A 57,671-nucleotide genomic window follows, 5' to 3' on the forward strand; every position below is an offset into this window, starting at 1 on the left:
AACTCACCGCACTGACAAAAAAAGGCATTGGCTTCCCCGATCATCCAAACCTGAAAACCGCGCTTGGAATCGCCACCCCGAACTTGGTGCATCGCTGGAGAAAGGCCGGTGCGGCGGGCCAGATTCCCGGCTATGCCACCCACATTGAAGGCGTCACAAAAGCTGCACAGTACGTCAAATACGGTGGCTGGATCGGCACGGCCGTCGGTGGCGGAGCTTCAGCTCTTAAGGTTCAAGGCGTTTGCGCAGAAGGTAATGCAGAAACCTGTGAAAAGGTGAAATTCACCGAAGCCGGGAGCTTTGTTGGTGGAATCGCTGGTGGTGCTACAGCTGGTTTGATTTTAAGTGGCTCTACTGCTGGCACTATATGCGTCGCTTTAGGAGCGCCAACTGCCGGATTAGGTGCACTTGCATGTGGCCTCGTGGTCGTCGGATTAGGTTCTTATGCAGCAGGAGATGGTGGTGGAGAACTGGGCAAGGCGATAGGTGAAAGGATTTACGAGGTTGCCAAGTGAGTCTCGCCACCTCTGACAAAATATTCCTTTGTATCGGCTTAATCGATCTTGGTGGGCTGTTTATTGTACTTGGCGTCGCACTACATCTTGCCTACACCAAGATGGACTTAATGTTGAGTCACTTAAAAAACTGTCCTGCGGTGATGATTCGAGCTCCTTTTAAAAACGGAGGCCCTTGGGGAAGATTGTTTTTACTGGGCGGAATAATGGGTGTGGTAACTACGCCTCGCATCTACCTCCGCGATGGGGGTGCTAGTGCGGAAGATCTGAAGAGTTTTCCTGCTCACTTAAAACGCAAACTCACAATTTTGCAGCGAGCCACTTGGGGATTCCTATTCGTAATGTTTGGGTTGGCAGCAGTAACCAAGCTAGGCCTTATCTAAACAAAAACTAGATCTCGTATAGCGATCAGGCACGACTGACAAGTCGTCGCGAAGGAAATGGTTAAATGACGAAGTCACAAACAAAAATATGTAATAGCTGCCACACACCCAACAATACTAAAACATCCAACCTCAAATATGGAAACTGCCTTTCGTGTCGGCAAAAATCTCACCAACGCGCCACTCGAGATACATTACCACTCAAGCCACAAACAATATTAGTTCTAATATTCAGCACTGCAGCCTTGGCCCTCATCGCGATATCCGCCCGCTCAGTTTATCGCCAACATATCGTATTCCCCTACCCCCAGCGCGGCCGAGCTCTCTGGTACGAGTTCACTAAGCTGGAAGTAGCAATCCCCGTAATGGTCCTGCTTCTGCTCGCAACAGGATTATTTGCAACAGCTATAGTTACCGCCAATTACAACAAGCGCTTCAACTCAAAACCGTACAAAAAAACAATAATATACAGCTTCTGCATAGGCTGGCTTTTACATTGGTTCTCTATCTTTTTCGGCCACAAAATTACCTGAATATTGAGCCATGCTTATAGAGGTCGTTCTTTAAATTTCTAAGAACGACCTCATTACCTATGCGTTAATGCGGCTCATCAAAACTCAATCCGCACATCACCCTTCGGCACGCTGCAGCACGAGAGGATGTATCCCTCGGCCTCGTCTTCTTCGGTAATCCCGCCGTTGTGCTCCATGTCGACTTCCCCGCCCAGCTTCATCACTTTGCAGGTGCCGCAAATACCCATGCCGCAGGCTTTCGGGATCAGCAGGCCAAGCTTGGCGGCGGCGGCGTGGACGGTTTCGCCCGGTGCGACGCGAATGCTTTTGCCGGAGGCGGTGAATTCCACCTGGTGCAGGTCGGCGACGTCGATTTGCGGGGCGTCGGCCGCTTGTTCGGCGTGTTCCACGGCGTCGGCGCGCGCTTCCGGTGGGGTCGCGCCGAAGGATTCTTCGTGGTAACGCGACATGTCGAAGCCGCTGGCTTCCAGCAGGCGCTTGACCGCGTTCATGTACGGCGTCGGGCCGCAGCAGAAGACTTCGCGCTCCATGAAGTCCGGCGCCATCAACTCAAGCATTTTGTGGTTCAGGTAACCGCGATAACCGGCCCAGGGCTCACCCATCCCATGTTTCTCGCAGATCAGGTGCAGGCTGAAGTTTTCGATCCGCGATGCCATGTGTTCCAGCTCGCGGTGATAAATGATGTCTTTGGGCGAGCGGGCGCTGTGGATAAACACCATGTCGACATTGCCGTTGGTGTCGTAGAACCAGCGGGCCATGGACATCACCGGGGTGATCCCGACGCCGCCGCTGAGGTAGAGCACTTTCGGCGCGGTGAAGTCCATGGCGTTGAACAGCCCGACCGGGCCGTGTACCGCCAGTTCCTGGCCTTCATGCAAGGTGTCGTGCAGCCAGTTGGACACCTTGCCACCCGGCACGCGTTTAATGGTGACCGAAAAGCTGTACGGCACCGAAGGCGAGCTGGAAATGGTATAGGAGCGCATGATCGGCACGCCGTCGATTTCCAGCTCCAGGGTGACGAACTGCCCAGGCTTGAAAAAGAACAGAATGGGCTGATCGGCCATAAAACAGAAGGTGCGCACATCCCAGGTTTCCTGGATGACTTTGACGCAACGGACGATGTGCCGACCATTGGCCCAGGTCTGGGTTGTTACCGGGTTCAGGAAGCTGTTGGACATGCGAGTCTCCACGGCCGACTGTCGGCCTCATGTTGTCAATTCTGCGTAAGGTGCAGTGCGACCACTTACCTATCTACGACATTCACATACTTATCGCGACCAGCCCCCAACCACCGGGGGTTGCGCGTCGGGAACAGATTGGGCCATGTCGCCCATAGATAAGGTTCCGGATGCGCACGACCGCACACTCGCTTCAACAGATAACAGCTATTTTATTAGCCTTGCGTAGCACCCGACCTGATTAGCCACTTTCGCCGGCCACACAGAATGGCCATGAGGACTTAAACGATGGACGTCACCGCAACCCTGAGCTTGGGCGATCCGCTGGAACCCGCTCGCAAGGCCACCGCAGAGATGCTGCAAACCCGCGAGCGGACTTTTTCTTTGCCGCAGCCGTTTTACTCTGATGAGCGACTGTTCGATATCGATATGCAGGAGATCTTCCAGAAAGAGTGGTTGATCGCCGGCATGACCTGCGAAATCCCGGCCAAGGGCAACTTCCTGACCCTGCAGATCGGCAAGAACCCGATCATCGTCATTCGTGGCGCTGAAGGTCAGGTCCATGCGTTCCACAACGTTTGCCGCCACCGCGGTTCGCGGCTGTGCACCAGCGAGAAAGGCAAGGTCGCCAAGCTGGTTTGCCACTATCACCAGTGGACTTACGAGCTGGATGGTCGCCTGCTGTTCGCCGGTACCGAAATGGGTGCTGATTTCGACATGAAGCAGTACGGCCTCAAACCGGTGAATGTGAAGACTGCCGGCGGTTACATCTTTATCAGCCTGGCGGAGAATCCACCGGCCATTGATGATTTCCTGTCGACGCTGAACCATTACATGGAACCGTACGACATGGAAAACACCAAGGTGGCGATTCAGACCACCTTGTTCGAAAAAGCCAACTGGAAGCTGGTGCTGGAAAACAACCGCGAGTGCTATCACTGCAACGCCTCGCACCCGGAACTGCTGAAAACCTTGCTTGAATGGGACGACGTCACCGACCCACGCGCCGATCAGGCGTTCAAGGACCACGTGGCCTCCTCCGCCGCCGCCTGGGAAGCCGAGAAGATTCCTTACGCTCACGCCAGCTTCGGCCTGCGTAACCGCATCGTGCGCATGCCGCTGCTCAAAGGCGCCGTGTCGATGACTATCGATGGCAAGCAAGGCTGCAAAAAACTCATGGGCCGGATCCAGAACCCGGACCTGGGCTCGATGCGCATCCTGCACCTGCCGCACTCGTGGAACCACTGCATGGGCGATCACATCATCGTCTTTACCGTGTGGCCGATCAGTGCCCAGGAAACCATGGTCACCACCAAATGGATCGTGCACAAGGACGCGGTCGAAGGCGTGGATTACGACGTCGAGCGCATGCGTCAGGTCTGGGATGCAACCAACGACCAGGACCGCCGTCTGGCAGAAGAGAACCAGCGCGGGATCAACTCCACCGCCTATCAGCCAGGTCCGTACTCGAAGACCTATGAGTTTGGCGTGGTCAACTTCGTGGACTGGTACAGCGAACGTCTGCTGAACAACCTTGGGGCCGAACCTGCGGCCTACCTCAAGGGCGTTCCAGCACATAGCTAACGTCGCGATGATCGTTCCCACGCTCCCGCGTGGGAATGCCTCACTGGACGCTCTGCGTCCGCTCCAGATTGTGACGCGGAGCGTCACGGGCTGCATTCCCACGCAGAGCGTGGGAACGATCAATCAACGATCAACGCCCACCTCACCACCTCATCCCCCCCAACAACCGCACCCTCAAATATCCGCTCAACCACCCGCTCAGGTTATTCACACCCCCTGCTCGCACCTATGGGCCTTAGAACTGTACGAAATATGATCTATAGCCACAGAGCCTATGCGCAGCAAGGGTCCTGGCGCTTCTCCAACAAGTTATCCACATAGCCACCCACAGTTAATGTGGGCAAGTCGGGATTCACCCACTATTTTCTTCGCACAAACTCAAGAAAAACCGTGACTTATCCAGAAGCAGGGTTTTATGCAGGCGCTGGTTGTTTTTTGATCAGAACCCTACAGAGCACGTTTTATATGGCGTGTAGCGGAAGGCAAACACCTTATCCACAGAAGCGCCAACAGACTTTGGGGGCAACTTGGGATAAACCGCTCTTGCTTGTGGAAAACCGCTAAAAGCCTCGAAATAGTGGGGTTTCAGTGGTGTTTAGCCTGCAAAAAAGGGCAATTGATCGTTTTATGATCAAATCTCTGAAAGCAGCGTTTTACATGGCCTACAGCGGATAGCAAACATCTTATCCACAGAACCGCCAACAGACTTTGGGGGCAAGTATTCACCGGGAGAGGGTTTGCGGATTTCCTTATCCACAGAAAAAAGCGTTGAAAAACGAGGAGTTAGGCTGGGTGTTTTTTGTACAGATGGCTGTAAGCGTTGATTTGTATGGCGTGCAGCGAGGCGCAAACATCTTATCCACAGAAGCGTTAACAGGGATTGTGGGTAAATTCACAAAGCCCTGTCCTTGGGATTTACGTTGGGCTCATGCCTTACGGCCGATACATCAAATAGGCCTCACCCGTGACCCGAATCATCGGATGCGGCGTGATTTGGCAGGTATCGACAATACGAAAGCCATGCCGCTCATAAAACCGACGGGCACCGACGTTCGCAGCATAGTCGATCAAGCTCAAGCCATTGAGCCCCAGCTGGTTGGCGCGATCGTAAGCGTAGGCAAGAAATTGTTGGCCCAAGCCCTGATTGCGCCAGCCTTCATGCAGCGCCAGGCTCGAAATATAGAGGGTGTCGGGGATTTCCATCGTGGCATACGGCGCCAGGACCGGATCGGTGACGGGTGCAGCCTGTGGATCGTGGCGCATCACGTAGCAGTGCAGCATGCCGATGACGCGTCCCTGCGCCTGCGCGATCACACAGTTTTGATAGGAGAAATCGACGTCTTCACGTGCGTAGCGACTGGCACCGACGTCCAGCAAGTCTTGGCCGGGTTGCGCCAGTTGGCTCCAGATGTAATCCGCGGCACCTTCTGATGAAATCTGAAACAAGCGAGCAATCTCCCGCGCATCCGTGCGCAGGGCCGAACGAAATTCAACGGTCATTATTTTCTCCGACGGGATGATAGCGAGCGTGCTTTACGCTCTGCGTTTCAGACAGGCAAAGAGGGACGCGAAGCGTCCCAGGCGGCATTCCCACGCTGAGCGTGGGAACGATCACGGTGTGAAGATCAGCGAACCACACCTTCTTCGATCAGCAACTTGAGAATCGCCTCGGCGCCCTCTTGGGCACTCACGCCCTTGAGCACCTGCCCACCGCCGCCGCTGGCCTTGGCGGTCGCGGCTTTCATGCGATCAGCGCCGCTCTTGGCCTTGATCACCTTCAAGCGTTTTGGACGCGGCTTGGCCGGTTGCAGCGTGGCAACTGCAAGCAGTTCATCGTCGACGACTTCAACTTCATCGGCCTGCAACACCCCACGCCGAGCCGGGCCAAAAGCGCTTTGCCGAGGTTTCGGTGCGGCGTTATCCACAGTCGCAAGAAACGGCAGCTTCACTTTCAGACGCCGACGTTGACCACGAGGCAAGGCTTGCAGCACCAACGCCACCCCGCCTGTGATGGACTCAACCTGAGCCAGGCCCACCACCAGCGGCCAACCCAGACTCTCGGCCAGCAGGAACGGCAGCATGCCCGAGCCCTCGCCGGTTTCCGCCTGGCTGCCGGTCAGGACGACTTGGGCGCCGGCATCACGCAGGTAGTCGGTCAGTGCCGGCAGCGCATCGGCGCCGAGCGGTTGCTCCAGCACATGCAATTGCTCCAGCCCCATGCCCAGATACGCCCGCAAGGCAGGTTCGGCGACGTCACCGGCATGCAGTACTTGCAGGTTATCCCCAGCCAGTTGCAAGCCCATTTCGACCGCCCGAGCGTCCTGTTCAGCACGCCGAGGGCGCCCTGAAGTCGGGTGGGCACCGATGGACACCAGGCTGATCACATTCGTACTCATAACCCTATCCTTCCCTTAAGCCGCATCGCGCTTGGCTTCGTTGCGGTAAGCCTCTACCGCCGCGATCAAGGCTTGAAGAATCGCCGCGCTTTCGCCGATCACCGACAGGTCGGCGCGTTTGATCATGTCGCAACCCGGATCGAGGTTGATCGCCACCACCTTGTCGCAGGCACCAATGCCTTGCAGGTGCTGGATCGCCCCGGAAATCCCCACCGCCACATAGACCCGCGCCGTGACCCAGGTACCACTGGCACCGACCTGACGGTCGCGGGCCATGAAGCCATCGTCCACCGCCACCCGTGAAGCACCTTCGGTAGCCCCGAGCGCTGCAGCCGTCTTGTGGAACAGCGGCCAGTCCTTGACCCCGTTGCCGCCGGAGAAAATGAATTCGGCTTCGGCCATGGGAATGGCCGCCGGATCGACCGCCACCGCACCGAGGTCTTCGATGCGCGACAAACTGCGAACAACCGCTGTGGATAACTCCACCGGCAAGGCTTCGTGACGGGTTTCGCTGACCGGTTCAGCGCATTCGGCAGCCGCCAGAATCAAGCGCGCTACTGGCCGTGCAAGGTCCTGCAGACCCGCACCGGCGCGGCCGATGCACTCCTCGCCCTTGACCTGCCAAACCCGCGTAGCCGGGCGTTCGCCCAGAGCCGCAGCGAAGCGTCGACCCAGCTCGCCACCACCGCTGCGGCTGTCTGGCAACAGCCAGTGCCGTGGGTTGAACTGGTTATCCACAGCCCGCAGGCCCTGGACCCGTTGTTCCGGTGCATAACCGCTGAACTCACTGCCCTCGAGCACCAGCAAGCGGTCGACGCCAGCCGTGGCGAAAGCATTTTCTTTGTGTTCGCCGAAGACCACGGCCAGCACCGCACCGTCGTTGCCGGCCAGCTGATGGGCCAGACCCAGCAGATCGCGGTCGTGGCTGCTCAAACGGCCGCCGACCATGTCCGGTACGACGCTGATGTAGAACGCCGGTTGCGCTACGTGATGCAGCGGCAATTGCACTTCCACCGCAGCCGAACGCTTGGCCGCGCCACCCTGTTGGGCGCCGCTGCGGTCGATACGTTTGATCCCGTTAGGACCGATGAAACCCATGCCGTGAGGATTCTTGCGAATGATGCCGTTAGGCCCCATCCAGCTGTGTTGCACCGGCTGCATGGCCGCGTGCAACGGGTGCAGACGGTTGCGGGCGATCCATTCAGCGCGAGGGTCGCGGCGGATAATGTCGCTCATCAGTGGGCCTCCGCAGGTTCACGTTTCGCCGGCTTTGACGGCTTGCCTGGCGCCGCGTCTTCGAGCAGCGCATCAGCCACCAGTTCGGCAATGTCCTTGATCAGCGGCCGTGGCTCAACCACGCCCTCAAGCATCGCGGTGCACTGTGGACAACCCACGGCCACCAGCTCGGCGCCGGTTTCGCGGATGTCTTCCATGCGCATGTCAGGGATCCGTTGCTTGCCAGGAATGTCGGTGATCGGCGCACCGCCGCCACCGCCACAGCAGCGTGAGCGGAAACCGGAGCGTTGCATTTCCTTGATCTCGATCCCCAACGCCCGCAGCACTTCGCGCGGCGCCTCGTACTCGCCGTTATAGCGGCCGAGGTAGCAAGGATCGTGATAGGTCACGCTGGTGCCTTTGTGCTGGCCGAGGTTGAGCGCGCCAGCATCAATGATTTCTGCCATGTAGGTGCTGTGGTGCTGCACCACGTAGTTGCCGTCAAAGGCGCCGTATTCGTTTTTCAGTACATGGAAACTGTGGGGGTCGCAGGTGACGATGCGGTTGAAGCTGTATTTGGCCAGGGTCTGGATATTGCGTTTGGCCAACAGCTGGAAGGTTGCTTCATCGCCCAGACGGCGGGCCACGTCGCCGCTGTCGCGCTCTTCAAGACCCAGCACTGCGAAGTCGACCTTGGCCGCTTTCAGCACTTTGACGAAGGCGCGCAAGGTGCGCTGGTTGCGCATATCGAACGCGCCGTCGCCGACCCAGAACAGCACGTCGGTGGTTTTCTTGTCGCTGAGCAGATTGAGGTTCAGGTCCGCCGCCCAGTTCATCCGGCCGCCCGGGGCGAAACCGCCAGGGTTGTCGGTGGCGATCAGGTTTTCCAGGACTTCAGCGCCCTTGTTCGGGGTGGCGCCTTTTTCCAGGGTCAGGTGACGACGCATGTCGACGATGGCGTCGACGTGCTCGATCATCATCGGGCACTCCTCGACGCAAGCGCGGCACGTGGTGCAGGACCACAAAGTTTCAGCGTCCACCAGACCGTTGACGATCGGCTGATGCGGATTGCCGCCGTGTTCGCCGATCGGTTTTCCACTGCCGTCAAGGGATGGATAGGGGCTGCCGGCGAATTTGGCGTCGGTGCCACCAGCCAGGCCGACCACCATGTCCTGAATCAGTTTTTTCGGGTTCAACGGCTGGCCGGCGGCAAAGGCCGGGCACGCGGCTTCGCATTTACCGCACTGCACGCAGGCGTCGAAGCCAAGCAGTTGGTTCCAGGTGAAATCCTTGGGTTTTTCCACACCGAGCGGCGCGTTCGGATCGTTGAGATCCAGCGGCTTCAAACCGGTGGAGCGACCGCCACCGAAACGCTCGGCACGGCGGTGCCAGGCCAAGTGCAGCGCACCGGCGAAGGCGTGCTTCATCGGCCCGCCCCAGGTCATGCCCAGGAACATTTCCGACACGCCCCACAGCACGCCCAGACCGAGCACGGCGGCCAGCAGCCAGCCACCGAAGTCCGCAGGGAGAATGCCGGCCACTGGCAACGTCGCCAGGAAGAAGCTGATGGAAAACGCCATCAGGCTTTTTGGCAGGCGCATCCACGGGCCTTTCGACAGCCGTGCCGGCGGGTTGCGCCGACGCAGGGCAACGAAGATCGCGCCGACGAACATCAGTACCGAGGCGAACAGCAAGGCGTAACCGAGGATACGGTTATGCAGGCCAAAACCGTGGACCAGAATCGCCAGCACGGCAGCCAGCACAAAGCCGCCAGCCGTGGCGACGTGGGTGTTGGCAATGTATTTGTCCCGCGCCACGACATGGTGCAGATCGACCATGTAGCGCTTGGGCATGGCAAACAGGCCGCCGATCAGGTCGACCTTGGAAGCTCGGCCCTGGCGCCACATAGCCACCCGCCGCAACGCGCCCAGGACAGCCAGGCCCAGGGCAGCGAACAACAGGATGGGAAGAAGGGTGTTTAACATGTGGAGCTCCCAAAGACCTCGGGGTCTTGCAGGCCTAACTACCTGGATGCCTTGCTCGATTCCTGTGGGAGCGGGCTTGCCCGCGAAGCTTTTAGCGGCTTCGATGGCCTCTTCGCGGGCAAGCCCGCTCCCACAGGGTTATCCACAAGCTCTTAGAAATCCTTGCACAACCGCAGCGCGTCATAGATAGCAGCGTGCGTATTGCGCTGGGCCACGCAGTCGCCGATGCGGAACAGCAAGTAGCCGTCACCCGCCTGGCTCAACGAAGGCTGGGGCTTGATCGCGAACAGGGCGTCGATGTCCATCTGGCCCTTGTTGCGCGAACCTTCCTTCAGCGCGTAGTAGATTTCTTCGTCAGGACGCACGCCGTTTTCCACCACCACCTGGTCGACCACCCGCTCCTCTTTGGCGCCGGTGTACTCGTTTTCCAGCACTGCGATCAGCTTGTCGCCCTCGCGGTAGACCTTCTCGAGCATCATGTCGCCGGTCATGATCACTTCTTTGGGGTACATGCTGCGGTAGTAAGTCGGGAACGACGTACCGCCGATGGCCACGCCCGGTTTGATGTCGTCGGTGACGATCTCGACCTGGCTGCCTTTGTCGGCAAGGAAGTCGGCAACCGACATCCCGGTGAACTCACAAATGGTGTCGTAGACCAGCACGTTCTTGCCCGGCGCAACTTTGCCGTCCAACACGTCCCAGCTGCTGACTACCAGGCCTTCGGCCGCGCCCCAATGCTCGTTCTGCTCCAGGAACGGATGGCCGCCAACGGCGAGCACCACCACATCCGGACGCAGGTCGAGAATGGTCGCCGCATCTGCTGCCACGCCCAAGCGCAGGTCGACTTTCAGCCTCGCTAGCTCAAGCTGGAACCAGCGGGTGATGCCGGCAATCTGGTCCCGCTGCGGGGCTTTCGACGCGGTGGTGATTTGCCCACCGATGAATTCTTTCTTTTCGAACAGGGTCACGTCGTGGCCACGTTCGGCCGAGACGCGAGCGGCTTCCATCCCGGCAGGACCGGCACCGACCACCACCACCTTGCGTTTCACACCGGTCGATTTCTCGATGATGTGCGGCACACCCATGTATTCACGGGAGGTCGCGGCGTTCTGGATGCACAGCACATCCAGGCCCTGGTACTGACGGTCGATGCAATAGTTGGCACCGACACATTGTCTGATCTGGTCGACCTGACCCATCTTGATCTTGGCGATAAAGTGCGGGTCCGCAATGTGGGCACGGGTCATGCCGACCATGTCGACGTAGCCGCCTTCCAGAATCCGCGTGGCCTGGTTCGGGTCCTTGATGTTCTGCGCGTGCAGCACCGGGGCCTTGACCACTTCTTTGATACCGGCCGCCAAGTGCAGGAACGGCTCCGGTGGATAACTCATGTTGGGGATAACGTTGGCCAGGGTGTTGTGAGTGTCACACCCCGAACCGACCACACCGATAAAGTCGAGCATGCCGGTGTCGTCGTAGTACTTGGCGATCTGCTTCATGTCCTCATGGCTCAGGCCATCAGGATGGAACTCGTCGCCGCACAGACGGATGCCGACGCAGAAGTCCGGACCGACTTCCTTGCGCACAGCCTTGAGCACTTCCAGACCGAAACGCATGCGGTTCTCGAAGCTACCGCCCCATTCGTCGGTACGTTTGTTGACTCGCGGGCTCCAGAACTGGTCGATCATGTGCTGGTGCACAGCGGACAACTCAATGCCGTCCAGACCGCCGGCCTTGGCCCGCCCGGCAGCGGTGGCGTAGTTGCCAATCACCCGCCAGATTTCTTCCGGCTCAATGGTTTTGCAGGTCGCGCGGTGCACCGGTTCACGGATACCCGACGGCGACAGCAGGGTCGGCCAATGCTCGCCATCCCAGCGCGAACGACGGCCCATGTGGGTAATCTGAATCATGATCTTGGCGCCATGCTTGTGCATGGCGTCGGCCAGATTCTGGAAGTGCGGAATGATCCGGTCGTCGGCCAGGTTGACCGATTTCCACCAGCCTTGCGGGCTGTCGATGGCCACGCTGGAAGAACCGCCGCAAATCGCCAGGCCGATCCCGCCCTTGGCTTTCTCTTCGTAATACTTGATGTACCGATCAGTGGTCATGCCGCCGTCGGTGGCGTAGACCTCGGCATGCGCAGTGCTGAGCACGCGGTTGCGGATAGTCAGTTTGCCGATTTGAATCGGTTGAAACATTGCTTCGAAAGCCATGGCGGGTTCCTCGACTTACAACGGCTTGACGGTGAACAAGCCGTCGTCGTGGCCTTCTTCGGAGCCACCGTAAACCTGTTCTGCAACGGTACGGATCGAGCTGCCACGGGCCTGAAGAATCTGGTCCATGGCGCCGGCGAACCAGCCTGTGAACATGTAGTCGACCTTGCGGCCAACCTTGCCGTACACGTAGACAAATGCCGAGTGCTCGAGCTTGACGCTGGCGGTGCCTTTTTCCAGGTCGATGTCCTGGATCTTGAACAGACCCCAGCCGCGTTGCGACAGGCGCTTCATGTAGTGCTCGAACACCGCGACGCCTTCCAGGCCGTGGCATTCCGCTTCTTTCTCGCACCAGTGCCAGGCAGATTTGTAGCCGGCCTTGTAGAGAATTTCGGCGTAAGCGTCGGCGCCCAGCACTTCTTCGATGCCCATGTGGTTATTTACGAAGAAATGACGCGGCACGTACAGCATCGGCAGGGCGTCTGAGGTCCAGACACCGGTTTCGCTGTCGACTTCGATAGGCAATTGCGGGGCGATCTTAGCCATGGAAACTTAACTCCAGAAAATTCGTTTTGTTGCCCTCTGCACAGACGGCAGAGGGAAATGGATTTGGTGTGGAGGGCTTATTCGCCCCAGACATCCTTGAGGACGTTGACCCAGTTTTCGCCCATGATCTTGCGCACCACATGCTCAGGGTGACCGCGCTTGAGCAGGGTCTCGGTGAGGTTCGGGAACTCGCCCACGGTGCGGATGCCCAGCGGGTTGATGATCTTGCCGAAACTGGTCAGACGACGGGCGTAGCCCTTGTCGTGGGTCAGCATTTCAAAGAAATCCTGACCATGGCCCTGGGTGAAGTCGGTACCGATACCGATCGCGTCTTCACCGACGATGTTCATGGTGTATTCGATGGCTTCGGCGTAGTCGTCGATGGTCGAATCGATGCCCTTGGCCAGGAACGGTGCGAACATGGTCACACCGACGAAACCGCCGTGGTCGGCAATGAACTTCAGCTCTGCGTCAGACTTGTTGCGCGGGTGCTCTTTGAGACCCGACGGCAGGCAGTGGGAATAGCAGACTGGCTTCTTGGATTCGAGAATCACTTCTTCGGAGGTTTTCGAACCCACGTGGGACAGGTCGCACATGATGCCGACACGGTTCATCTCGGCGACAATTTCACGGCCGAAGCCCGACAAGCCGCCATCACGCTCGTAGCAACCGGTGCCAACGAGGTTCTGGGTGTTGTAGCACATCTGTACCACACCAACCCCGAGCTGCTTGAAGATCTCGACGTAGCCGAGCTGGTCTTCAAACGCATGGGCGTTCTGGAAGCCGAAGATGATCCCGGTCTTGCCCTGTTCCTTGGCGCGACGGATGTCGGCGGTGGTTTTCACCGGGATCACCAGGTCGCTGTTCTCGCGAATCAGTTTCTGACTGGCGGCAATGTTATTAATGGTGGCCTGGAAGCCCTCCCACACCGACACGGTGCAGTTGGCCGCGGTCAGACCGCCCTTGCGCATGTCTTCAAACAGCTCACGGTTCCACTTGGCAATGATCAGCCCGTCGATAACGATGCTGTCGGCGTGCAATTCGGCTGGGCTCATCAGGCTGTCCCCTATTAGCGATTCATGCGCCGAATCGTCTGCCGGCGCTTTGGGGTCAGCATATGCCTGAGGGCTGGGGCAGCCGGGTGCAAAAACGACAGGGGAATTGCCGAAAGCGTCAATCCGCGACAAAGGGTCTCACCAAGGGCCATTTGCCCGTCTGTTCTTTAGTCGGCGCTTGGGCCAGAATTCGCCACATCACTGAATTGTAGGGCGACTTAATGAAATCGATCTTCCTGGCTTTGGCACTGATAGCGACCGGCGTACAGGCGGCGGAAGAAACCGAGAGCACGCCGTGCGATGCGGTGGAAAACGACCAACAGACGGTGGAATGCTCGGCCTACAGCAAAACCACCGCCGAACAGTTGCTCAACGACAACTACAAAAGCCTGGTCGAGCGCATGCAGGCGCTCTACGCCAACAACAAAACCCAGCTCAACGACATCACCACCAAACTCAAAACCGCCCAGCAACAGTGGCTGAAACTGCGCGATGCCGATTGCGCGGTCGAGGCCTTCCCTGCCACGGTGGGTAGCAAGGCTTACACCATTGCGCAAAACGACTGTGTGGCGCGGATGAGCGACGAACGGTCGGAGTTTTTGGAGACGGTTGGGCAGGAGTGAGGTTTGGCTTGACCGAGAATCTTCGACAGCCTGGCAATTGTCTTCGCAATAGAGCGAACAACGCACAATCGAACGAAACTCAAAGGATTCAAATGAAAATCTGCGGCATCGAAATCAAAGGCAGCGAAGCGATCATTGCCGTTGCCTCCCTCGACAATCAGGTGCTGAGCCACCTTGCCATCGCCACCAAAAAAATCGCCCTCGAAGACGACGATGAAGCCGCCAACGTCAAAGCCTTCGCCACGCAAGTGGCCGCGTTTGTCCGCGACAACGGCATCGAGCGGATTGCCATCAAGAAACGCAGCAAAAAAGGCGAATTCGCCGGCGGCCCGACTACGTTCAAGATCGAAGGTGTATTCCAGCTACTGGAAAACTGCGAAGTGATCCTGCTCTCGCCCCAGACCATCAATGCGCAGAACAAGAAGTTCGACTTTGCACTGCCAGCAACGCTGAACAAATATCAGCATGAGGCGTTCAAGGCTGCGTGCTCGGCGTTGATGAAGAAGTAAACCTAGTTGCCCTTCTGCCCGTGATAGTGCTTGAGCCAATCGGCAAACGATTTGTCCTCAAGCGCATAGGCCCCGCGATTCGACTTCCAGACCAGTTCCTTCTCACGAAGGGCATCAATGCAGGCCTGAATCGTCTGGGTACCAGGTACCACATCACTGCCCATCGCCTCCAGGGTTTTGCCCACCGCCAACACGGTCGCGTCGGTAAAGGGAGCAAAGGGTTCATTGCTCTGCGAGCGATCGACCATGACGTTCAGCACCGCCCGCTGAGGTATGGTCAGGGCGTTCCAGGCGCTTTCGAATTCGGTCCAGACGCCGGCACGCAGCAGTTCAGCGCTATTGCGCAGTAACTCACTCAGATTGCTTGCTTCGCCCAGCTCCAGAGCAACCTCACCGATGATGCTTCGCAGCATTTCCGGCCGACGTCCTACCAATTCAAAGGCTTCATCAATGTCTTCGGCGGCGAACTGGTTGGTCTGCGCCAAGTGAGCATTCAGATGGACGGTATAAGCTTTGGTGAATTCTTTACCCAATAGCGGGAACGGCGTAATGCTCGACCCATAGAACGGCTGGTTTCGACTGAGTACCAGATGGGCGAGTTTGTCGCGATTGGAACCGGTGAATACCAGACGCAGGCCGCTGGAGTCGCCTTCGCGACCCTGATTGAGCTGGTCCCGAGCGGCCTTGAGACCGAACATGGCATTGACCCCTGCTTCGGTTGTCAACGCATGCTGTGCTTCGTCAATGACCAGAACCACCGTCTTGCCGGCCGCGTTATGTAGAAGCTCCAGGGCTTGAGTCAATGTTGCGCCTTCCGGCAACTGAGGTTTGCTGAAGTCCCAAGACAGCGTGCGCAGGAAGCTGAGTTTCTCGATACCCATGGACTTGGCCAGTTTGCGAATGCCTTTCTCGTAGGTCACCAACGCCCCGGCGATGGCCGCAGCGATCAGATCTGCGGGGTCTTTTTCTTTATTGGCCCAGAGGTCGACGTAGACCGCTAGCCAGCCTCGATTTTCGCATTCAGGAATAAAGTCTTCGCGCAGGAAGGTACTTTTACCTGTGCGGCGCGGCGCGGCCAGAAACAGGCCTGAGGTGTAATCCTGAATTCCGGAACCAACCAGCCCATCGGCAATATTGAGAGCCAGGCTTGGGCGACGGAACACAAAACCGGTGCTTTTCGACATGGTTTTATACTCAATTATTGAAAATACTATAATTTATAGTCTCTAGTATAATTGAGTATAAATGACAGTCAAACCACCTCTCGTCCATCCGCCAGTCTGCGCCGATCCTCCCGCGGGCACCGCGCAAACCTTGCCCGATAACTACGGGTGAAATACGACGGCGACTCGAACCCACAAGCAATACTCACTTCCAGCACACTCATGTCAGTCTGGCGCAACAGTTGCCGGGCCTTCTCCAGGCGCAAACCCAGATAGAAGTTGCTCGGGGTGTCGTTGAGGTGCAGGCGGAACAACCGCTCCAGCTGACGACGCGTCACCTTGATCGATTCGGCCAGTTCCAGGGTGCTCAGGGGCGGTTCGCTGTGGTGTTCCATTTCGCCAATCACGTGCACCAGCTTCTTGTTGCTGATGCCGTAGCGGGTGGCGACTTCCATGCGTTGGTGGTCTTTGCGTGGGCGGATGCGGCCGAGTACGAATTGTTCGGACACCTGGATCGCCAGTTCCGGGCCGTGGGCCTGGGCGATGAGGTCGAGCATCATGTCGATGGACGCAGTGCCGCCAGCCGAGGTGATGCGTCGGCGGTCGATTTCGAAGAGCTCCTGGGTGACTTCCAGCTGTGGATAAGACTCCTTGAAGGCATCGATGGCTTCCCAGTGCAGGGTGACCCGATGGCCTTCGAGCAGCCCGGCTTCGGCCAACAGCACACTGCCGGTGTCGATCCCGCCGAGGGTCACGCCTTCGTGATCGAGACGACGCAGCCAATGATCCAGCGCGGGGGTTGCGAATTTCAGCGGTTCGAAACCAGCAACCACCCATAAAGTCGCCCCCTTCTTCAGCGGTTCAAGGGCCGCATCGGCGTTGACCGACATGCCATTGCTCGCCAGCACCGCGCCTCCGTCAGCACTCAGCACATGCCAGCGGTACAGCTCGCCACGGAAGCGGTTGGCCACACGCAACGGCTCGATGGCCGAGATAAAGCCGATGGCCGAGAAACCCGGCATGAGCAAGAAATAAAAATCCTGGGACATGGAGCGCACTCGGAGGACGGGTAGCGTGGGAACCGTGATACGCCAGTTCAAGACGCCATTCAAGAGCACAGGTCGCTGCTGTGCAAGGACTGGTCGCCGCTGTGCGTTTTTGGGGTGTCCGAGGTGCGTAACTTGGCATCACCGGCGCACATAGACACCGGAACCCACAATAACGACCTGCCGAGGAACCCACCATGAAACGACTGATCAGCAGCTGTGTTCTTGCACTCAGCGGTACCGCTTTCTTGAGCTCCGGCGCCATGGCGGCCGACGCCGCCGCGTGCCAGAACGTGCGCATGGGCGTAGTGAACTGGACCGACGTGATCGCCACCAGCGCCATGACTCAAGTCCTGCTCGACGGCCTCGGCTACAAGACCAAACAAACCAGCGCCTCCCAGCAAATCATCTTCGCCGGCATCCGTGACCAGCGCCTGGACATGTTCCTGGGCTACTGGAACCCGCTGATGACCCAGACCATCACCCCATTCGTCGATGGCAATCAAGTCAAAGTCCTGGCCGCGCCAAGCCTGAAAGATGCACGTGCGACCCTGGCGGTACCGACTTACCTTGCCGACAAGGGCCTGAAAACCTTCGCCGACATCGCCAAGTTTGAAAAAGAGCTGGGCGGCAAGATCTACGGCATCGAGCCAGGTTCGGGCGCCAACACCCAAATCAAAGAGATGATCGCCAAGAACCAGTTTGGCCTGGGCAAGTTCCAGCTGGTCGAATCCAGTGAAGCCGGGATGCTTTCGGCGGTAACCCGTGCAGTGAAGCGCAACGAAGCCATCGTGTTCTTCGGCTGGGCGCCACACCCAATGAACGTCAATCAGAAGATGACCTACCTCACCGGCAGCGAAAACGCCCTCGGCCCGGATGAAGGCATGGCCACAGTCTGGACCGTTACCGCGCCGAACTACGCGGACCAATGCCCGAACGTCAGCCGCTTGCTCAGTAACCTGACCTTCACCGCCGCCGACGAGAGCCGGATGATGCAGCCGCTGCTCGATCACAAAGACGCGTTCGAATCAGCCACGCAATGGCTCAAGGATCACCCGCAAGACAAACAACGCTGGCTGGAAGGTGTGACCACCTTCGACGGCAAGCCCGCCGCTGAAAACCTGCAACTGACCAGTAAATAACCCTAACGAAATCAATCTGCGCAGCGCCAAACGGCTGCGCAGTGACCCACAACGCCTGAAGGAAACCGCCTCATGAACCACGACGTCATCATCACCTGCGCACTCACCGGTGCTGGCGACACGACCAGCAGAAGCCCACACGTGCCGGTCACCCCCAAACAAATCGCCGCTGCGGCGGTGGAAGCGGCGAAGGCCGGGGCCACCGTGGTGCACTGCCACGTTCGTGATCCTGAAACCGGCAAGTTCAGCCGCGATGTGGCGCTGTACCGCGAAGTGATGGAGCGCATTCGCGAGGCGGACGTTGACATCATCGTCAACCTCACCGCCGGCATGGGTGGCGACCTGGAAATCGGTGCCGGTGAAAACCCGATGGAGTTCGGCCCGAACACCGATCTGGTCGGCCCGCTGACTCGTCTGGCCCACGTTGAAGAACTGCTGCCGGAAATCTGCACCCTCGATTGCGGCACCCTGAATTTCGGCGACGGCGACACTATTTACGTCTCCACCCCGGCGCAACTGCGCGCTGGCGCCAAACGCATTCAAGAGCTGGGCGTGAAGGCAGAGCTGGAAATTTTCGACACCGGTCACCTGTGGTTCGCCAAACAGATGATCAAGGAAGGTTTGCTGGACGACCCGCTGTTTCAGCTGTGCCTGGGCATCCCATGGGGCGCACCGGCCGACACCACCACCATGAAAGCCATGGTCGACAACCTGCCGGCCAATGCGGTCTGGGCCGGGTTCGGCATCGGTCGCATGCAAATGCCGATGGCTGCTCAAGCGGTATTGCTCGGCGGCAACGTGCGAGTCGGCCTGGAAGACAACCTCTGGCTGGACAAAGGTGTGCTGGCGACTAACGGCCAGCTGGTTGAACGCGCTTCGGAAATCCTCAGCCGCCTCGGCGCCCGTGTTCTGACCCCAGCCGAAGGCCGGGCGAAGATGGGCCTGACCAAGCGCGGTTAACCCGGACTTAAACCTCACCTGTGGGAGCGGGCTTGCTCGCGAAGAGGCCGGTACATCCGCCATATGTTCTGTGACCGGAATACCGCCTTCGCGGGCAAGCCCGCTCCCACACTGGATCACCGAACTCTTTAGGAAGTCACCATGAGCTTTATCAGCGAAATCAAAACCTTCGCCGCGCTGGGCAGCGGTGTCATCGGCAGCGGTTGGGTGTCCCGCGCCCTCGCCCACGGCCTGGACGTAGTGGCCTGGGACCCGGCGCCCGGTGCCGAAGCGGCCCTGCGCAAACGTGTCGCCAACGCCTGGGGCGCACTGGAAAAGCAAGGTTTGGCACCCGGCGCTTCGCAAGATCGCCTGCGCTTTGTCGCGACCATCGAAGAGTGCGTAAAAGACGCCGACTTCATCCAGGAAAGCGCTCCGGAACGCCTGGAACTAAAACTTGAACTGCACAGCAAAATCAGCGCGGCGGCCAAGCCCAATGCACTGATCGGCTCCAGCACTTCAGGTCTGTTGCCGAGCGAGTTCTACGAGGGCTCGACCCACCCGGAACGCTGTGTGGTCGGTCACCCGTTCAACCCGGTTTATCTGCTGCCGTTGGTGGAAGTCGTCGGCGGTAAAAACACCGCGCCTGAAGCCGTACAAGCGGCGATGAAAGTTTACGAATCCCTCGGCATGCGCCCGCTGCATGTGCGCAAGGAAGTCCCAGGATTTATCGCCGACCGTCTGCTTGAAGCGCTGTGGCGTGAGGCGCTGCACCTGGTCAACGATGGCGTGGCAACCACCGGCGAAATCGATGATGCAATTCGTTTTGGCGCCGGTTTGCGCTGGTCGTTCATGGGCACGTTTTTGACCTACACCCTGGCCGGTGGCGACGCCGGTATGCGGCACTTCATGGCCCAGTTCGGCCCTGCATTGCAGCTGCCATGGACTTACCTGCCGGCACCGGAGTTGACCGACAAACTGATCGACGACGTGGTCGACGGCACCAGCGATCAGCTCGGCAAACACAGCATTTCGGCCCTGGAGCGCTATCGTGATGACTGCCTGCTGGCAGTGCTGGAGGCAGTGAAAACCACCAAAGAGAAACATGGGATGACCTTCAGCGAATAACCCCCCAGGCTTATGGGCCAGCAGGTCTGGCCCCATCGTCGGAACGCCGCCCGGAGCAAGCTCGCTCCCACAGTTGATTGTGGTGTGAACACTCTCGATGTCACCCAGCCGCCCCCCTGTGGGAGCGAGCTTGCTCGCGATAGCGTCAGTCCAGTCACCACCAATGTCGGAACCCACACCATGCCAACCCTCACCACCTACACCACCAAAATCATCCCCGACTGGGTCGACTACAACGGCCATCTGCGCGATGCGTTTTATCTATTGATCTTCAGCTACGCTACCGACGCGTTGATGGATCAATTGGGCATGGACAGCAACAACCGCGAAGCCAGCGGCAATTCGCTATTCACCCTCGAACTGCACCTCAATTACCTGCACGAAGTGAAACTCGGTGCCGAGGTTGAGGTACACACCCAGCTCATCGGCCACGACCGCAAACGCCTGCACCTCTATCACAGCCTGCACCTGGTCGGCGGAGAAAAAGAACTGGCGGGCAATGAGCAAATGCTGCTTCACGTCGATCTCGCCGGCCCGCGCTCTGCACCGTTCAGCGAGCCGGTACTGGAAAAACTGCTGGCCATCACTGCCCAGCAAGTCGACTTGCCAAAACCCGTCTACATCGGCCGGGTAATCGGTCTGCCACCGGAAAAATAACCCATAAAAAACAAGGAGCTCGCATGAACACCGCTGCCGCTTTTGCCGACTTCCGCAGCTATCCGCTGATCAGTGCTTTGACCGCCGTGCACGCCTTGGCGGACCGTGTTCAGGTGCAGTGGGCCGATGGCCGACTGAGCCCGTTTCACCATCAATGGTTGCGCGACAACTGCCCGTGCCCGGTCTGCGTCTACAGCGTGACCCGCGAACAGGTGCTGGAAATCGTCGACGTCGCCGAAGATCTCAAACCCTCCTCGTCCCGCATTGATGCCGACGGTTGCCTGTGCATCGATTGGCAGGACGGCCATAGCAGCCGCTTCGATCCCGGCTGGTTGCGGGCCCACGCCTATGACGACGAATCCCGTGCAGAACGTCGCGCCAGCAAGCCAAAAAGCCAGCTGTGGAACAGTGACCTGAAGCTGCCGGTGTTCGAGTATCAGGCCGTGATGGACGATAACAAGGCGCTGCTGCAATGGCTGTTGGCACTGCGTGATATCGGCCTTACCCAAGTGCGCGGCGTGCCCACGGAGCCTGGCTCGCTAACACAGATCGCCAAGCGGATTTCCTTCATCCGCGAGAGCAACTTCGGCGTGCTGTTCAACGTGCAATCCAAGGCTGATGCCGACAGCAACGCCTACACCGCTTTCAACTTGCCACTGCACAGCGACCTGCCGACCCGCGAGCTGCAACCGGGGCTGCAGTTTCTGCATTGTCTGGTCAATGAAGCGGACGGTGGCGAGAGCATTTTTGTCGATGGTTTCGCCATCGCCGAAGCCCTGCGCCAGGAAGATCCAGAAGCCTTTCGCAGCTTGTGCGACATCCCCGTGGAGTTTCGCAACAAGGACCGCCACAGCGATTATCGTTGCCTGGCGCCGATCATCGCTCTGGATGCGCTCGGCCAGGTCACGGAGATCCGCATGGCCAATTTCCTGCGCGGGCCGTTCGATGCGTCAGCGGAGCAGATGCCGAAGCTGTATCACGCTTATCGGCGCTTTATCGCCATGACCCGCGAAGCACGTTTCCGCCTGATGACCCGGCTCAACCCCGGCGAGATGTGGTGCTTCGATAACCGCCGCACCCTCCACGCCCGCAACGCCTTCGACCCCGCCACCGGTGCCCGGCATTTCCAGGGCTGCTACATCGACCGTGATGAATTGTTGTCGCGGATATTGGTGTTGCAGCGCTAGTCAGTTACACCGCATCAATTTCTTCGCGGGCAAGCCCGCTCCCACAGGTTATACACTGTCCTTGTGGGAGCGGGCTTGCTCGCGATTGCGTCCAGCCAGACAACACACATCGACCTGATTCCCACCCAATCCCCAGACAAAAAAAAGCCCCGATCAAGCCGTGACAAGATCGAGGCAGAGGTGTGTTTCTGAGGAGCTTTGCGCGGAGGGTGACCAAACCGTTCGACACGTCAGCTGAGGCTCAGTGTGCCCAGTCATCTGCCCTGCGAGTTAGCCGAAAACGACCTGTTCATAGGTATTGCGGCCATTACGACAAATCGCCCTTGCCGACGCCCCCGAGTGCCTACCAGAATCGAGCCACGACCACGTTCCCTGAATAAGGATAAGCGTCATGATGCACGCAGATTTGATTGACCAGGATGACCTGCTGGGCCAGCTCAAGGCTCTTGGATTTGAAGTCCCGAGTGGCGCCACTGCTGAGCAGGCCTGCGAGTGCGCGGTACGCGGTTTGAACGATGTGCGGGCCTCGACCCTGAGAACCATGGTCAAGCAGATGTACACCAGCAGCGCGACGATTTTGCCCGCCGTGCGTCAGGCGATAGACAAGCAACTGCTGCCGGCATTGGCGCAATACCAGCAAAGCCGTAGCGCCTGATAAATCGCATCGCGAGCAAGTCGAATCGTCGCACCGTCGCACCGTCGCTCCCACATTAGTTCTGCGCTGATCACACCATCGTGGGTTGACGCAGATCAAGTGTGGGAAGGGCCGGGCGACGTTCGCTTGCTCGCGATGAACACGACTCGGTTTAGAGCCTCACACTGGCAAACGTCGACTCATTCCTTGCCTGGCTCAACGCCGACAGCGGTCCAGACAACGGGGCCAGTACCAGCGCCTGCGGAATCGGCATCATCGCCACCTGTTGCGCAGTGTTGGAACCGACGCGCTCATCGCGTGGTGGAATGCCGAAGTATTCGCGGTAGCACTTGGAGAAGTGTGGTGTGGAGACGAAGCCACAGACCGAGGCCACTTCGATGATCGACATCGGCGTTTGCTTGAGCAATTGCCGGGCACGGATCAAGCGCAGTTTCAGGTAGTAGCGCGACGGCGAACAGTGCAGGTATTTCTGGAACAGACGCTCCAGCTGACGCCGCGATACGGTGACGTACACCGCCAGTTCGTCGAGGTCGATCGGCTCTTCCAGGTTGGCTTCCATCAGCGCGACGATTTCCTGCAACTTCGGCTGGTTGGTGCCGAGCATGTGCTTGAGCGGCACGCGCTGGTGATCCTGTTCGTTACGAATACGCTCGTAGACGAACATCTCGGAGATCGCTGCCGACAGCTCACGGCCGTGGTCGCGGCTGATCAGGTGCAGCATCATGTCCAGCGGCGCGGTGCCGCCGGAGCTGGTGAAACGGTTGCGATCGAGGGTGAACAAACGAGTGCTCATGGCGACACGCGGGAAAGCTTCCTGCATCGACGCCAGGCATTCCCAGTGCACGCTGCAATCAAAGCCGTCCAGCAGGCCAGCGCAAGCCAGAGCCCAGCTGCCGGTGCAGACCGCACCGAGGCGACGGGACTGACGCGCCTGGCTTTGCAGCCACGACACGTGTTCACGGGTGACAGTGCGTTGAATGCCAACACCGCCGCAAACGATGACAGTGTCCATCACGGGCGCTTTGTGCATCGAGGCGTCAGGAGTGATCTGCAGACCATCGCTGGCCCAGACCTGGCCGCCGTCGGCGGTGAGGGTCGTCCAGCGATACAGCTCGCGACCGGACAATTGGTTGGCCATGCGCAGGGGTTCTACTGCGGAGGCCAGAGAAATAAGCGTGAAATTGTCCAGCAGCAAAAAGCCGATGGATTGAGGCGCACGGTTCTGGGGTTGAGCTCCAGAGTTGAACGACGTCATCGCGGTATCTCCTCACACAAAGCGGGTGATGGCCTCAGGCGGAGGCTCTTGTTATGGCCATCGTTCTCGTGGGGGAGACGGGCTTTGTTATGACAGAGCAATTGCCATGCCTAAAGTTGAATGCGCATTCAATAACTCCTGAAAACGACGTCGCGATGCGTCTATACAGCCCGCGCGTGGAATGAGGATTAATGGCGAATGAGTGGTGTGCAGGTGCCCTGGCCCGGTGGCTTTGAGCAAATCGGTAGCACTTGTGGGAACAGTGCCGATAAGCGGTAGGAAAGAGTGTCACCGCAAGCACGGGTGACCAACGGTCAGGGCCAAAATCGAGCCCTGACCTGAGGGTGTTTCTCTTATCTGTAAACGACGCGCCAAAAGGTGGCGCTTATTCGAATCAGTGTTCACTTAACGCGCAGTTTTGACTGGCCCGGCCTCTTCGCGAGCAAGCCCGCTCCCACATTAGATTTGCTGTGTGCAAAGAATTTTCGAACAGCCCGATTTAGTGTGGGAGCGGGCTTGCTCGCGATGAGGCCAACTCGGTTCTCAACACTCCACCGCACTAACAGCCAACCCGCCGCGCGACGTCTCTTTATATTTGTCGTGCATGTCGGCGCCGGTATCACGCATGGTGCGGATTACCCGATCCAGCGAGATAAAGTGCTGACCATCCCCACGCAAGGCCATCTGTGCGGCGTTGATGGCTTTCACCGCTGCAATCGCATTGCGCTCGATACACGGCACCTGCACCAGACCGCCGACCGGATCGCAGGTCAGGCCAAGGTTATGTTCCAGACCGATCTCCGCAGCGTTGCACAGTTGCTCCGGTGTCGCGCCGAGAATTTCCGCCAGCCCGGCCGCGGCCATGGCGCACGCCGAACCGACCTCGCCCTGGCAGCCGACTTCGGCACCGGAAATCGAGGCGTTCTTTTTACACAGAATCCCCACCGCCGCCGCACTCATGAAATAGTCGACGACATTGGCATCGGTCACCACTTCGCTGAATTTCATAAAGTAGTGCAGCACCGCCGGGATGATCCCCGCCGCGCCATTGGTCGGTGCCGTCACCATGCGCCCGCCGGCGGCGTTTTCTTCGTTGACCGCCAAGGCGAACAGGTTGACCCACTCCATTGCGCTCAGGGTCGAGCCAATCACGTTGGGCTTGTTCAGTTCCTGCAGACTGCGATGCAGTTTGGCTGCGCGGCGGCGAACGTTTAGACCACCGGGCAGGATGCCTTCGTGCTTGAGGCCTTGCTCGACGCAGTCCTGCATGGCGCGCCAGAGCTTCATCAAACCACTGCGAATTTCTTCTTCGGAGCGCCAGACCTTCTCGTTCGCCATCATCAGTTCAGCAACGCGCAAGTTGTGCTTCTGGCAGAGGCTGAGCAGTTCGACCGCACTGGAGAAGTCGTAAGGCAGCACCGTGCTGTCAAGATCCGCCACACCGCTGCTGGCTTGTGCTTCATCGACGACAAAACCGCCGCCGATTGAATAGTAGGTATCGCGACGCAGCTCGCCGTTTTCGCCTTCGGCCACCAAGGTCATGGCGTTGGGATGGAACGGCAGATTCTCATCGATCAGGCGCATGTCCCGTGCCCAGAAGAACGGGATCGGTAAACGGCTGTCGAGCAGCAAGGTGTTGGTTTCACGCAGGGTTTCGATCCGCACGCCAATCTGCGACGGGTCGATAGCGTCCGGCCATTCGCCCATCAGGCCCATGATCACTGCATTGTCGCTGCCGTGACCGATGCCGGTGGCCGAGAGCGAACCGTAAAGCTGAACTTCGACTCGCCGCACCTGTTCCAGCACACCGTGTTCACGCAAACCCTGAACGAACAGCGCGGCTGCGCGCATCGGTCCGACGGTATGAGAACTCGAAGGCCCGATACCAATCTTGAACAGGTCAAACACACTGATAGCCATTACCGCGAACCTCCTGATAAGCACACTCCAGGCGCCAAAGCGCCCGGTGACGGAGCTGCTACGCTCAAACCGCAATCCGCCGAGACCGCGGCATCATCAGGCTTTTGCGGTCCGGCACGGCGTCTCACACCGACTCACTCATGCCCACCAACGTCGCAACCGACCGACAGCAGGTTTCGGCCGTTTTTTGCGGTGCAGTTGGGCAAAAAGTGCAGTTGCAGGGCTGAAAAAATCTGTAAGCGACGTCACCGACACTGGATGCGACTCCCCCTGTACTGGATACGACGCACCCTGTAGGCGTTTGATTTTTGCTGTTACATGATCAGTCTCGACTCGATTGCAAGGCGCCGTGGTAGAGCTGTTCCCAAAACGCCATCCAACCGCAACACATTAAGCGCGGTCGTCCAGTCGGAACACCGCCAAAAAAAACACCAAGGAGTCCACCCTATGAAAGGTTCCCAGTCGTTGTTGTTGGCCGCCATGCTGAGTCTGCCTGTTCTGGCTCACGCCGCAGAACCGGCTCAATGCAGCACCGTCAACTTCTCCGATGTCGGCTGGACCGACATCACGGTCACCACCGCCACCACCAGCGTCGTCCTTGACGCGTTGGGCTACAAAACCAAGACCACGATGATTTCCGTGCCGGTGACCTACAAGTCGCTGGCCGATGGCAAGAACATGGACGTGTTCCTCGGCAACTGGATGCCGACCATGGAGAACGACATCAAGGCCTACCGCGATGCCGGCACTGTAGACACCGTGCGCACCAACCTCAAAGGCGCCAAGTACACCCTGGCCGTGCCACAAGCGCTTTACGACAAAGGGCTGCATGACTTCGCTGACATTCCCAAGTTCAAGAAAGAACTGGACGGCAAGATCTACGGCATCGAACCGGGTAACGACGGCAACCGCCTGATCCAGAGTATGATCGACAAGAACGCCTTCGGCCTCAAAGACGCAGGCTTCAAAGTGGTCGAGTCCAGCGAAGCCGGCATGCTCTCGCAAGTCGACCGCGCCCAGAAGCGCAATACCGCCGTGGTGTTCCTGGGCTGGGCACCACACCCGATGAACAAGCGCTTCAAGATTGAGTACCTCACCGGTGGCGACGACTATTTCGGCCCGGATTTCGGTGCCGCGACGGTCCTGACCAACACCCGCAAGGGCTACGCCCAGGAATGCAGCAACGTCGGTCAGTTGCTGAAGAATCTGGAGTTCACTGTCGACATGGAAAGCTCACTGATGGGCAACGTCCTGGACGACAAGATGAAGCCTGACGCAGCCGCCAAGGCTTGGCTGAAAAAGAATCCACAGGTGCTCGATACCTGGCTCGCTGGCGTGACCACCATTGACGGTAAACCAGGCCTGGAGGCCGTTAAAGCCAAACTCGCGCAGTAATCGTTGATGCCGGGCGGGCTCGCCCGCCCGGGCTGTTTTTTTCCTTGCATGCGGGACGTTCACTACCATGCTGACTGATCACAAAATCCCCCTAGGCCAGTACATCGCTGCCTTCGTTGAATGGTTGACGCAAAACGGCGCCAGCACTTTCGATGCGATTGCCACGACACTGGAAACGATGATCCACGGCGTGACGTTTGCGCTGACCTGGTTCAATCCGCTGGCATTGATCGGCCTGATCGCGCTGCTGGCTCATTTCATTCAACGCAAATGGGGCCTGACGGCCTTTGTCGTACTGTCCTTCCTGTTGATCCTGAACCTGGGGTATTGGCAGGAAACCATGGAAACCCTGGCTCAGGTGCTGTTCGCCACCCTGGTCTGCGTGGTCATTGGCGTGCCGCTGGGCATCGTCGCTGCGCACAAGCCGATGTTCTATACTTTAATGCGTCCAGTACTCGATCTGATGCAGACCGTACCGACGTTCGTTTACCTCATTCCTACCCTGACCCTGTTCGGGCTGGGTGTGGTCCCTGGCTTGATTTCCACGGTGGTGTTCGCGATTGCCGCGCCCATCCGTCTGACTTACCTGGGTATCCGCGATGTACCGCAAGAGTTGATGGACGCAGGCAAGGCCTTTGGCTGCTCGCGTCGTCAGTTGCTCTCGCGCATTGAACTGCCCCACGCCATGCCGAGCATTGCAGCCGGCATCACCCAGTGCATCATGCTCTCACTGTCGATGGTGGTGATTGCGGCACTGGTAGGTGCTGATGGCTTGGGTAAACCCGTGGTCAACGCACTGAACACTGCCGATATCGCCCTAGGCTTCGAAGCCGGCCTGGCGATCGTATTGCTGGCGATCATGCTCGACCGTATCTGCAAACAACCCGACGCTAAAGTAGGGGGTGACGCATGAGCATAATCCGCTTCGACAAGGTAGATGTTGTCTTCTCCAAAGATCCGCGTGAGGCACTGAGACTTCTGGACCAGGGCCTGACGCGTGACCAGATCCTGAAACAGACCGGGCAAATCGTCGGTGTTGAAAAGGCCAGTCTGGACATCGAAAAAGGCGAAATCTGCGTACTGATGGGCCTCTCCGGCTCCGGCAAATCCAGTCTGTTGCGCTGCATCAACGGCTTGAACACTGTCAGCCGCGGGCAGTTGTTCGTCGAGCATGAAGGCAGGCAAATCGACATCGCCTCCTGCACCCCGGCGGAACTCAAGATGATGCGCACCAAGCGCATCGCCATGGTGTTCCAGAAGTTCGCTCTGATGCCTTGGCTGACCGTTCGCGAGAACATCAGCTTCGGCCTCGAGATGCAGGGTCGTCCGGAAAAGGAACGGAACAAACTGGTCGACGAAAAAATCGAACTGGTGGGCCTGACCCAATGGCGCAACAAGAAGCCCGATGAACTCTCCGGCGGCATGCAACAACGTGTGGGCCTGGCCCGCGCCCTGGCGATGGACGCCGACATTCTGCTGATGGACGAACCCTTCTCGGCTCTCGATCCACTGATCCGCCAAGGCCTGCAAGACGAACTGCTGGAGCTGCAACGCAAGCTGCACAAGACCATCGTGTTCGTGAGCCACGACCTCGATGAAGCCCTGAAGCTGGGCAGCCGTATCGCGATCATGAAAGACGGTCGGATCGTCCAGTACAGCAAGCCAGAGGAAATCGTGCTGAACCCGGCCGATGACTATGTCCGCACGTTCGTTGCCCATACCAACCCACTCAATGTCCTGTGCGGTCGCAGCTTGATGCGCACGCTGGACAACTGCAAACGCATCAACGGTTCGGTATGCCTCGATCCAGGCGGTGACTCCTGGCTCGATCTGGCCGAAGGCAACACCATCAAGGGCGCACGCCAGAACGGCGCCAGCCTTGATCTGCAGAACTGGATGCCTGGCCAGGCGGTGGAAGGACTGGGACGTCGACCAACCCTGGTGGACTTCAACATCGGCATGCGCGATGCGCTGCAGATCCGCTACCAGACCGGTAACAAGCTTGTGCTGCATGACAACCACAAGGTGGTCGGCATACTCGGCGACAGCGAGCTCTACCATGCGCTGTTAGGGAAGAATCTGGGGTAAAGGCAGCAGACACAAAAACGCCGCGAGAGGATCGCGGCGTTTTTGTTTATAGGGATAGCGGGTCAAGCAGCGCTACGGCTTATGCCCCCTTCGCGAGCAAGCCCGCTCCCACAGTGGATTGGTGTTGTGACACAGACTGTGATCACACCACAGATCAAATGTGGGAGCGGGCTTGCTCGCGAAGAAGACTACGCGGTGCTTCAGAATGAAACACCGCACTCACACTTCAAACCTTAGCTATACACCCGGCCCAGGAGCTGCCGATGGCTTTCAAACTGATCGAGCACGTCACGGGTGATCTGCTCTGGCGTGAAGCCCATCAGGTCATAGTCCTGACTGCCGTTGTGCAGATACACCTCGGCGCGGTAGTAACGCTGACGCTCCTCATCGGACTGAGCCGATTCGGTCGGCGTAGCAAGATAACCGTCCAGGCTCACTTCGTAGACAAAAGGGTTGCCCTCTTCCATCTCGAGCCGCACGCCCATGCAACGCTTGGCCTTGCCCAACAACGTTTGCACGTTCAGACCCTGAGCACGCAGTTGAGCAGCGGCATCTTCCAACGCCGGGCTGACTTGCTTGTCCATGAAGCGCTGAACAATCGATTGGCTCGGTTGCAGGTCCAACTGAGTCAAACGCTCGCTGAATCCACGGCGACCACGAGCCGCCAGTTCCGCTTGCTCCTGTTCAATCTGCATGTCCTGGCGCATGGCCTTGTGCAAGCCGAACATGAACAGCACCAGCACCACCGAGAACGGCAGCCCCGCCAGCACCACCATGGTTTGCATGGCTTCGAAGTTACCCGCGAACAACAGACCGATGGTCACCAGCGTAATCACCACCGACCAGAAGATTCGCAGCCAGTGCGGCGCGTCTTCGTCGACATTGCCGCCCTTGCAGGACAGGTTGGCCATCATCACCGCGCCGGAATCCGCCGGGGTCAGGAACAGCACGAAACCGACAAAGATCGACACACCGATCACGATCTTCGACGCAGGGTAATGTTCAAGCAGTTGATAGATCGCCATGGACGGTTGCTCCAGGGCTGTTTTCCCCAGCTCCACCGCGCCATGGTTCATCACCAGGTCCATCGCCGAGTTACCGAAAATCGACAGCCAGGCCAGGGTGAACCCCAGTGGAATCAGCAGCACACCGGCCACCAGCTCACGCACCGTGCGACCACGGGAAATACGCGCGATGAACATGCCTACGAATGGCGCCCAGGAAATCCACCAGGCCCAGTAGAACAGCGTCCACAGGCCCAACCAGCGGTCGGATTTCTCGTTGTCGCCTTCGTACACATAAAGGTCAAAGGTCTTCAGCACCACGCCGTTCAGGTAGTCGCCAATGTTCTGCACGAAGCCGTTGAGCAAGTGCAGAGTCGGGCCGAACAGCAGCACGAAAATCAGCAAACCGCTAAACAGCACGATGTTCAGGTTGGACAGACGACGGATGCCGTTTTCCACACCGGACACTGCAGCGATGGTCGCCACGGTGCTCATCACCAGAATCACGATCAGCAGGTTGGTGTTGCTGTGGGTCATGCCGAACAGGTTTTCCAGCCCGGACGACACTTGCATCGAGCCTATTCCAAGGTTGGTCACCAGACCCAGCAGGGTCACGAACATGCCAAAACCGTCCACCGCATGGCCGGCCGCGCCTTTGACCCAACGCTCACCCACCAGCGGGTACAGCGCCGAACGCAGCGCCAGCGGCTGGTTATGGCGGTAAGCAAAGTACGCCACGGCCAGACCGACCAGTGCGTAGATCGCCCAGCCATGCAGGCCCCAGTGCAGGAACGTCAGCTGCAACGCCTGACGCGCCGCGAGGTTGCTGCCCGGTACGCCTTCCGGCGGGTTGAAGTAATGGTCCAGCGGCTCGGACGCGCCGAAGTACAACAGCGAAATGCCGATACCCGACGAGAACAACATGCCAGCCCAGGCGCCATAGCTGAAGTCCGGGGTATCGTCCTTGCTGCCCAGTTTGAGCTTGCCGTAGGACGAGAACGCCAGGCCCACCACAAACACCAGGTAGGCGGCGATCACCACCATGTAATACCAGCCGAAGCTGCGCGACAACCAGGCCTGGGCAACCCCAAGCATTCTCCCGGCTTCTTGCGGCGCGGCGATGAGAATGACAGTCAGCAGAAGGATCAGCGCGGTAGAGGTGTAGAACACCCAACCGTTGACCGTCACCTTTTCGGGTGGGGTCTTTATAAGAGAGGCAGAACTCATTGCACAGATGCTCCAGGCAGTGCGAGAGAAGGACACAAGGCAGCGCGTTACCCGACCAATCGGTTAGTTGGCAGCCGACCAGCGAGTGATATAAAGACACCCCGAAAAAAGCCCGAAACCACAGGGACTGCGTTGAAAACCAGCGAAGGCCTTGTACGAAAGATTGCTTGGGCATATGGCCTCAAGCGCTCAACACGTCCGTCTTCGCCGATTCCCACCGTGTCCCGCGTGAGTTTCGAGCTTTTTCAGATGTCACTTTTTCGCCATTTACACGTAGGAAAAAGCTGTAAGCAGCGACGAATTGTCGCAGATCTTATTCTTTGTTGATTGAACGTTCAATCAAAACAAAATAGACTGGCCTTCACGCCGGTAGTCGCTTGTCGACGACTGGCAGGCCTAAGGAGATGTGCAAGATGCCCAAGGTCGGTATGCAACCCATCCGCCGCCAGCAGTTGATCGAAGCCACCTTGCTGGCAGTCGATCAGGTCGGAATGGGGGACGCCAGCATTGCGCTGATCGCCCGTTTGGCCGGTGTCTCGAATGGCATCATCAGTCACTACTTTCAGGACAAGAATGGCCTGATCGCCGCCACGATGCGGTACCTGATGAACGTCCTCAGCGAGAACGTCACCGCGCGCCGCCAGGCGCTGGAAGATAACTGCCCACGGGCTCATCTTCAGGTGATTATCGAAGGCAACTTCGACGCCAGCCAAGTCAATGGCCCGGCAATGAAAACCTGGCTGGCCTTCTGGGCCACCAGCATGCATCACCCGTCTTTGCACAGGTTGCAGCGGATCAACGATCACCGTCTGTATTCCAACCTGTGCTGCCAGTTCCGCCGCGTGCTTTCGCTTGATGATGCACGCAGCGCAGCACGCGGCCTGGCAGCCCTGATCGACGGTTTGTGGTTGCGCGGCGCGCTATCGGGAGACGCTTTCGACACCGGGCAGGCGCAACAGATCGCTTACGAATACATGGATTTCCAACTGGCTAAGCAGGAACGCTAGAGCACACAGAACCGCTCGGCCCCTGAACTGCCACTGAACCTGCGCCACCAAGCGTTACGGCACACCCAGTGGTTAACGCCAACCACAATGCACTTGCGAGGACACTATGGCCCGTTTCGAACTGCAAAAGCTCTACATTGACGGCGGCTACTCTGACGCCAGCGGCGACGCAACCTTCGACTCCATCAACCCGGCTACCGGTGAAGTCCTCGCACAAGTGCAACGCGCGACTTTCGATGACGTCGAGCGCGCAGTTGTCGCCGCCGAGAAAGGCCAGAAAGTCTGGGCCGCAATGACTGCCATGGAGCGTTCGCGGATCCTGCGCCGTGCCGTGGACATCCTGCGCGAGCGCAACGATGAACTGGCCTATCTGGAAACCCTGGACACCGGCAAGGCCTACTCCGAAACCCGTTACGTCGACATCGTTACCGGCGCTGATGTGCTGGAGTACTACGCAGGTCTGGTCCCGGCCATCGAAGGCGAACAGATTCCGCTGCGCACCACCTCTTTCGTCTACACCCGTCGCGAGCCTTTGGGCGTTGTGGCCGGTATCGGCGCATGGAACTACCCGATCCAGATCGCGCTATGGAAGTCCGCTCCAGCCCTGGCGGCCGGTAACGCGATGATCTTCAAGCCAAGCGAAGTCACCTCCCTGACCACCCTGAAACTGGCCGAGATCTACACCGAAGCCGGTCTGCCGGATGGCGTGTTCAACGTGCTGACCGGCAGCGGTCGTGAAGTCGGCACCTGGCTGACCGAACACCCACGCATCGAAAAAATCTCCTTCACCGGCGGCACCGACACCGGCAAGAAGGTCATGGCCAGCGCTTCTGGCTCGTCCTTGAAAGACGTGACCATGGAACTGGGCGGCAAATCCCCGCTGATTATTTTCGATGACGCTGACCTGGATCGCGCTGCCGACACCGCGATGATGGCCAACTTCTACAGCTCCGGTCAGGTCTGCACCAACGGCACTCGCGTGTTCGTTCCGAGCCACCTGAAAGCCGCTTTCGAAGCCAAGATTGTTGAACGCGTCGCCCGCATCCGCGTCGGCAATCCGGAAGACGAAAACACCAACTTCGGCCCGCTGGTCAGCTTCGCCCACATGGAAAGCGTGCTCGGCTACATCGCCAAAGGCAAAGCAGAAGGCGCCCGCGTTCTGTGCGGCGGCGAACGTCTGACTGAAGAACGCTTCGCCCAAGGCGCATTCGTGGCACCGACCGTGTTCACTGACTGCACCGACGACATGACCATCGTTCGTGAAGAAATCTTTGGCCCGGTGATGAGCATCCTCACCTACGAAACCGAAGAAGAAGTGATCCGTCGCGCTAACGACACCGAGTTCGGCCTGGCTGCCGGTGTGGTCACTAAGGACCTGAACCGCGCTCACCGCGTGATTCATCAACTGGAAGCCGGTATCTGCTGGATCAACGCCTGGGGCGAGTCCGACGCCAAGATGCCGGTGGGCGGCTACAAGCAGTCGGGCGTGGGCCGCGAAAACGGCATCAGCTCGTTGAACAACTTCACACGCATCAAATCGGTACAGGTCGAACTGGGCGATTACGTCTCGGTGTTCTAAGGCGACATTCGCTTCGCCTGCGAGGCCGCCTTCGCGAGCAGGCTCGCTCCCACATTGGAATGAAGTCTCCTGTGGGAGCGAGCCTGCTCGCGAACGAGTGCGCAGCACTCGCCATGGCCTGATCTGACCAACATCAAAGAGGGTGCATTCAATGTCCCAAGAATTCGACTACATCATCATCGGTGCCGGTTCTGCCGGTAACACCCTGGCGACCCGTCTGACTGAAGACCCGGGCGTCACCGTGCTGCTGCTCGAAGCAGGCGGCCCGGACTACCGCCTGGATTTCCGCACGCAAATGCCAGCCGCTTTGGCATTCCCGCTGCAAGGCCGTCGCTACAACTGGGCTTACGAAACCGATCCAGAGCCACACATGGACGGTCGCCGGATGGAATGCGGTCGCGGCAAAGGCCTCGGCGGTTCCTCACTGATCAACGGCATGTGCTACATCCGCGGCAACGCCATGGACTACGACGGCTGGGCGAAAAACCCGGGGCTCGAAGACTGGACTTACCTGGATTGCCTGCCGTACTTCCGCAAAGCGGAAACCCGTGACATCGGCCCGAACGACTACCACGGTGGCGAAGGCCCGGTCAGCGTGACCACGCCAAAAGCCGGCAACAACCCGCTGTTCCACGCGATGGTTGAAGCAGGCGTGCAGGCCGGTTACCCGCGCACCGAAGACCTGAACGGCTACCAGCAGGAAGGTTTCGGTCCGATGGACCGTACCGTGACGCCTAACGGCCGTCGCGCCAGCACCGCTCGCGGCTACCTGGACACCGCCAAGAAGCGCTCGACCCTGACCATCATCACTCACGCGCTGACCGACAAGATCCTGTTCGAAGGCAAACGTGCGGTCGGTGTACGTTATCTGGTCGGCGCTGCCGAAGAGCGCGTTGAAGTCAAAGCGCGCAAGGAAGTGCTGCTGTGCTCCGGCGCCATTGCTTCGCCGCAGATCCTGCAACGCTCCGGCGTCGGCCCGGCCAAACTGCTGAAGAGCCTGGACATCCCGGTGGTCCACGACCTGCCGGGCGTCGGTGAAAACCTGCAAGACCACCTGGAGCTCTACCTGCAGTACGCGTGCACCCAGCCGGTCTCGCTGTACCCGTCGCTGCTGATGCGCAACCAGCCGGCCATCGGTGCCGAGTGGTTGTTCAATGGCACCGGCATCGGCTCCAGCAACCAATTCGAGGCCGGTGGTTTCATCCGCACCCGTCCGGATTTCGAATGGCCGAACATTCAGTACCACTTCCTGCCGGTCGCGATTAACTACAACGGCAGTAACGGTGTGAAAGAGCACGGTTTCCAGGCACACATGGGTTCCATGCGTTCGCCAAGCCGCGGCCGTATTCAAGTGAAGTCCAAGGACCCGCGCGAATACCCGAGCATCCTCTTCAACTACATGGCCACCGAGCAGGACTGGCAGGAATTCCGTGACGGCATCCGCCTGACCCGTGAAATCATGCAGCAGCCGGCACTGGACGCTTTCCGTGGTCGCGAAATCAGCCCGGGCATCGAAGTACAGACCGACGAGCAACTGGACACATTTATCCGCGAGCACGCCGAAACCGCATTCCACCCGTCCTGCTCGTGCAAGATGGGCACCGACGAAATGGCCGTGGTCGATGGCCAGGGTCGTGTGCATGGTCTGCAGAGTCTGCGTGTGATCGATGCTTCGATCATGCCGCTGATCACCACCGGCAACCTGAACGCGCCGACGATCATGATCGCCGAGAAAATCGCCGACAAGATCCGTGGCCGTAAACCGCTGCCACGCAGCACCGCGGCCTACTACGTCGCTGGCGAAAAACCGGTACGCGGCAAGCCGCTGCGGGACGTGAGCCGGACCGCGCAATAACCGATACACCGCGGCGCCTGCATCGCGAGCAAGTCGGATCGCCGCACCGCCGCTCCCACATTAGATTTGCGTCGGACCACAATGGAGTGGCCAATGCAGATCAAGTGTGGGAGCGGCGGTGCGGCGATCCGACTTGCTCGCGATGGCTTTCTATCAAACACCACATAATGTCCTGCCTCACACTGCGTAAACCTTTCCTACACCGCTCAACGCTTGATCCCACCCCCTGCGCAGGCCTAATCTAATGCCGCGCAAACGTTTCACCCCCGCCCCAATCGACAAGCCGCCACTAGACTGGCCACGAGGCTTTCTCATGTTTGATGTCGTATCTTCGAGCAAATGGCCCACCGGCTACCTGATCAATCCAAACGTTGAACCCCTCGATCCCAAATGGCTGAAGGAATTCAGCAAGATCCCGGCCGCTGCCGTCAGCGACTGCCTGGGTCGCAACGTTGGTGGTCTGGGTCTCAAAGCCTTCCACGGCAACGCCCCGATGCTCGGCAGCGCGCTGACCGTGCGCGTGCGCCCCGGCGACAACCTGATGATTCTCAAAGCCATGCAAATGGCCCGTCCCGGCGACGTGCTGGTGATCGACGGCAGCGCCGACCTGACCCGCGCCGTATTCGGCGGCATCATGCGCGCCATGGCCCTCAAGGCCGGGATCGTCGGCGTGGTGATCAACGGCGCCCTGCGCGACCTCGACGAATGGCAAACCGGTGAACTGCCGGCCTACGCCATCGGCGGCGTGCATCGCGGCCCGAGCACCGACGGTGGCGGCGAAATCAACGTGCCGATTTCCTGCGCCGGGATGCTCGTCGCACCGGGCGACCTGATGATCGGCGACGGTGACGGCGTAGTTGCAGCATCGCGCTCCGAACTGCCGGAACTGCTGATTCGCTGCCACGACCTGCTGGCCCGCGAAAAAGCCACACTTGCTGCTATCGAAGCGGGGACGCTGGACCCGGATCGGTTTGATGCGATTCTGCGGGCCAAGGGTTGCCCGGTCTGATTTGGCAAGGCTCAAAAACCACCCCTCACCCCAACCCTCCCGGAACGCCGGACCGCCCCAGAGGGGAGAGGGTGAAAGGGAGCCGATCTTCATGCCATTCAATCCTGAGTTCGACTCGATAATTCAGGTCGCAGTACACCTGAAAAAACCCTCGGTCAGTCCCCTCTCCCTTCTGGGGAGGGCTAGGGTGAGGGGTGGCTCTGACTGCCAATACTTATTCCAAGGAGGTTCTCCGAATGTTCGATTTCCACCCCCAGCTCAAGCAGCGCTTTGCTGCGTTGCGCACAGGCGCTGAATTCTTTTCGCTGCGCTATGTGCGCGAGTCGGGCCAGTACCTGTCGGTGCGCAAGAACGTCGCAGAGCCTCCCTATCTGGGCCGCGACGAAGGCGCGATGCTGACCGCACGAGTCAATGGCGTCGAAGCCTACGCCGCGACCAACGATCTGTCCCAAACCGGCCTGCAAGCGGCCCTCGAACGGGCCGAGCAGCAGGCCCGATTGATCGCCGCCCACGCCCTGCTCGACCTGCGCCAACAGCCAGTGTCCAGCGAGCGCGCCGATTACTTTTCACCGAATCTGGAACAACCCTTTCCGTCTCTGAGCGACTGCTACCAATTGCTCGGCGATGAATCCGCTGCTGTGCCGAAAGATGAACGGATAGTGAACTGGCAAGTGAGCATCGGCATCACCCATGTCGAGCAGATTTACCTCAACAGCGCCGGTGCCGAACTGCGTCAGGCGCAGCGTTTCGTTTACCCGAGCGTGGACGTCACCGCCTATGACGGCAACGACAGCCAGACCCGCAGCCTGGGCCGCGAGAACTTCGGCCAGCAAGGCGGCGCCGATGTGATCAGCCGCTGCGGGCTAGTAGGTGCCGGCCCCGCAGTGGCCGACCAGGCCCTGCAACTGCTGCTGGCGCCGAACACCCCGCAAGGCCCGCGCGACCTGCTGCTGATGCCCGACCAGATGATGCTGCAGATCCACGAGTCCATCGGCCACCCGCTGGAACTGGACCGGATTCTCGGCGACGAACGCAATTACGCCGGCACCAGCTTCGTCAAAGCCAGCGACTTCGGCAGCCTGCAATACGGCTCCAAACTGCTGAACGTGACCTTCGACCCGGACATCCCCGAACAGCTCGCCAGTTACGGTCATGACGACGACGGCACCGCCGCCAGCAAACAATTCCTGATTCGCGAAGGATTGCTGTTGCGCCCGTTGGGCGGTGCGCTGTCGCAATACCGTTCCGGCCTCGACGGCGTCGCCAACAGCCGCGCCTGCAGCTGGAACCGTCCGCCGATCGACCGCATGGCCAACTTGAACATCGAGCCGGGCGATCAGTCGCTTGAACAATTGATCGGCGGCATCGAGCACGGCGTGCTGATGTCGACCAACCGCTCCTGGTCCATCGACGATGCGCGCAACAAATTCCAGTTCGGCTGCGAATGGGGCCAGTTGATCGAAAACGGCGAACTCAAGGGCGTGGTGAAGAACCCCAACTACCGTGCCATTTCGGCGCAGTTCTGGCGCAACCTCAGCGCCGTCGGTGACGCCAGCACCTTCAAGGTCCTCGGCACGCCGAACTGCGGTAAAGGCGAACCGAATCAGGTGATCAGGGTCGGCCATGCGTCGCCGGCCTGCGTATTCAGCAATGTTGATGTGTTTGGAGGGGATGCCTGATGAGTACTGCCATGAGTCAGGTGCAACAATTCCAGGCACTGGTCGGTTGGCTGCGCAACAACCTGCGTGAGCCGGAACAGTTCACTCTCAGTTACGACGCCGAGTCCTCGGAATTCATTCGTTTCAACCATGCCAAAGTACGTCAGGCCGGGCATGTGCAGCAGGCCAGCCTGAGCTTCAAACTGATCAACGGCGGTCGCCATGCGAACCTCGGCATTACCCTCGCCGGCGATCCCGAAGTCGACCGTCAGCGCTTGGCCGACGGCCTGCAACAACTGCGCGAAACCCTGCCGTTGTTGCCACAGGACCCGTACCTGTTGCTCAACCACAATGGCTGGCAGAGCAAGAGTGTGCAGGATCATCCGCTACCGGACACGGCCCAGGTCGTGGAAGCCATCAGCCGCGCGGCTGAAGGACTCGATCTGGTCGGTTTCTATGCTGCTGGCCCCATCAGCCGTGGCTTCGCCAGTTCTGCTGGAGCGTTTGGCTGGCATCAGGCCAACAGCTTCAACTTTGACTTCAGCCTGTTCCACGCCAACGGCCAGGCAGTGAAAGCCAGCTATGCCGGGCATGACTGGAGCAGCGAGGGTTTTGCCAAGCGCTTCCAGCAGGCTCGCGAGCAGCTTGAGTTTTTGGGCCGACCACTGCGCACTCTGGCGCCGGGACAGTACCGCGCCTATCTCGCCCCGGCCGCCCTTGAAGAAATTATCGGCATGCTCTGCTGGGGCGGTTTTTCGGCCCAGTCGATCGCCAGCAAGAACAGTCCGCTGCAACGGCTGTACGCTGGCGATAGTCATTTCAGCCCACTGCTGTCCCTCGATGAAAAAGTGACGGGCTCGTTGAGCCCGGCGTTTTCTGGCGAGGGTTACCCGCGCAGTGATCTGACCTTGATCAACGCCGGCAAGGCCGATGCGCAACTGGTCAACTCGCGCAGCGCCGCCGAATACGGCCTCACTGCCAATGGCGCCAGTAGCGGTGAATCGCCGAGTGCCTTGAACATGGCAGCGGGTTCGCTGGTGCAAGAAGATATTCTCAAGCAACTGGGAACGGGCCTGTACATCAGCAACCTCTGGTACCTGAACTACTCAGACCTGCCGGCCGCACGCCTCACCGGCATGACCCGCTTCGCCACCTTCTGGGTGGAAAACGGCGAGATCCAGGCACCGGTCAGCACCATGCGTTTCGACGACAGCGTCTACAACCTGCTGGGTTCGCAGCTCGAAGCATTGACCCGCGAGCGGGATCTGATCTTGTCGGCCAGCACCTACAGCCAACGGCAAACCGCCTCGGCGCTGCTGCCGGGAGCGCTGGTCAGCCGACTCACCTTGACCCTGTAAAAGCATTCGCGGGCAAGCCCGCTCCCACAGGAACTGCGCCGCCCTTGTGGGAGCGGGCTTGCCCGCGAAGAAGCCACCTCGGATTACCTGACTCACACCCACAAGAGGTCCCATGCCCAACCGCCCGACTCTTGACGCAACAACTGCCCGCTGGGTGCCCTGGGTGGTGGCCATCGCGTTTTTCATGCAGTCCCTCGACGGGACGATCCTCAACACGGCGTTACCCGCCATGGCTCGGGACTTGGCGGAAGACCCGCTGCGCATGCAAGGCGTGGTCATCGCCTACATGCTCACTGTGGCGTTGCTGATTCCTGCCTCGGGCTGGATCGCCGACCGCTTCGGCACCAAAAAGATTTTCTTCGGGGCGATTTTCCTGTTCAGCGTCGGCTCGCTGCTCTGCGCGCTGTCCCACTCCTTGAGCATGCTGATCGGCGCCCGGGTGGTGCAGGGGCTCGGCGGCGCGCTGATGTTGCCGGTGGGCAGGCTGGTGGTGCTGCGGGCGTACCCGCGCTCGGACCTGGTGCGGATCATGGGCTTCATCACCATTCCCGGCCTGCTCGGCCCGCTGCTGGGCCCGACCATGGGCGGCTGGATGGTTCAGTACCTGACCTGGCACTGGATTTTCCTGATCAACCTGCCGGTCGGCCTGATCGGCTGCTACGCCGTCTGGCGCTTCATCCCCGACCTGCGCGGCAGCGAGCGTACGCGTTTCGACGGCTTCGGTTTTCTGCTGTTCGGCGCGGCGATGGTGCTGATCACCATCGCCATGGAAGGTCTCGGCGAACTGCACCTGCCGCATTTGCGGGTGATGTTGCTGCTGTTCGGCGGCATGGCCTGCCTCGCGGCGTATTGGCTGCGGGCCGGGCATATCGACAATCCATTGTTTGCGCCCTCGCTGTTCAAGACCCGGACCTTTGCGGTGGGCATCCTCGGCAACTTGTTCGCTCGTCTAGGCAGCGGTGCCCTGCCGTTTCTGGTGCCGTTGCTGCTGCAGATCGCCCTGGGTTTCTCGCCGTCCCAGGCCGGGATGAGCATGCTGCCGCTGGCGGCTGCGGCAATGATTGCCAAATCCATCGCCCGACCGCTGATCGAACGTCTGGGCTATCGCATCGTGCTCACCGGCAACACCTTGGCCCTGGGTTTGCTGTTGGCGAGCATGGGGCTGGTCAGCGAACAGACCCCTTACGGGTTGCTGCTGTTTCAACTGGCACTCCTCGGCGCAGTCAACTCGCTGCAGTTCACCGCGATGAACACCGTAACCCTGATCGACCTCGACGACGCCAGCGCCAGCAGCGGCAACAGCCTGCTGTCGGTGGTCGCGCAATTGTCCCTGAGCCTGGGCGTGGCCTGCGCCGGCGCTCTGCTCGGCGGCTTTACGGCAGAGGTGGGCAACGACGGAGTGAACACGGTCTTGGGCGCGTTTCAGCTGACCTTCGTGACCGTCGGTATCATGGCGATGCTCGCTGCGGCGATCTTTTTGCAGCTGTCGCCCAAGGACGGCCGGCGGATTCGTCACCCGCAAGAGCACATTGAGCCCTGATTTCTGACAAAAGGTGCAGCACTTGGCTACTTTTCGTCCAGAACTTGCGGGGTAAATGCTGGGGACTGGTACACTGCGCGACATTTTGTTTTGCAGGCCAGTCCCGTGACCACCATCGCCACCGCTTTTAATACTTTGCCGCTGTCCGCCGCCATGCTGGCTAACCTCGACTCCCTCGGTTATGCCCAGATGACGCCGATCCAGGCGCAAAGCTTGCCGGTGATCCTCAAGGGGATGGACCTGATCGCCCAGGCCAAGACCGGCAGCGGCAAGACCGCGGCCTTCGGTATCGGCCTGCTGAACCCGATCAATCCGCGCTTCTTCGGTTGCCAGGCACTGGTCATTTGCCCGACCCGTGAGCTGGCCGATCAGGTCGCCAAGGAAATCCGTCGCCTGGCCCGCGCCGAAGACAATATCAAGGTGCTGACCCTGTGTGGCGGCGTGTCGTTCGGTCCGCAGATCGGCTCGCTGGAACACGGCGCGCACATCATCGTCGGCACCCCGGGGCGCATCCAGCAGCACCTGCGCAAGGGTTCACTGGTGCTCCACGGCCTGAACACCCTGATCCTCGACGAAGCCGACCGCATGCTCGACATGGGTTTCTATGACTCCATCGAAGAAATCATCGCCCAGTCCCCGGAGCGTCGCCAGACCCTGCTGTTCTCCGCCACCTACCCGGTCGGCATCAAGCAACTGGCATCGAAGTTCATGCGCAACCCGCAGCAAGTGAAGGCCGAGGCGTTCCACGACGACACGCAGATCGAGCAGCGTTTCTACGAAATCTCGCCAGAAGAGCGCATGGACGCGGTGGTCAAAGTCCTCGCGCATTTCCGTCCACAGTCCACTGTAGCGTTCTGCTTCACCAAGCAGCAGGTGCAGGAAACTGTTGATCACCTGACCGCCAAAGGCATTTCCGCCGTCGGCCTGCATGGCGATCTGGAACAGCGTGATCGTGATCAGGTGCTGGCGATGTTCGCCAACCGCAGTACTTCGGTACTGGTCGCCACCGACGTCGCCGCTCGCGGTCTGGACATTGATGCACTGGACATGGTGGTCAACGTCGAACTGGCCCGCGACTCGGAAATTCACATTCACCGCGTCGGCCGTACCGGTCGTGCTGGTGAGAAAGGCATTGCGATCAGTCTGGTCGCGCCGTCCGAAGCCCATCGCGCTCAGGCCATCGAACAGCTGCAGAAATCGCCGCTGAGCTGGGATCAACTGGACAACCTGATCTCCCAGGGCGGCGCCCCGCTGCTGCCGGCCATGAGCACCCTGTGCATCGGTGCTGGCCGCAAAGACAAGGTTCGCCCAGGCGACATCCTCGGCGCGCTGACCGGCGATGCCGGTATTCCGGGTGCCCAGGTCGGCAAAATCGCGATCTTCGACTTCCAGGCCTATGTAGCCGTAGATCGCAGCATCGCCAAGCAGGCTGTGCAGCGTTTGAGCGAAGGCAAAATCAAAGGCCGCTCGTTGCGCGTACGGATTTTGTAAGGATCTTCAATCCAACGAAGATCCAGTGTGGGAGCGGCGGTGCGGCGTTCCGACTTGCTCGCGATAGCGGTCTGGCAGTCAGCATCAATGTTGAATGTTAGTCACTCATCGCGAGCAAGCCCGCTCCCACATTAGATTTGTGGCGGCAACATAGATGGAGTCTGACTGGCTCCGTTAGCAGATCTGAAATTTGTATGAGGACACCGTTTTGCGCTCTACCGAAGTCGTGATCATTGGCGCTGGCGCCGCAGGTTTGATGTGTGCACTGACCGCTGCCGGGCGTGGGCGCAAGGTGATGTTGATCGACCATGCGAACAAGGCTGGCAAGAAAATCCTGATGTCGGGCGGTGGGCGCTGCAATTTCACCAACATGTACACCGAACCGAACAATTTTCTCTCGCAGAACGAGCATTTTTGCAAATCCGCTCTCGCCCGCTACACCCAGTGGGATTTCATCGGGCTGGTGGCCAAGCACGGCGTGCCCTACCACGAGAAAAAACTCGGTCAATTGTTCTGCGATAACAAATCCAGCGACATCCTCAGCATGCTGCTCGAGGAGTGCGAACAGGTCGGCGTCAGCCTGCACCTGGACACCTCGATCCAGCAGATCGAAAAACTTGAAAGCGGCTACCTGCTGGAAACCACCCTGGGGCAGTTGACCTGCGAATCCCTGGTGATCGCCACCGGCGGCCTGTCGATTCCAACACTCGGTGCTACCGGTTTCGGTTATCAGGTGGCCAAACAATTTGGCCATGACCTGCTGCCCACCCGCGCCGGGCTGGTGCCGTTCACCATCACCGATCAGCTCAAAGAGCTGTGCGGCGAGCTGTCCGGCACATCGGTGGATTGCCTGGTGAGCTGCAACGATCAGAGCTTTCGCGAGAACATCCTGTTCACCCACCGCGGCCTCAGTGGCCCGGCCATTTTGCAGATTTCCTCGTATTGGAATTCGGGCGACACCGTGGAAATCAACCTGCTGCCCGATCACGACGTGCCAAGCTGGCTGCAACAGCAACAGGCCGAACGTCCCAACAGCGAACTGAAAACCCTGCTCGGTGAGCTTTTCACCAAGAAGATGGCCAACCTGTTGGCCGAACACTGGTTCGCTTCCAAGCCGATGAAGCAATACACCCACGCTGAATTGGCCGATATCGCCGAAAAACTGGCGAGCTGGAAACTGGTCCCGGCCGGCACCGAAGGCTATCGCACGGCAGAAGTGACCCTGGGTGGCGTCGACACCCGCGAGGTTTCGTCGAAGACCATGGAATCACTGAAAAGCCCGGGCCTGTATTTCATCGGCGAAGTGCTGGACGTCACCGGCCATCTGGGCGGTTTCAACTTCCAATGGGCCTGGGCTTCCGGCTACGCTGCTGCGCAGTACGCCTGACCCTCAGAAGTACACAAATCTAATGTGGGAGCGGGCTTGCTCGCGATGAGGCCATAACATTCAACATTGATGTTGACTGCCAGACTGCTATCGCGAGCAAGCCCGCTCCCACACTGGATCGGTGATGTTTTATGGATTGCATTCCAAATGCCAACCTCACCAAGGACGGAACAGATTTTGCTGTCAGATGTGATCGACGCCATTGCGTCGTCGTCATTACTGGCTCAATTTAGCTGCATTGCCCCGGAAGGCCCTCGCACTTCATGTCATCGACCTCGTTTCGTCAGTCTCTGCGTCGCCTCTGGGCGCTGGATAAATTCAGCTACAGCGTGCGGGTGTTCATCGCCCTGACCGGCAGCATGGCACTGTGTTGGTATCAGGATGAAATGGGGCTGCTGATCCCGTTATTCCTGGGAATTATCGCCAGCGCCCTGGCCGAGACCGACGACAGTTGGCAAGGTCGTCTGAATGCTTTGGCCGTGACTCTGGTCTGCTTCAGCGTCGCAGCACTTTCTGTCGAGCTGTTATTCCCCTACCCCCTAATCTTTGTAGCTGCCCTGGCGCTCGCCAGTTTCGGCCTGACCATGCTCGGTGCCTTGGGCGAGCGCTATGGGGCGATTGCGTCAGCAACACTGATTCTCTCGGTCTACACCATGATCGGCGTGGACCAGCGCGGCGGTGCGGTCACCGACTTTTGGCATGAGCCGGTGCTGCTGGTGGCCGGTGCCGCCTGGTATGGACTGCTATCGGTGGTGTGGCAGGCACTGTTTTCCAACCAGCCAGTGCAACAGAGCCTGGCCCGGTTGTTCCGGGAGCTGGGGTATTACCTGAAGCTGAAGTCGTCGCTGCTCGAGCCGATCCGGCAGATGGACGTCGAGGCGCGGCGTCTGGAACTGGCCCAGCAAAACGGCCGGGTCGTCGCAGCGCTCAACGCCGCCAAGGAAATCATCCTGCACCGGGTCGGCAACGGCCGGCCGGGCTCGAAAGTCAGCCGCTACCTGAAACTGTACTTCCTCGCTCAAGACATCCACGAACGCGCCAGCTCTTCCCATTACCCCTACAACGCGCTGGCCGAAGCCTTTTTCCACAGCGACGTGCTGTTCCGTTGTCAGCGCCTGCTACGCCAGCAAGGCAAGGCCTGCCGGGAGCTGGCGCAGACTATCCAGTTGCGCCAGCCGTTTGTGTATGACGCCAGCTTCGCCGAAGCACTGAGCGACTTGCACGCCTCTCTCGAACACCTGCGCATCCAGAGCAATCCGGCCTGGCGTGGCCTGCTGCGTTCTTTGCGCGCGTTAGCCGCGAACCTTGGCACCCTCGACCGGCTGATTAGCGATGCGAGTAACCCGGACACCCTGGCCGAAGCAACCGACAGCAGCCTGCTAGACCGTTCGCCGCGCAACCTCAAGGATGTCTGGACCCGCCTGCGCACCCAGCTGACACCGACGTCGCTGCTGTTCCGTCACGCCCTGCGTTTGCCCCTGGCCTTGAGCATCGGCTACGGCATGGTGCATTTGATTCACCCGTCCCAGGGTTACTGGATCATCCTCACCACACTGTTCGTCTGCCAGCCGAACTACGGCGCGACCCGGCGCAAGCTTGGCCAGCGGATCATCGGCACGGCGATCGGCTTGACCATGGCCTGGGCACTGTTCGATCTGTTCCCGAGCCCCTTGATCCAGTCGCTGTTCGCCATCGCTGCCGGGGTGGTGTTCTTTATCAACCGCACCACCCGTTACACCCTGGCCACCGCGGCGATCACCTTGATGGTGCTGTTCTGCTTCAACCAGGTTGGCGATGGTTATGGGCTATTCCTGCCACGACTGCTCGATACCTTGCTCGGCAGCTTGATTGCGGGCCTGGCGGTGTTCCTGTTCCTGCCGGACTGGCAAGGTCGACGCTTGAACAAAGTGCTGGCCAATACCCTGACCTGCAACAGCATCTATCTGCGGCAAATCATGCAGCAATACGCCGCCGGCAAAAGTGACGATCTGGCGTATCGCCTGGCCCGGCGCAATGCCCACAACGCCGATGCGGCGCTGTCGACCACCCTGGCCAACATGCTGATGGAGCCAGGGCATTTTCGGAAGGAAGCCGACGTCGGTTTCCGCTTCCTGGTGCTCTCCCACACCTTGCTCAGCTACCTCTCGGGCCTCGGTGCCCACCGTGAAACCCAGTTACCAAGCGAGGTGCGCGAGCATTTGATCGACGGCGCGGGGGTCAGACTGGCGGCGAGCATCGACGAAATCGCCCAGGGACTGGCGAGCAAATTGCCGATCGCGATTCAGAGCGATGAGGAGGAGGCGCTGGCCAATGAGCTGGAACAGATGCCCGATGAAATCGATGAAGGCCAACGGTTGGTACAAACCCAACTGGCACTGATCTGCCGCCAACTCGGCCCGTTGCGGACGTTGGCGGCGCATCTGATCAAGGATACGAGCGAGGATTAAGCAGGATCACAGATCCTTCCTACATCCCATGCTGCCTCAGCAACCGGTCATAACTCCCATCGGCCTTCATCGCCGCTATCTCCCGGTCGAAACCGGCGACGATCTGTTGATGCTCAGGGTTCTTCAGGCTGACCAGAATGTGCAGGCTGTTTTCGCTCAGTGGCTTGGGTAAAAACTCCACCGAGTTGCGCACTCGCGGTGACTCGCGGGCCAGGTAGTAACGCGCGACGTATTCATCCTCCAGGGTCAACTTCACGCGGTCGGCAGCCAGCATGCGTACCGCCATCGAGAAGTTGTGCACCGGCACTTTCTGCAAATCCGGATCGTCGTCGAACGCCGACGAATAGGCATAACCGCGCACCACGGCAATCGGATACTCATGCAGTTGCTGCAAATTGTCGTATTCGATCGGCACATCCTTACGCTTGATAAAGCGCACCCGGTTTAGCAGATACTCACCGGAAAATTGTCCGAATTGGGTCCGCGCTTCATTGAACCAGGCATTCACCAGCACGTCGTAACGCCCTTCGCCAACACCCTGCAAGGCTCTGGCCCAAGGCACTTGTTCGAACTCACTGGCATAGCCGGCCCGCGCCAGGGCAGTACTGACGATATCGGTGGCTAGTCCGCCATTGACCAACGTGGCGTCGGTAAAGGGTGGCCAGGCATCGGCGACCAAACGTAATTTTTCCGCATAAACGCTCTGACCCAGCAAGAGCAATCCAATCAAAGCAACGGCTCGATGCAATCGCGGCATGCTAAAACATCCTTAGCGGGCGGGTTGCCCAGCGTGTTTTTAGCCAAAACTCGTAAGCCAGTTTGCCGGTAAGCGGCCACAACTCCGGTCCTGACATTAGCTCATAAGAGCCTCTGCGAAGAGCCAGGAAGCAGATTACACAAAGAAGACAGTGCCGAGCAAAATGAATGATGGCAATTTGATTGCGTTCACATAAACGACCTTTGCCGCCAGCAGACATCCGTTTGAAGGGCGCTTAGTATCAAAGCCAGAGTTCTTACAGGATGAAGAGATGACAATCGATTGGGTCTGCAAACATCACAGCGATCTGGGCAAGGAGCAGTTGTACGCCATTTTGCAATTGCGCACAGAAGTCTTCGTTGTCGAACAGAAATGCGCCTATCAGGAAGTCGATGGCCAGGATCTGGAAGGCGACACCTGCCATCTGATGGCTTGGGACGGTGACCAGCTGGTGGCGTACTTGCGTTTGCTCGACCCGATTTCCCAAGGTGGTGATGTGGTCATAGGCCGGGTGGTGATCGCGCCAGAAGCACGAGGCAAAGGGCTTGGTCATGAACTGATGAGCCACGCCTTGAAGCAGGCTGAAAAGTATTGGCCTGAAATGCCAATTTATCTTTCGGCCCAGGCGCACTTGCAGGGTTATTACGGGCGGTATGGGTTTGTCGTGGTGGGTGAGGAATATCTTGAAGATGATATTCCGCATATCGGGATGCGTCGTGCTTGAGGTGTCCTTGAGTCTTGCGCCTGACTCAGGATACACCCCTCACCCCAGCCCTCTCCCCAAGGGGGAGAGGGAGCAGATCGGTGTTGCTTGCGAAACGTATGTTCGACTCAATCTTTAAGGTCGCAGTAACTCTAAAGAACATCGCCAATCAGTCCCCTCGCCCCTCTGGGGGAGAGGGCTAGGGTGAGGGGTGTTCTCAAGGCAAGCGAGAGCTCAGGGATACCCAAGCACCGCTTTGATCCGCCCCAGATTCTGCGTAATCCAGCCTTTATCGATCGCACCCCAACTGTGAATCTGATAACGCCCGGCATGGTTGCGAGCACCATCCTGTTGCTCAAACTCACAGATGATATCCAGATCCGCCAGCGCCGCGATGGTGTCCTGGGCCGTGCGTCGCGGCATGCCGGTGACTTCGGTGAGCGCCGGGACGCTGCTGGCCAGCTGACTGTCGATCAGATAAGCCACATACAGGCGGCGGTAAAAGCTGCTCTTGGTCTTGCTCACGTCCATTCACACACTCCTTGTTGGTAACCGCTATGGGGTCACAACAGTCTTGCCCTGCATGTCCCGGTACGTCAGGTAAATCCGCAGGTCGAATTCCAATTGGTGATAGCCCGGCAGCATGTGCTCGCAGAGCTGATAGAACGCCTTGTTGTGGTCGGACTCTTTGAAGTGTGCCAGTTCATGCACCACGATCATGCGCAAAAACTCCGGCGCCGCGTCCTTGAACAGGGACGCGATGCGGATCTCCTTCTTGGCCTTGAGCTTGCCACCCTGCACCCGAGAAATCGCCGTGTGCAGGCCCAGGGCACGGTGGGTCAGGTCCAGACGGTTATCGAACAGCACTTTATCGATGGCCGGCGCGTTGCGCAGATGCTCCTGCTTCAAGGCCAGGGCATAGCTGTACAGCGCCTTATCGCTCTGCACCGCGTGCTTATGTGGATAACGCTGACTCAGGTAGTCACCCAGCCGATCTTGCGCGATCAGCTGGCGCACCTGTTCTTGCAAGGCGGCGGGATAGGCCTGGAGGTATTTCAGCGCGGTCATGGGGCGGCAACACAGTTACGAAAGGTCACCAGTGTAGCGAATTCGGTCCCCCAGCGCGCTCCAGTCAAACGGCTGCGCAAAGCGGCTGGCGTCACTGGCCGTCAGCGGATGCGTCACCAGATAACCTTGTACGTATTCACAACCATGGGCCTGCAACCACTGATACTGCTCAAGGGTTTCCACGCCTTCAGCAATCACCAGTAAACCAAACTGCTTGCCCAGATGGATAACGCCACTGGCCATCGCGGCATCGCGCGGCGAGTCGTGCAGGCGAGCGATCAACTGCCGATCGAGCTTGAGGGTATCGAGCTCCAGATCGCGCAGTTGAGCCAGGGAGCAGTTGCCCACACCAAAATCATCGAGCGCGACCCGCACCCCGAGATTGCGCAACAGCCGCAACTGTTTGCGCGACTCATCGAGGTTTTGCATCAAGGCATCCTCGGTCACTTCCACTTCCAGGTGTTGCGGCCGCAAGCCATGGCGCTCGAGCACCTGACGCAGTTCGGTGACCAGGTTGGGCATGGCGAACTGGCTGCTGCTCAGGCTGACGCAGAGCACCAGGTCATCAGCAAAAATGCTCTCCCAGGCACGCCGCTGAGCGGCGCTCTGTTGGTAGATCCAGCTGCCCAGACGGCTGATCAACCGCGTCTCCTCCAGCAACGGCAAGAACAGTCCCGGCGGCACATCACCGACACTCGGATGCTGCCAGCGCAACAAGGCTTCGAAGCCGCGCAGGCGACCATCACTGACCGCCACCTGGGGCTGATACACCAGGTTGAAATCCTTGTTCTCGATCGCTGAACGCACGCTTTCCTCAAGCATCAAACGCGAGCGCGCACGGCCATTCATCTCGTGATCGTAGAACCGATACTGCTGGCGCCCCGCGCGCTTGGCTTCGTACATGGCGATATCGGCCGCCCGCAGCAAGCCATCGAGGTTGGAGCCGCAGTCGGGGTACGTGGCGATGCCGATGCTCGCGCCGAGTGCCATGTCCATACCTTCGATTTGCTGACAGATCGACACTCGCTCAATCAGCTTTTCCGCAATTTTCGCCGCCTGTTCGGGGAACTCAAGATCGAGTAGCGCGGTGAACTCATCGCCGCCCATACGCGCCAGAATGTCGAAGGGGCGCAAACACGCCTTCAATTGCTCGGACACCCAGCGCAGCACCAGATCCCCGGCATCGTGCCCCAGGGAATCATTGACGCGCTTGAAGCCGTCAAGATCCAGATACAACAGCACAGAAGTCGTGTCCGAACGCTCGCTGCGCAGCAGCAGGTTCTCTACGGTCTGATAAAAGCCGCGACGGTTGAGCAACCCGGTCAACGGATCAGTGACGGCCTGAAACTCAAGCTGCTGATGCAGATGGCGCACCACCGACATGTCCAGCACGGTCACCACCATAGCTTTCTGCTCGGCCGGCAATGGCGCGCATGACAGCGCCACAGGCAACGGCTGACCGGGAAGGGTACGCAGCATGGCATCGTGCAAGCGCCAGGTTTCGCCGCGCCGATAGCCGGAATAAAGCTCTGAATCGGCCCAATTGGACACATGGGGGTTTTGCAGGAAACGCAGAAACTCCGCGCCTTGCAGCTCGGCTACCGTGGCATCGAGCAGGCGCGAGATCGCCGGATTGGCAAAGCGGATGATCCCCTCCTCATCCACCACCAGAATCCCTTCCGCCGCGTTATCCAGCACCGAGGCATTAAACGCCCGCGCAACTTCCAGATCATGACTCAGGCACTGCAAGGTTCGGCGATTGCGCTGATGTTCCAGCAATGCCTGGACTTTCGGTTTGAGAATTTGCGGGTCGAACGGTTTTAACAGGTAATCGACTGCACCGCTGGCATAGCCCTTGATCACGGCGTCCTGGGACTGCTCGTTGGCGGAGAGGAAAATGATCGGGGTCAGTCGAGTACGCTGGCTGCCGCGCATCAAGCGCGCCACTTCAAAGCCATCCATGCCCGGCATCTGCACATCCAGCAGCACCAGGTCGACTTCATGTTCGAGTAATAAGCCCAGCGCCTCGACCCCGGAGGCGGCTGTCATGACGTGCCAGTCCTGCCGTTGTAACAGCGCACGCATGCTGATCAAATTTTCGGGATAGTCATCAACTATCAAAAGGACTGAGCGGACTTCACCTGGCTTGGGTTGCGCGCATTCCATGCTGCTTCTCTTATCAAGGTGTCATGCCGGTAACCGGAGGGGTAACCGGACAAATACTAAGCCTTCACTCTAGCCTCGATCTGAGAAAGCAGTAGGTGTCATCAGGCCATCATTTAACCAAACCCTCGGGAACCCGACTAACGGTAAGCTCCACAACCCCCGCAAACCGGGAAAGATGGCATTTCACCAGAAGGTTGACGTCAACTATCTGCCAGATGAACTTAACAAAAAACTGTTCAACGCTTATAAGTACCGCCCTCTAAAGTGCGAGCTAAAGCCTCTGGCTACTCGCGTGCAGCATGAATTCGTAGAAGGCTTGAATATGATCGATCTGGCAAGCTGGAATCTGAGCGTTCCCGTCGGCAGCCCCCCGGCCACCATCGAAACCTCCAAACTGGTGGATGGTTTCAAGGATCAGTACTTCAATTCAGAATCCGGCACCCTGTTTTTCTGGGCACCCGTGACCGGTTCACGCACCGAAAATGCCAAATTTCCGCGTACCGAATTGCGCGAAACCTACTCCAACGGCACCTTGCACAACTGGCTCTATCCCGACGCCGACAATCTGTTGCGTGCCACCCTGGTGGTGAATCAGGTGCCGTCCTCGGGCAAAATCGTCATCGGTCAGATCCACGCCTACAACAGCCAGAAACCGCTGGTGAAGGTCGAGTACCAATACAAGGAAAGCACTCAAAGCGGCAACATCGTCGCCAAAGTGCGCATGCACCCTGATGACGACGAAGGCCGGGTGATCAACATCGCCCAAAACGTGAAACTCGATAGGGAGTTCTCCTACCAGATCCACCTCGGCCGCAGCGGTGCCCTGAGCATCGCTGCGGCGGGTTATCAGTGGGATACCAAGATCAGCGCTACCTGGCGCGACAAACCGCTGTACTTCAAGGCCGGGGTTTATGTGCAGGACAACACCGGCTACAAAAGCGAAGGCGGGAAAGTGACATTCTCCAAGCTGGATATTGATCACAATAAGTAGTGATGAATCTTGGGTAACCAATGTCCGATCGTTCCCACGCGCCGCAAAGGAGTGCAGCCCGTGACGCTCTGCGTCACATTCAAGAGCAATGGGATGGACTCCTCCTCACCTCGGCATCTTGAGTGCCAGACTGAAAGTGCGAACCACAGTCAACAGTGAGAAGGAGTCCACACATGAAGCTTATGCGAATTGGGGTCGACCTGGCCAAGAACGTGTTTCAGATCCACGGCGTGGATTGCCATGAGAAGCCGGTCTGGCGGCAGCGCCTGCCGCGTGATCGCTGGCTGCAAACGGTGTTGGAGAAAATCGAACCTGGTTGTGAGATCGGCATGGAGAGTTGCGGTGGGGCCCATCACTGGGCACGGCAGCTACAAACCCGCGGATTTCGGGTGAAGTTGATCGCACCGCAGTTCGTCAAACCGTACGTAAAGAGCAATAAGAACGATGCCAACGATGCCGAGGCGATCTGCGAAGCGATGAGCCGCCCCAGCATGCGCTTCGTCGCCATCAAGACCATTGAGCAACAGGATATCCAGGCGACGCATCGCATCCGGGCCGGCTTGATCGAACAGCGGACAGCCAAGGCCAATCAGATTCGCGGGCTGATCGCCGAGTACGGCCTTGTTGCCCCAAAAGAATTACGGATGTTACGCCGTGCGATACCGTGCTGGCTGGAAGATGCGGATAACGGCTTGACGGTACGCTTGCGTCGTTTGCTGGATGGTTTGTGGGGCGACCTTTGCACACTGGATAAGCGTGTGGGTGAGCTCGATGATGAGATATCCGCAATCGCGGCAAGCGAGCCGCCTGCCGTGCGCTTGCAGCAATTACGCGGTGTCGGCCCAATGATCGCCACCGCGCTCGTCGTCGCTCTCGGTGATGCCCGTCAGTTTTCCAATGGCCGACAGTTTGCCGCCTCGCTGGGACTGACACCGAGGCAACACAGTTCTGGCGGTAAGGATCGACTGCTCGGTATCAGCAAGCGTGGTGATGCCGATCTGCGAACGCTGATGATCCACGGTGCACGATCGGCGCTGCGCACGGCCAAATCCAAAGACGATCGACTCAGCCAGTGGGCTGTTCGTTTAGCCGAGCGATCGCATCCCAATGTGGCCGCTATTGCGCTGGCCAACAAAACTGCACGCATGGCCTGGGCGATGCTGCGCAATGACACGGATTACCAACCGGATAAGGCTGCGGCCTGATCTACAAAACTGTCGCGTCCAACGAGTAAACAAACTGCCTGTCAAAATTGCGAAGCAACTCTAACGATGGCAAACCGGTCGAACCGGCGTCGGCAAAACCCGCAAGCGTCCTGGTGCTAAAGAGCACGTAAGAGCGATTGGGAGCTGGCGCGCGAATAGCCCATCATGGCCCTGCATCGAAACGATGCCGCAGTCAGAGGCCGAATATACGTGTGCAGTCGGCACGGGCGCCAAAGTGAAGGGGGCTTGCAATGAGGAGGAGTCCATATACGGACGCTGAGCGTCCAGTGAGGCATTCCTTTGCGGCGCGTGGGAACGATCTGAAATCAGCCCTTCGGGTTGCACCCCCACAACCCGCCGCTTATAGTTCGCCCCGTCTGCTGGCTCCGGTCAGCGACAGGGTTTCGCAGCCCTTACAGATACGTGTTGTGCCCAAGCATCATAAAAAGTAACGACGGTCGCTTCAGCGCCCGAAGTCCGTTTTATGGTGGCTGTGTGTGGGAGACCTTCGGGTCTGCCGGGTTCCTCGTATCCTCGGTCTGCGAACCCGCACACAGCTACCACCCAATTCGTTTCGCAGTGAATGGTGGCAGTTCTTCTTTTGATACGAGGAGATATACCTATGACCAGTCAACATCCGCCCCACCGCTTCATCCCTTTCACCAACATCGTCACCGACGTCCCGGTCCTGATGATCGATAGCCATGCCCCGCTACGCGACCTGCACGCCTGCGTCAGCGAACGCCTGCACACCGTCCTCAACTACCTGACCCTAATGGCCTGCACCAACCTGCCCGACTACGCCGAGCGAGACATCAACACCGTCACCAACGTCGCTCGCCTGATGATCCAGGACATCAGCGATGTGTTTGGGGTGATTGAACAGCGAGGGCTTGAGCCAAAGTGAAGTAAGCAGTTGATCGTTCCCACGCGCAGCAAAGGAATGCAGCCCGTGACGCCCCGCGTCACTGCCGAAGCGGACGCAGAGCGTCCAGTGAGGCATTCCCACGCAGGAGCGTGGGAATGATCGGGCTGGTGTTCCGCCCATAAAAAAACCCGCATCTCTGCGGGTTTTTTATTAACGCTATAAAACGCTGTGGTCTTAGTTAACCTTGGCGTTCAACTCACCTTTGGCGTAACGCTGGAACATCGCTTCCAGAGAGATCGGTTTGATCTTCGAACCATTGCCCGCGGTACCGAAGGCTTCGTAACGGGCGATACACACGTCACGCATCGCGGTCACGGTAGCGCCGAAGAATTTGCGTGGATCAAATTCGCTCGGGTTGGTGGCCATCAGGCGGCGCATGGCGCCAGTCGATGCCAGGCGCAGGTCGGTGTCGATGTTGATCTTGCGCACGCCGTGCTTGATGCCTTCGACGATTTCTTCAACCGGTACACCGTAGGTTTCTTTGATGTCGCCGCCGTACTGGTTGATGATCGCCAGCCACTCTTGCGGAACCGAAGAAGAACCGTGCATCACCAGGTGGGTGTTAGGGATGCGTTTGTGGATTTCTTTGATGCGGTCGATGGCCAACACGTCGCCAGTAGGTGGCTTGGTGAACTTGTAAGCGCCGTGGCTGGTACCAATGGCGATGGCCAGGGCGTCAACCTGAGTGCGCTTGACGAAGTCAGCGGCTTCTTCCGGGTCGGTGAGCATTTGGCTGTGATCGAGCACGCCTTCTGCGCCGATGCCGTCTTCTTCACCGGCCATGCCGGTTTCCAGCGAACCCAGGCAGCCCAGCTCGCCTTCTACCGAAACGCCGCAGGCGTGAGCCATGGCCACGGTTTGTTGGGTCACACGGACGTTGTAGTCGTAGTCAGTCGGAGTCTTGCCATCTTCACCCAGGGAGCCGTCCATCATCACCGAGCTGAAGCCCAGTTGAATGGAGCGCTGGCAAACGTCAGGGCTGGTACCGTGGTCTTGGTGCATGCACACCGGGATATGCGGGAATTCTTCGATCGCGGCCAGGATCAGGTGGCGCAGGAAGGGTGCACCGGCGTATTTGCGCGCACCGGCGCTAGCCTGGACGATCACCGGGGAGTCAGTCTTGTCAGCGGCTTCCATGATGGCGCGCATCTGCTCAAGGTTGTTGACGTTGAAGGCTGGAACGCCGTAGCCGTATTCGGCTGCGTGGTCCAACATCTGGCGCATGCTGATAAGTGCCATTAGGTGTGTATCTCCCGGTTGAGGGTCGTTAATCGTGCAAGCCTGCCGTAGCGGCGGCTGCTATTCAAGTTATTGCAGATCGGGGGTAAGCCCTGGCTGCCAATTCGGTAAGGCATAAACTTTAGAGCCAACACAGTTCTAGTGTGGGAGCGGGCTTGCTCGCGATTGCATTCTCACAGTCAACATCTCTGTTGAATGTGCTGCCCTCATCGCGAGCAAGCCCGCTCCCACATTAGATCTCTCAAACTCCAATCCCGTATTCGTCTCTGGCCTACAGCGCTTTACAACCGCGCCCGATCAAATCGTTGGTGGCGACCCAGTAAACCAGGCCTTCCTCACCTTTTATATGAAACGCCAGCATGTCATTGCTGTACAGCGAGCCCGAGCCGCTTGGTTCAAGCTTCAAGCGATACACCTGATCGGCGCCGCCCAGACGTAAATCGACTTCCTTGCGGCTGCTGTCGGTGTAACGCCAGACCACTTGCGCCTGACTGTCGCAGCTCCAGGTTGTCCAGTCTTCCTGCTGCGGCGACTCAAACAGGTGCAGATTGGCGCAACCTGCAAGCAATGCCAGCGCCGCCACGGCAATAAAGCCTTTCATTGGTGCTCCTCGACTTGCGACTCATCGCCGCAAGCACAGCGAGTTACTGGATCTGACCCGTCAAGGGCAACCATGTTCCTTGGCCTTGGGAGGAGTCTCGTATTTGTCCAACCCCTCGGGCCCCGAGCGCTTGTTGATCACTGGAGCGGTTTCGGCCTGCCAATCGGCCTGATAGCAGCCGTTTTGCGACTCGCCCGCTGCAGGTTCAGGTTTGGCCTGCGGGGTACTCCCGCAGCCAGCCAGCACACCCGCGAAGATCAACAGTGGTAACGTCTTGACCATGTGAATATTCCTTTTTCAGGTCAGATCAACCTTTACGCTTTCGCGCGGCTTTCCAGCACTTCAACGGCTGGCAGCACTTTGCCCTCGACGAACTCGAGGAATGCGCCACCGCCGGTAGAAATGTAGGAGATTTGCTCGGCAACGCCATATTTATCGATGGCTGCCAGAGTGTCACCACCACCGGCAATGGAGAATGCCGAGCTCTCGGCGATGGCCTTGGCCAGGGTTTTGGTGCCGTTACCGAACTGGTCGAATTCAAATACACCGACCGGACCGTTCCACAGAATGGTCTTGGACGACTTCAGCAGCTCAGCGAAGTGCGCAGCGGTTTGCGGACCGATGTCCAGAATCATGTCGTCTGCGGACACGTCGGCGATCAGCTTGACAGTGGCCACAGCGCTTTCAGCGAATTCCTTGGCAACAACGACGTCGACCGGCAACGGCACGCTGACTTTAGCGGCGATGGCGCGGGCGGTGTCCAGCAGGTCGGGCTCGTACAGCGACTTGCCAACCGGGTGACCGGCGGCCGCGAGGAAGGTGTTGGCGATGCCGCCGCCAACGATCAGCTGGTTGCAGATCTGGCTCAGGCTGTTGAGCACGTCGAGTTTGGTCGACACCTTGGAGCCGGCAACGATGGCGGCCATTGGCTGGGCCGGCGCGCCGAGGGCTTTGCCCAGTGCGTCCAGCTCGGCAGCCAGCAATGGGCCGGCGGCGGCGACTTTGGCGAACTTGGCCACGCCGTGGGTCGAGCCTTCAGCGCGGTGAGCGGTGCCGAAGGCGTCCATCACGAACACGTCGCACAGGGCAGCGTATTGTTGGGCCAGTTCATCGGCGTTCTTTTTCTCGCCTTTGTTGAAGC

General features: G+C 59.0%; 49 protein-coding genes and 1 pseudogene (1 of these 50 running past the window's edge). 29 read left to right on the forward strand and 21 right to left on the reverse strand.

Going from position 1 to position 57,671, the window contains the following annotated elements:
• From ACN1C3_RS19990 to ACN1C3_RS20000, 3 genes and pseudogenes are all read left to right on the forward strand, one after another.
• Window positions 1-515, forward strand: a pseudogene (locus tag ACN1C3_RS19990) (hypothetical protein); the annotation flags it as partial.
• The gene (locus tag ACN1C3_RS19995; protein WP_419117495.1) at window positions 512-898 is read left to right on the forward strand and encodes a hypothetical protein; all 387 of its coding nucleotides are present in this window, start codon (window positions 512-514) and stop codon (window positions 896-898) included. The pseudogene ACN1C3_RS19990 and the gene ACN1C3_RS19995, both read left to right, overlap by 4 nt.
• 65 nt (window positions 899-963) lie before the next feature.
• Entirely contained in the window at window positions 964-1,431 is a 468-nt protein-coding gene (locus ACN1C3_RS20000; protein ID WP_419117496.1) for a hypothetical protein, read from the forward strand.
• A 77-nt stretch (window positions 1,432-1,508) separates the two neighbouring features.
• Here ACN1C3_RS20000 and gbcB read toward each other — a convergent pair whose 3' ends face one another.
• On the reverse strand, window positions 1,509-2,609 hold the full coding sequence (gbcB, locus tag ACN1C3_RS20005) for a glycine-betaine demethylase subunit GbcB (RefSeq protein ID WP_419117497.1): 1,101 nt from the start codon (window positions 2,607-2,609) through the stop codon (window positions 1,509-1,511).
• Between the two features lie 288 nt (window positions 2,610-2,897).
• On the opposite strand from gbcB, the gene gbcA reads away from it, so the two are divergent.
• Window positions 2,898-4,193 (forward strand): glycine-betaine demethylase subunit GbcA, encoded by a 1,296-nt coding sequence (gene gbcA / locus ACN1C3_RS20010; protein ID WP_419117498.1) that lies wholly within the window; start codon window positions 2,898-2,900, stop codon window positions 4,191-4,193.
• A 933-nt stretch (window positions 4,194-5,126) separates the two neighbouring features.
• Here gbcA and ACN1C3_RS20015 read toward each other — a convergent pair.
• From ACN1C3_RS20015 to ACN1C3_RS20045, 7 genes are all read right to left on the reverse strand, one after another.
• Complete coding sequence (locus ACN1C3_RS20015; RefSeq protein ID WP_419117499.1) at window positions 5,127-5,693, reverse strand: N-acetyltransferase family protein; 567 nt, start codon at window positions 5,691-5,693, stop codon at window positions 5,127-5,129.
• Window positions 5,694-5,818: 125 nt separating this feature from the next.
• The gene (locus ACN1C3_RS20020) at window positions 5,819-6,589 is read right to left on the reverse strand and encodes an electron transfer flavoprotein subunit beta (protein WP_419117500.1); all 771 of its coding nucleotides are present in this window, start codon (window positions 6,587-6,589) and stop codon (window positions 5,819-5,821) included.
• A gap of 15 nt (window positions 6,590-6,604) precedes the next feature.
• Entirely contained in the window at window positions 6,605-7,825 is a 1,221-nt protein-coding gene (locus tag ACN1C3_RS20025) for an electron transfer flavoprotein subunit alpha/FixB family protein (protein ID WP_419117501.1), read from the reverse strand.
• Window positions 7,825-9,789, reverse strand: a complete 1,965-nt coding sequence (gene dgcB / locus ACN1C3_RS20030; RefSeq protein ID WP_419117502.1) for a dimethylglycine demethylation protein DgcB — start codon at window positions 9,787-9,789, stop codon at window positions 7,825-7,827. The genes ACN1C3_RS20025 and dgcB overlap by 1 nt, the downstream gene beginning before the upstream one ends.
• Window positions 9,790-9,941: 152 nt before the next feature.
• Window positions 9,942-12,002 (reverse strand): dimethylglycine demethylation protein DgcA, encoded by a 2,061-nt coding sequence (gene dgcA / locus ACN1C3_RS20035; RefSeq protein ID WP_419117503.1) that lies wholly within the window; start codon window positions 12,000-12,002, stop codon window positions 9,942-9,944.
• A gap of 15 nt (window positions 12,003-12,017) precedes the next feature.
• A complete protein-coding gene (locus ACN1C3_RS20040) occupies window positions 12,018-12,548 on the reverse strand; it encodes a DUF5943 domain-containing protein (RefSeq protein WP_150807153.1) in 531 nt (176 codons plus the stop codon).
• Between the two features lie 77 nt (window positions 12,549-12,625).
• Window positions 12,626-13,603, reverse strand: coding sequence for a dipeptidase (locus ACN1C3_RS20045; RefSeq protein WP_419117504.1), 978 nt, complete (start codon window positions 13,601-13,603; stop codon window positions 12,626-12,628).
• 221 nt (window positions 13,604-13,824) lie between these two features.
• Between ACN1C3_RS20045 and ACN1C3_RS20050 the strand changes: the two genes are divergently transcribed.
• Both ACN1C3_RS20050 and ACN1C3_RS20055 read left to right on the forward strand, forming a co-directional pair.
• Window positions 13,825-14,226, forward strand: coding sequence for a lysozyme inhibitor LprI family protein (locus ACN1C3_RS20050; protein WP_419117505.1), 402 nt, complete (start codon window positions 13,825-13,827; stop codon window positions 14,224-14,226).
• Between the two features lie 92 nt (window positions 14,227-14,318).
• Window positions 14,319-14,735 (forward strand): DUF3010 family protein, encoded by a 417-nt coding sequence (locus ACN1C3_RS20055; RefSeq protein ID WP_419117506.1) that lies wholly within the window; start codon window positions 14,319-14,321, stop codon window positions 14,733-14,735.
• 2 nt (window positions 14,736-14,737) lie between these two features.
• On the opposite strand, the gene ACN1C3_RS20060 is transcribed toward ACN1C3_RS20055, so the two are convergent.
• Both ACN1C3_RS20060 and ACN1C3_RS20065 read right to left on the reverse strand, forming a co-directional pair.
• A complete protein-coding gene (locus tag ACN1C3_RS20060) occupies window positions 14,738-15,919 on the reverse strand; it encodes a hypothetical protein (RefSeq protein WP_419117507.1) in 1,182 nt (393 codons plus the stop codon).
• Window positions 15,920-15,987: 68 nt separating this feature from the next.
• Window positions 15,988-16,947: a GlxA family transcriptional regulator gene (locus ACN1C3_RS20065; RefSeq protein ID WP_419117508.1), complete on the reverse strand. Its 960-nt coding sequence runs from the start codon at window positions 16,945-16,947 to the stop codon at window positions 15,988-15,990.
• Window positions 16,948-17,141: 194 nt separating this feature from the next.
• Here ACN1C3_RS20065 and choX point away from each other — a divergent pair, with 194 nt between their 5' ends.
• From choX to ACN1C3_RS20095, 6 genes are all read left to right on the forward strand, one after another.
• Window positions 17,142-18,086, forward strand: coding sequence for a choline ABC transporter substrate-binding protein (gene choX, locus ACN1C3_RS20070; RefSeq protein ID WP_419117509.1), 945 nt, complete (start codon window positions 17,142-17,144; stop codon window positions 18,084-18,086).
• Between the two features lie 72 nt (window positions 18,087-18,158).
• Complete coding sequence (locus ACN1C3_RS20075) at window positions 18,159-19,046, forward strand: 3-keto-5-aminohexanoate cleavage protein (protein ID WP_419117510.1); 888 nt, start codon at window positions 18,159-18,161, stop codon at window positions 19,044-19,046.
• Window positions 19,047-19,187: 141 nt separating this feature from the next.
• Window positions 19,188-20,153 carry an L-carnitine dehydrogenase gene (locus tag ACN1C3_RS20080; RefSeq protein ID WP_419117511.1) on the forward strand — a complete coding sequence of 322 codons (966 nt, stop codon included), beginning with the start codon at window positions 19,188-19,190 and terminating at the stop codon, window positions 20,151-20,153.
• A gap of 180 nt (window positions 20,154-20,333) precedes the next feature.
• The gene (locus ACN1C3_RS20085; RefSeq protein ID WP_419117512.1) at window positions 20,334-20,810 is read left to right on the forward strand and encodes a thioesterase family protein; all 477 of its coding nucleotides are present in this window, start codon (window positions 20,334-20,336) and stop codon (window positions 20,808-20,810) included.
• Window positions 20,811-20,833: 23 nt separating this feature from the next.
• Window positions 20,834-21,997: a gamma-butyrobetaine dioxygenase gene (locus tag ACN1C3_RS20090; protein ID WP_419117513.1), complete on the forward strand. Its 1,164-nt coding sequence runs from the start codon at window positions 20,834-20,836 to the stop codon at window positions 21,995-21,997.
• Window positions 21,998-22,388: 391 nt separating this feature from the next.
• Window positions 22,389-22,652 (forward strand): hypothetical protein, encoded by a 264-nt coding sequence (locus ACN1C3_RS20095; protein WP_419117514.1) that lies wholly within the window; start codon window positions 22,389-22,391, stop codon window positions 22,650-22,652.
• A 151-nt stretch (window positions 22,653-22,803) separates the two neighbouring features.
• Here the strand turns inward: ACN1C3_RS20095 and ACN1C3_RS20100 are convergent, their stop codons facing one another.
• Both ACN1C3_RS20100 and ACN1C3_RS20105 read right to left on the reverse strand, forming a co-directional pair.
• Window positions 22,804-23,907 (reverse strand): GlxA family transcriptional regulator, encoded by a 1,104-nt coding sequence (locus tag ACN1C3_RS20100; RefSeq protein WP_419117515.1) that lies wholly within the window; start codon window positions 23,905-23,907, stop codon window positions 22,804-22,806.
• 543 nt (window positions 23,908-24,450) lie between these two features.
• The gene (locus tag ACN1C3_RS20105; RefSeq protein WP_419117516.1) at window positions 24,451-25,827 is read right to left on the reverse strand and encodes an L-serine ammonia-lyase; all 1,377 of its coding nucleotides are present in this window, start codon (window positions 25,825-25,827) and stop codon (window positions 24,451-24,453) included.
• A 447-nt stretch (window positions 25,828-26,274) separates the two neighbouring features.
• Between ACN1C3_RS20105 and ACN1C3_RS20110 the strand changes: the two genes are divergently transcribed.
• The 3 genes from ACN1C3_RS20110 (at window position 26,275) to choV (ending at window position 29,310) form a co-directional block, all read left to right on the forward strand.
• Window positions 26,275-27,222, forward strand: a complete 948-nt coding sequence (locus ACN1C3_RS20110) for a choline ABC transporter substrate-binding protein (RefSeq protein ID WP_419117517.1) — start codon at window positions 26,275-26,277, stop codon at window positions 27,220-27,222.
• A gap of 67 nt (window positions 27,223-27,289) precedes the next feature.
• Entirely contained in the window at window positions 27,290-28,135 is an 846-nt protein-coding gene (gene choW / locus ACN1C3_RS20115) for a choline ABC transporter permease subunit (protein ID WP_419117518.1), read from the forward strand.
• The gene (choV, locus tag ACN1C3_RS20120) at window positions 28,132-29,310 is read left to right on the forward strand and encodes a choline ABC transporter ATP-binding protein (protein ID WP_419117519.1); all 1,179 of its coding nucleotides are present in this window, start codon (window positions 28,132-28,134) and stop codon (window positions 29,308-29,310) included. Before choW ends, choV begins: the two co-directional genes overlap by 4 nt.
• Before the next feature lie 233 nt (window positions 29,311-29,543).
• Here choV and ACN1C3_RS20125 read toward each other — a convergent pair whose 3' ends face one another.
• Window positions 29,544-31,484, reverse strand: a complete 1,941-nt coding sequence (locus ACN1C3_RS20125; protein ID WP_419117650.1) for a BCCT family transporter — start codon at window positions 31,482-31,484, stop codon at window positions 29,544-29,546.
• Window positions 31,485-31,954: 470 nt separating this feature from the next.
• Here ACN1C3_RS20125 and betI point away from each other — a divergent pair, with 470 nt between their 5' ends.
• From betI to yccS, 10 genes are all read left to right on the forward strand, one after another.
• Window positions 31,955-32,548: a transcriptional regulator BetI gene (gene betI, locus ACN1C3_RS20130; protein WP_419117520.1), complete on the forward strand. Its 594-nt coding sequence runs from the start codon at window positions 31,955-31,957 to the stop codon at window positions 32,546-32,548.
• Window positions 32,549-32,654: 106 nt separating this feature from the next.
• Window positions 32,655-34,127: a betaine-aldehyde dehydrogenase gene (gene betB, locus ACN1C3_RS20135; protein ID WP_419117521.1), complete on the forward strand. Its 1,473-nt coding sequence runs from the start codon at window positions 32,655-32,657 to the stop codon at window positions 34,125-34,127.
• 151 nt (window positions 34,128-34,278) lie between these two features.
• Window positions 34,279-35,982, forward strand: coding sequence for a choline dehydrogenase (betA, locus tag ACN1C3_RS20140; RefSeq protein ID WP_419117522.1), 1,704 nt, complete (start codon window positions 34,279-34,281; stop codon window positions 35,980-35,982).
• A 313-nt stretch (window positions 35,983-36,295) separates the two neighbouring features.
• Complete coding sequence (locus ACN1C3_RS20145) at window positions 36,296-36,991, forward strand: RraA family protein (RefSeq protein WP_419117523.1); 696 nt, start codon at window positions 36,296-36,298, stop codon at window positions 36,989-36,991.
• A 236-nt stretch (window positions 36,992-37,227) separates the two neighbouring features.
• Window positions 37,228-38,670 (forward strand): TldD/PmbA family protein, encoded by a 1,443-nt coding sequence (locus tag ACN1C3_RS20150; protein WP_419117524.1) that lies wholly within the window; start codon window positions 37,228-37,230, stop codon window positions 38,668-38,670.
• Window positions 38,670-40,007: a TldD/PmbA family protein gene (locus ACN1C3_RS20155; RefSeq protein WP_419117525.1), complete on the forward strand. Its 1,338-nt coding sequence runs from the start codon at window positions 38,670-38,672 to the stop codon at window positions 40,005-40,007. The genes ACN1C3_RS20150 and ACN1C3_RS20155 overlap by 1 nt, the downstream gene beginning before the upstream one ends.
• Before the next feature lie 112 nt (window positions 40,008-40,119).
• Entirely contained in the window at window positions 40,120-41,547 is a 1,428-nt protein-coding gene (mdtD, locus tag ACN1C3_RS20160; RefSeq protein WP_419117526.1) for a multidrug transporter subunit MdtD, read from the forward strand.
• Window positions 41,548-41,700: 153 nt separating this feature from the next.
• Window positions 41,701-43,038, forward strand: a complete 1,338-nt coding sequence (gene dbpA, locus ACN1C3_RS20165) for an ATP-dependent RNA helicase DbpA (RefSeq protein WP_419117651.1) — start codon at window positions 41,701-41,703, stop codon at window positions 43,036-43,038.
• 208 nt (window positions 43,039-43,246) lie between these two features.
• On the forward strand, window positions 43,247-44,425 hold the full coding sequence (locus ACN1C3_RS20170; protein WP_419117527.1) for an NAD(P)/FAD-dependent oxidoreductase: 1,179 nt from the start codon (window positions 43,247-43,249) through the stop codon (window positions 44,423-44,425).
• Window positions 44,426-44,688: 263 nt separating this feature from the next.
• Window positions 44,689-46,872 carry a YccS family putative transporter gene (yccS, locus tag ACN1C3_RS20175; protein ID WP_419117528.1) on the forward strand — a complete coding sequence of 728 codons (2,184 nt, stop codon included), beginning with the start codon at window positions 44,689-44,691 and terminating at the stop codon, window positions 46,870-46,872.
• Window positions 46,873-46,891: 19 nt separating this feature from the next.
• Here the strand turns inward: yccS and ACN1C3_RS20180 are convergent, their stop codons facing one another.
• Window positions 46,892-47,629: a substrate-binding periplasmic protein gene (locus ACN1C3_RS20180; RefSeq protein WP_419117529.1), complete on the reverse strand. Its 738-nt coding sequence runs from the start codon at window positions 47,627-47,629 to the stop codon at window positions 46,892-46,894.
• A gap of 271 nt (window positions 47,630-47,900) precedes the next feature.
• Here ACN1C3_RS20180 and ACN1C3_RS20185 point away from each other — a divergent pair, with 271 nt between their 5' ends.
• Entirely contained in the window at window positions 47,901-48,353 is a 453-nt protein-coding gene (locus ACN1C3_RS20185; protein ID WP_419117530.1) for a GNAT family N-acetyltransferase, read from the forward strand.
• Window positions 48,354-48,566: 213 nt separating this feature from the next.
• Here ACN1C3_RS20185 and ACN1C3_RS20190 read toward each other — a convergent pair whose 3' ends face one another.
• From ACN1C3_RS20190 to ACN1C3_RS20200, 3 genes are read right to left on the reverse strand one after another with little or no spacing between them, the layout of a single operon-like run.
• On the reverse strand, window positions 48,567-48,863 hold the full coding sequence (locus ACN1C3_RS20190; RefSeq protein WP_419117531.1) for a winged helix-turn-helix domain-containing protein: 297 nt from the start codon (window positions 48,861-48,863) through the stop codon (window positions 48,567-48,569).
• Window positions 48,864-48,887: 24 nt separating this feature from the next.
• Window positions 48,888-49,400, reverse strand: a complete 513-nt coding sequence (locus ACN1C3_RS20195; RefSeq protein ID WP_419117532.1) for a M48 family metallopeptidase — start codon at window positions 49,398-49,400, stop codon at window positions 48,888-48,890.
• Between the two features lie 15 nt (window positions 49,401-49,415).
• Window positions 49,416-51,566, reverse strand: a complete 2,151-nt coding sequence (locus ACN1C3_RS20200; protein WP_419117533.1) for a putative bifunctional diguanylate cyclase/phosphodiesterase — start codon at window positions 51,564-51,566, stop codon at window positions 49,416-49,418.
• A gap of 322 nt (window positions 51,567-51,888) precedes the next feature.
• Between ACN1C3_RS20200 and ACN1C3_RS20205 the strand changes: the two genes are divergently transcribed.
• The 3 genes from ACN1C3_RS20205 (at window position 51,889) to ACN1C3_RS20215 (ending at window position 54,669) form a co-directional block, all read left to right on the forward strand.
• The gene (locus ACN1C3_RS20205) at window positions 51,889-52,557 is read left to right on the forward strand and encodes a polysaccharide lyase family 7 protein (protein WP_419117652.1); all 669 of its coding nucleotides are present in this window, start codon (window positions 51,889-51,891) and stop codon (window positions 52,555-52,557) included.
• A gap of 173 nt (window positions 52,558-52,730) precedes the next feature.
• A complete protein-coding gene (locus tag ACN1C3_RS20210; protein ID WP_419117534.1) occupies window positions 52,731-53,762 on the forward strand; it encodes an IS110 family transposase in 1,032 nt (343 codons plus the stop codon).
• 622 nt (window positions 53,763-54,384) lie between these two features.
• Window positions 54,385-54,669 (forward strand): fructose-bisphosphate aldolase, encoded by a 285-nt coding sequence (locus tag ACN1C3_RS20215; RefSeq protein ID WP_419117535.1) that lies wholly within the window; start codon window positions 54,385-54,387, stop codon window positions 54,667-54,669.
• Between the two features lie 195 nt (window positions 54,670-54,864).
• Here the strand turns inward: ACN1C3_RS20215 and fba are convergent, their stop codons facing one another.
• From fba to ACN1C3_RS20235, 4 genes are all read right to left on the reverse strand, one after another.
• On the reverse strand, window positions 54,865-55,929 hold the full coding sequence (gene fba, locus ACN1C3_RS20220; RefSeq protein ID WP_150644440.1) for a class II fructose-bisphosphate aldolase: 1,065 nt from the start codon (window positions 55,927-55,929) through the stop codon (window positions 54,865-54,867).
• 271 nt (window positions 55,930-56,200) lie between these two features.
• Complete coding sequence (locus ACN1C3_RS20225) at window positions 56,201-56,530, reverse strand: MliC family protein (protein ID WP_419117536.1); 330 nt, start codon at window positions 56,528-56,530, stop codon at window positions 56,201-56,203.
• Window positions 56,531-56,590: 60 nt separating this feature from the next.
• The gene (locus ACN1C3_RS20230; protein WP_419117537.1) at window positions 56,591-56,812 is read right to left on the reverse strand and encodes a hypothetical protein; all 222 of its coding nucleotides are present in this window, start codon (window positions 56,810-56,812) and stop codon (window positions 56,591-56,593) included.
• Between the two features lie 32 nt (window positions 56,813-56,844).
• On the reverse strand, window positions 56,845-57,671 hold the 3' portion of the coding sequence (locus tag ACN1C3_RS20235) for a phosphoglycerate kinase (RefSeq protein ID WP_419117538.1). Its footprint extends 337 nt past the window's final position; the window shows 827 of its 1,164 coding nt (coding positions 338-1,164); its start codon lies off the right edge, out of view — the gene reads right to left on this strand; it ends in the stop codon at window positions 56,845-56,847.

Source organism: Pseudomonas sp. H11T01 (assembly GCF_048515765.1).
GTDB lineage: Bacteria > Pseudomonadota > Gammaproteobacteria > Pseudomonadales > Pseudomonadaceae > Aquipseudomonas.

Coding starts and splice junctions, on each gene's coding strand:
- ACN1C3_RS20000 (WP_419117496.1), top strand. CDS start 964: ATGACGAAGTCACAAACAAAAATATGTAATAGCTGCCACACACCCAAC.
- gbcB (WP_419117497.1), bottom strand. CDS start 2,609: ATGTCCAACAGCTTCCTGAACCCGGTAACAACCCAGACCTGGGCCAAT.
- gbcA (WP_419117498.1), top strand. CDS start 2,898: ATGGACGTCACCGCAACCCTGAGCTTGGGCGATCCGCTGGAACCCGCT.
- ACN1C3_RS20015 (WP_419117499.1), bottom strand. CDS start 5,693: ATGACCGTTGAATTTCGTTCGGCCCTGCGCACGGATGCGCGGGAGATT.
- ACN1C3_RS20020 (WP_419117500.1), bottom strand. CDS start 6,589: ATGAGTACGAATGTGATCAGCCTGGTGTCCATCGGTGCCCACCCGACT.
- ACN1C3_RS20025 (WP_419117501.1), bottom strand. CDS start 7,825: ATGAGCGACATTATCCGCCGCGACCCTCGCGCTGAATGGATCGCCCGC.
- dgcB (WP_419117502.1), bottom strand. CDS start 9,789: ATGTTAAACACCCTTCTTCCCATCCTGTTGTTCGCTGCCCTGGGCCTG.
- dgcA (WP_419117503.1), bottom strand. CDS start 12,002: ATGGCTTTCGAAGCAATGTTTCAACCGATTCAAATCGGCAAACTGACT.
- ACN1C3_RS20040 (WP_150807153.1), bottom strand. CDS start 12,548: ATGGCTAAGATCGCCCCGCAATTGCCTATCGAAGTCGACAGCGAAACC.
- ACN1C3_RS20045 (WP_419117504.1), bottom strand. CDS start 13,603: ATGAGCCCAGCCGAATTGCACGCCGACAGCATCGTTATCGACGGGCTG.
- ACN1C3_RS20050 (WP_419117505.1), top strand. CDS start 13,825: ATGAAATCGATCTTCCTGGCTTTGGCACTGATAGCGACCGGCGTACAG.
- ACN1C3_RS20055 (WP_419117506.1), top strand. CDS start 14,319: ATGAAAATCTGCGGCATCGAAATCAAAGGCAGCGAAGCGATCATTGCC.
- ACN1C3_RS20060 (WP_419117507.1), bottom strand. CDS start 15,919: ATGTCGAAAAGCACCGGTTTTGTGTTCCGTCGCCCAAGCCTGGCTCTC.
- ACN1C3_RS20065 (WP_419117508.1), bottom strand. CDS start 16,947: ATGTCCCAGGATTTTTATTTCTTGCTCATGCCGGGTTTCTCGGCCATC.
- choX (WP_419117509.1), top strand. CDS start 17,142: ATGAAACGACTGATCAGCAGCTGTGTTCTTGCACTCAGCGGTACCGCT.
- ACN1C3_RS20075 (WP_419117510.1), top strand. CDS start 18,159: ATGAACCACGACGTCATCATCACCTGCGCACTCACCGGTGCTGGCGAC.
- ACN1C3_RS20080 (WP_419117511.1), top strand. CDS start 19,188: ATGAGCTTTATCAGCGAAATCAAAACCTTCGCCGCGCTGGGCAGCGGT.
- ACN1C3_RS20085 (WP_419117512.1), top strand. CDS start 20,334: ATGCCAACCCTCACCACCTACACCACCAAAATCATCCCCGACTGGGTC.
- ACN1C3_RS20090 (WP_419117513.1), top strand. CDS start 20,834: ATGAACACCGCTGCCGCTTTTGCCGACTTCCGCAGCTATCCGCTGATC.
- ACN1C3_RS20095 (WP_419117514.1), top strand. CDS start 22,389: ATGATGCACGCAGATTTGATTGACCAGGATGACCTGCTGGGCCAGCTC.
- ACN1C3_RS20100 (WP_419117515.1), bottom strand. CDS start 23,907: ATGACGTCGTTCAACTCTGGAGCTCAACCCCAGAACCGTGCGCCTCAA.
- ACN1C3_RS20105 (WP_419117516.1), bottom strand. CDS start 25,827: ATGGCTATCAGTGTGTTTGACCTGTTCAAGATTGGTATCGGGCCTTCG.
- ACN1C3_RS20110 (WP_419117517.1), top strand. CDS start 26,275: ATGAAAGGTTCCCAGTCGTTGTTGTTGGCCGCCATGCTGAGTCTGCCT.
- choW (WP_419117518.1), top strand. CDS start 27,290: ATGCTGACTGATCACAAAATCCCCCTAGGCCAGTACATCGCTGCCTTC.
- choV (WP_419117519.1), top strand. CDS start 28,132: ATGAGCATAATCCGCTTCGACAAGGTAGATGTTGTCTTCTCCAAAGAT.
- betI (WP_419117520.1), top strand. CDS start 31,955: ATGCCCAAGGTCGGTATGCAACCCATCCGCCGCCAGCAGTTGATCGAA.
- betB (WP_419117521.1), top strand. CDS start 32,655: ATGGCCCGTTTCGAACTGCAAAAGCTCTACATTGACGGCGGCTACTCT.
- betA (WP_419117522.1), top strand. CDS start 34,279: ATGTCCCAAGAATTCGACTACATCATCATCGGTGCCGGTTCTGCCGGT.
- ACN1C3_RS20145 (WP_419117523.1), top strand. CDS start 36,296: ATGTTTGATGTCGTATCTTCGAGCAAATGGCCCACCGGCTACCTGATC.
- ACN1C3_RS20150 (WP_419117524.1), top strand. CDS start 37,228: ATGTTCGATTTCCACCCCCAGCTCAAGCAGCGCTTTGCTGCGTTGCGC.
- ACN1C3_RS20155 (WP_419117525.1), top strand. CDS start 38,670: ATGAGTACTGCCATGAGTCAGGTGCAACAATTCCAGGCACTGGTCGGT.
- mdtD (WP_419117526.1), top strand. CDS start 40,120: ATGCCCAACCGCCCGACTCTTGACGCAACAACTGCCCGCTGGGTGCCC.
- dbpA (WP_419117651.1), top strand. CDS start 41,701: ATGCTGGCTAACCTCGACTCCCTCGGTTATGCCCAGATGACGCCGATC.
- yccS (WP_419117528.1), top strand. CDS start 44,689: ATGTCATCGACCTCGTTTCGTCAGTCTCTGCGTCGCCTCTGGGCGCTG.
- ACN1C3_RS20180 (WP_419117529.1), bottom strand. CDS start 47,629: ATGCCGCGATTGCATCGAGCCGTTGCTTTGATTGGATTGCTCTTGCTG.
- ACN1C3_RS20185 (WP_419117530.1), top strand. CDS start 47,901: ATGACAATCGATTGGGTCTGCAAACATCACAGCGATCTGGGCAAGGAG.
- ACN1C3_RS20190 (WP_419117531.1), bottom strand. CDS start 48,863: ATGGACGTGAGCAAGACCAAGAGCAGCTTTTACCGCCGCCTGTATGTG.
- ACN1C3_RS20195 (WP_419117532.1), bottom strand. CDS start 49,400: ATGACCGCGCTGAAATACCTCCAGGCCTATCCCGCCGCCTTGCAAGAA.
- ACN1C3_RS20200 (WP_419117533.1), bottom strand. CDS start 51,566: ATGGAATGCGCGCAACCCAAGCCAGGTGAAGTCCGCTCAGTCCTTTTG.
- ACN1C3_RS20205 (WP_419117652.1), top strand. CDS start 51,889: ATGATCGATCTGGCAAGCTGGAATCTGAGCGTTCCCGTCGGCAGCCCC.
- ACN1C3_RS20210 (WP_419117534.1), top strand. CDS start 52,731: ATGAAGCTTATGCGAATTGGGGTCGACCTGGCCAAGAACGTGTTTCAG.
- ACN1C3_RS20215 (WP_419117535.1), top strand. CDS start 54,385: ATGACCAGTCAACATCCGCCCCACCGCTTCATCCCTTTCACCAACATC.
- fba (WP_150644440.1), bottom strand. CDS start 55,929: ATGGCACTTATCAGCATGCGCCAGATGTTGGACCACGCAGCCGAATAC.
- ACN1C3_RS20225 (WP_419117536.1), bottom strand. CDS start 56,530: ATGAAAGGCTTTATTGCCGTGGCGGCGCTGGCATTGCTTGCAGGTTGC.
- ACN1C3_RS20230 (WP_419117537.1), bottom strand. CDS start 56,812: ATGGTCAAGACGTTACCACTGTTGATCTTCGCGGGTGTGCTGGCTGGC.